Source organism: Streptomyces sp. NPDC058001 (assembly GCF_042886315.1).
In the GTDB taxonomy this organism is placed as follows: Bacteria; Actinomycetota; Actinomycetes; order Streptomycetales; family Streptomycetaceae; genus Streptomyces.
This window is the reverse complement of record NZ_JBHVQT010000001.1, coordinates 482,099-539,145: the sequence shown is the minus strand read 5'-3', so window position 1 is coordinate 539,145 and position 57,047 is coordinate 482,099. Positions and strand designations below refer to the sequence as shown.

General features: G+C 70.8%; 51 protein-coding genes (1 of these 51 cut by a window edge). 21 read left to right on the top strand and 30 right to left on the bottom strand.

The window, feature by feature from the left end; translation table 11 throughout:
- Positions 1-559: the 5' portion of an NAD(P)-dependent alcohol dehydrogenase gene (locus tag ACFVT5_RS02570; RefSeq protein WP_389880591.1), read on the bottom strand. 482 nt of this gene lie to the left of the window's left edge; the window shows 559 of its 1,041 coding nt (coding positions 1-559); its start codon is at positions 557-559; its stop codon lies beyond the left edge, outside the window.
- A gap of 202 nt (positions 560-761) precedes the next feature.
- On the opposite strand from ACFVT5_RS02570, the gene ACFVT5_RS02565 reads away from it, so the two are divergent.
- Entirely contained in the window at positions 762-1,661 is a 900-nt protein-coding gene (locus tag ACFVT5_RS02565) for a helix-turn-helix domain-containing protein (protein WP_389880589.1), read from the top strand.
- A 13-nt stretch (positions 1,662-1,674) separates the two neighbouring features.
- Here the strand turns inward: ACFVT5_RS02565 and ACFVT5_RS02560 are convergent, their stop codons facing one another.
- The 6 genes from ACFVT5_RS02560 to ACFVT5_RS02535 form a co-directional block, all read right to left on the bottom strand.
- Positions 1,675-2,445, bottom strand: a complete 771-nt coding sequence (locus ACFVT5_RS02560) for a group II truncated hemoglobin (protein WP_389880587.1) — start codon at positions 2,443-2,445, stop codon at positions 1,675-1,677.
- A gap of 109 nt (positions 2,446-2,554) precedes the next feature.
- On the bottom strand, positions 2,555-5,908 hold the full coding sequence (locus ACFVT5_RS02555; RefSeq protein ID WP_389880994.1) for a S8 family serine peptidase: 3,354 nt from the start codon (positions 5,906-5,908) through the stop codon (positions 2,555-2,557).
- A 246-nt stretch (positions 5,909-6,154) separates the two neighbouring features.
- Positions 6,155-6,832 carry an ABC transporter ATP-binding protein gene (locus ACFVT5_RS02550; RefSeq protein WP_389880586.1) on the bottom strand — a complete coding sequence of 226 codons (678 nt, stop codon included), beginning with the start codon at positions 6,830-6,832 and terminating at the stop codon, positions 6,155-6,157.
- Between the two features lie 98 nt (positions 6,833-6,930).
- Positions 6,931-8,400 carry an ABC transporter permease gene (locus tag ACFVT5_RS02545; RefSeq protein WP_389880584.1) on the bottom strand — a complete coding sequence of 490 codons (1,470 nt, stop codon included), beginning with the start codon at positions 8,398-8,400 and terminating at the stop codon, positions 6,931-6,933.
- Between the two features lie 126 nt (positions 8,401-8,526).
- Positions 8,527-9,783, bottom strand: coding sequence for an Ig-like domain-containing protein (locus tag ACFVT5_RS02540; RefSeq protein ID WP_389880582.1), 1,257 nt, complete (start codon positions 9,781-9,783; stop codon positions 8,527-8,529).
- A gap of 232 nt (positions 9,784-10,015) precedes the next feature.
- Positions 10,016-10,375 (bottom strand): hypothetical protein, encoded by a 360-nt coding sequence (locus tag ACFVT5_RS02535; RefSeq protein WP_389880580.1) that lies wholly within the window; start codon positions 10,373-10,375, stop codon positions 10,016-10,018.
- Positions 10,376-10,485: 110 nt separating this feature from the next.
- Between ACFVT5_RS02535 and ACFVT5_RS02530 the strand changes: the two genes are divergently transcribed.
- Positions 10,486-10,827 (top strand): hypothetical protein, encoded by a 342-nt coding sequence (locus tag ACFVT5_RS02530; RefSeq protein ID WP_389880578.1) that lies wholly within the window; start codon positions 10,486-10,488, stop codon positions 10,825-10,827.
- Between the two features lie 33 nt (positions 10,828-10,860).
- Here the strand turns inward: ACFVT5_RS02530 and hutH are convergent, their stop codons facing one another.
- From hutH to ACFVT5_RS02505, 5 genes are all read right to left on the bottom strand, one after another.
- Positions 10,861-12,429 (bottom strand): histidine ammonia-lyase, encoded by a 1,569-nt coding sequence (gene hutH / locus ACFVT5_RS02525; RefSeq protein WP_389880992.1) that lies wholly within the window; start codon positions 12,427-12,429, stop codon positions 10,861-10,863.
- Positions 12,430-12,758: 329 nt separating this feature from the next.
- Positions 12,759-13,925, bottom strand: coding sequence for a diguanylate cyclase domain-containing protein (locus ACFVT5_RS02520; protein WP_389880576.1), 1,167 nt, complete (start codon positions 13,923-13,925; stop codon positions 12,759-12,761).
- Between the two features lie 116 nt (positions 13,926-14,041).
- Positions 14,042-14,836: an enoyl-CoA hydratase/isomerase family protein gene (locus ACFVT5_RS02515; protein ID WP_389880574.1), complete on the bottom strand. Its 795-nt coding sequence runs from the start codon at positions 14,834-14,836 to the stop codon at positions 14,042-14,044.
- A 105-nt stretch (positions 14,837-14,941) separates the two neighbouring features.
- The gene (locus tag ACFVT5_RS02510) at positions 14,942-16,186 is read right to left on the bottom strand and encodes an adenylate/guanylate cyclase domain-containing protein (protein ID WP_389880571.1); all 1,245 of its coding nucleotides are present in this window, start codon (positions 16,184-16,186) and stop codon (positions 14,942-14,944) included.
- 161 nt (positions 16,187-16,347) lie between these two features.
- Positions 16,348-17,283: a biotin--[acetyl-CoA-carboxylase] ligase gene (locus ACFVT5_RS02505; protein WP_389880569.1), complete on the bottom strand. Its 936-nt coding sequence runs from the start codon at positions 17,281-17,283 to the stop codon at positions 16,348-16,350.
- 143 nt (positions 17,284-17,426) lie between these two features.
- On the opposite strand from ACFVT5_RS02505, the gene ACFVT5_RS02500 reads away from it, so the two are divergent.
- The 4 genes from ACFVT5_RS02500 to ACFVT5_RS02485 all read left to right on the top strand — a co-directional run bounded on the left by ACFVT5_RS02500 (position 17,427) and on the right by ACFVT5_RS02485 (position 20,182).
- On the top strand, positions 17,427-19,070 hold the full coding sequence (locus ACFVT5_RS02500; RefSeq protein WP_389880567.1) for an acyl-CoA carboxylase subunit beta: 1,644 nt from the start codon (positions 17,427-17,429) through the stop codon (positions 19,068-19,070).
- Positions 19,071-19,081: 11 nt separating this feature from the next.
- The gene (locus tag ACFVT5_RS02495; protein ID WP_389880564.1) at positions 19,082-19,288 is read left to right on the top strand and encodes an acyl-CoA carboxylase epsilon subunit; all 207 of its coding nucleotides are present in this window, start codon (positions 19,082-19,084) and stop codon (positions 19,286-19,288) included.
- A gap of 104 nt (positions 19,289-19,392) precedes the next feature.
- Positions 19,393-19,527 (top strand): morphogenic membrane protein MmpB, encoded by a 135-nt coding sequence (mmpB, locus tag ACFVT5_RS02490; protein ID WP_389880562.1) that lies wholly within the window; start codon positions 19,393-19,395, stop codon positions 19,525-19,527.
- Between the two features lie 4 nt (positions 19,528-19,531).
- Positions 19,532-20,182, top strand: a complete 651-nt coding sequence (locus tag ACFVT5_RS02485) for a Maf family protein (protein ID WP_389880559.1) — start codon at positions 19,532-19,534, stop codon at positions 20,180-20,182.
- On the opposite strand, the gene ACFVT5_RS02480 is transcribed toward ACFVT5_RS02485, so the two are convergent.
- Positions 20,170-20,661, bottom strand: coding sequence for a hypothetical protein (locus tag ACFVT5_RS02480; protein WP_389880556.1), 492 nt, complete (start codon positions 20,659-20,661; stop codon positions 20,170-20,172). The genes ACFVT5_RS02485 and ACFVT5_RS02480 overlap by 13 nt on opposite strands.
- A 358-nt stretch (positions 20,662-21,019) precedes the next feature.
- Between ACFVT5_RS02480 and ACFVT5_RS02475 the strand changes: the two genes are divergently transcribed.
- Positions 21,020-22,774 carry an acetyl/propionyl/methylcrotonyl-CoA carboxylase subunit alpha gene (locus ACFVT5_RS02475; RefSeq protein WP_389880554.1) on the top strand — a complete coding sequence of 585 codons (1,755 nt, stop codon included), beginning with the start codon at positions 21,020-21,022 and terminating at the stop codon, positions 22,772-22,774.
- 204 nt (positions 22,775-22,978) lie between these two features.
- Positions 22,979-23,527, top strand: coding sequence for a TetR/AcrR family transcriptional regulator (locus ACFVT5_RS02470; protein WP_389880990.1), 549 nt, complete (start codon positions 22,979-22,981; stop codon positions 23,525-23,527).
- 155 nt (positions 23,528-23,682) lie between these two features.
- Here ACFVT5_RS02470 and ACFVT5_RS02465 read toward each other — a convergent pair whose 3' ends face one another.
- Both ACFVT5_RS02465 and ACFVT5_RS02460 read right to left on the bottom strand, forming a co-directional pair.
- Positions 23,683-24,633, bottom strand: coding sequence for a DeoR/GlpR family DNA-binding transcription regulator (locus tag ACFVT5_RS02465; RefSeq protein ID WP_389880553.1), 951 nt, complete (start codon positions 24,631-24,633; stop codon positions 23,683-23,685).
- A 123-nt stretch (positions 24,634-24,756) separates the two neighbouring features.
- Positions 24,757-26,205 (bottom strand): NAD(P)H-quinone dehydrogenase, encoded by a 1,449-nt coding sequence (locus ACFVT5_RS02460; protein WP_389880551.1) that lies wholly within the window; start codon positions 26,203-26,205, stop codon positions 24,757-24,759.
- Positions 26,206-26,334: 129 nt separating this feature from the next.
- Between ACFVT5_RS02460 and ACFVT5_RS02455 the strand changes: the two genes are divergently transcribed.
- The 3 genes from ACFVT5_RS02455 to ACFVT5_RS02445 all read left to right on the top strand — a co-directional run bounded on the left by ACFVT5_RS02455 (position 26,335) and on the right by ACFVT5_RS02445 (position 29,546).
- Positions 26,335-26,772 carry a gamma-glutamylcyclotransferase gene (locus tag ACFVT5_RS02455; RefSeq protein ID WP_389880549.1) on the top strand — a complete coding sequence of 146 codons (438 nt, stop codon included), beginning with the start codon at positions 26,335-26,337 and terminating at the stop codon, positions 26,770-26,772.
- A gap of 204 nt (positions 26,773-26,976) precedes the next feature.
- Positions 26,977-27,801, top strand: a complete 825-nt coding sequence (locus ACFVT5_RS02450) for a purine-nucleoside phosphorylase (RefSeq protein WP_389880547.1) — start codon at positions 26,977-26,979, stop codon at positions 27,799-27,801.
- 83 nt (positions 27,802-27,884) lie between these two features.
- Positions 27,885-29,546 carry a phospho-sugar mutase gene (locus ACFVT5_RS02445; RefSeq protein ID WP_389880545.1) on the top strand — a complete coding sequence of 554 codons (1,662 nt, stop codon included), beginning with the start codon at positions 27,885-27,887 and terminating at the stop codon, positions 29,544-29,546.
- Between the two features lie 15 nt (positions 29,547-29,561).
- On the opposite strand, the gene ACFVT5_RS02440 is transcribed toward ACFVT5_RS02445, so the two are convergent.
- The 13 genes from ACFVT5_RS02440 to ACFVT5_RS02380 form a co-directional block, all read right to left on the bottom strand.
- Positions 29,562-30,758 (bottom strand): FAD-dependent monooxygenase, encoded by a 1,197-nt coding sequence (locus tag ACFVT5_RS02440; RefSeq protein WP_389880543.1) that lies wholly within the window; start codon positions 30,756-30,758, stop codon positions 29,562-29,564.
- Between the two features lie 98 nt (positions 30,759-30,856).
- Positions 30,857-31,498 (bottom strand): PH domain-containing protein, encoded by a 642-nt coding sequence (locus ACFVT5_RS02435; RefSeq protein WP_389880541.1) that lies wholly within the window; start codon positions 31,496-31,498, stop codon positions 30,857-30,859.
- A 44-nt stretch (positions 31,499-31,542) separates the two neighbouring features.
- A complete protein-coding gene (locus ACFVT5_RS02430; protein WP_389880539.1) occupies positions 31,543-32,841 on the bottom strand; it encodes a lytic transglycosylase domain-containing protein in 1,299 nt (432 codons plus the stop codon).
- A 178-nt stretch (positions 32,842-33,019) separates the two neighbouring features.
- Entirely contained in the window at positions 33,020-33,826 is an 807-nt protein-coding gene (locus tag ACFVT5_RS02425; RefSeq protein WP_389880537.1) for a hypothetical protein, read from the bottom strand.
- Between the two features lie 30 nt (positions 33,827-33,856).
- Positions 33,857-34,765, bottom strand: coding sequence for a phosphate ABC transporter ATP-binding protein (locus tag ACFVT5_RS02420; protein ID WP_389880535.1), 909 nt, complete (start codon positions 34,763-34,765; stop codon positions 33,857-33,859).
- A gap of 22 nt (positions 34,766-34,787) precedes the next feature.
- Positions 34,788-35,735 (bottom strand): sortase, encoded by a 948-nt coding sequence (locus ACFVT5_RS02415; protein ID WP_389880533.1) that lies wholly within the window; start codon positions 35,733-35,735, stop codon positions 34,788-34,790.
- Between the two features lie 163 nt (positions 35,736-35,898).
- On the bottom strand, positions 35,899-37,326 hold the full coding sequence (locus ACFVT5_RS02410) for an Ig-like domain repeat protein (RefSeq protein WP_389880531.1): 1,428 nt from the start codon (positions 37,324-37,326) through the stop codon (positions 35,899-35,901).
- A 155-nt stretch (positions 37,327-37,481) separates the two neighbouring features.
- Entirely contained in the window at positions 37,482-38,531 is a 1,050-nt protein-coding gene (locus tag ACFVT5_RS02405) for a hypothetical protein (RefSeq protein WP_389880529.1), read from the bottom strand.
- 167 nt (positions 38,532-38,698) lie between these two features.
- Positions 38,699-41,137, bottom strand: a complete 2,439-nt coding sequence (locus ACFVT5_RS02400) for a hypothetical protein (RefSeq protein ID WP_389880527.1) — start codon at positions 41,135-41,137, stop codon at positions 38,699-38,701.
- 35 nt (positions 41,138-41,172) lie between these two features.
- Positions 41,173-42,903, bottom strand: a complete 1,731-nt coding sequence (locus ACFVT5_RS02395) for a phosphate ABC transporter substrate-binding protein PstS (RefSeq protein WP_389880526.1) — start codon at positions 42,901-42,903, stop codon at positions 41,173-41,175.
- Complete coding sequence (gene pstA / locus ACFVT5_RS02390) at positions 42,900-44,171, bottom strand: phosphate ABC transporter permease PstA (protein WP_389880524.1); 1,272 nt, start codon at positions 44,169-44,171, stop codon at positions 42,900-42,902. The genes ACFVT5_RS02395 and pstA overlap by 4 nt, the downstream gene beginning before the upstream one ends.
- Before the next feature lie 14 nt (positions 44,172-44,185).
- Positions 44,186-45,202, bottom strand: a complete 1,017-nt coding sequence (gene pstC / locus ACFVT5_RS02385) for a phosphate ABC transporter permease subunit PstC (protein WP_389880522.1) — start codon at positions 45,200-45,202, stop codon at positions 44,186-44,188.
- A gap of 216 nt (positions 45,203-45,418) precedes the next feature.
- A complete protein-coding gene (locus ACFVT5_RS02380) occupies positions 45,419-45,805 on the bottom strand; it encodes a DUF1508 domain-containing protein (RefSeq protein ID WP_389880520.1) in 387 nt (128 codons plus the stop codon).
- Between the two features lie 482 nt (positions 45,806-46,287).
- Between ACFVT5_RS02380 and ACFVT5_RS02375 the strand changes: the two genes are divergently transcribed.
- The 4 genes from ACFVT5_RS02375 to ACFVT5_RS02360 all read left to right on the top strand — a co-directional run bounded on the left by ACFVT5_RS02375 (position 46,288) and on the right by ACFVT5_RS02360 (position 50,514).
- Positions 46,288-47,055 (top strand): DUF5707 domain-containing protein, encoded by a 768-nt coding sequence (locus ACFVT5_RS02375; protein WP_389880518.1) that lies wholly within the window; start codon positions 46,288-46,290, stop codon positions 47,053-47,055.
- A gap of 132 nt (positions 47,056-47,187) precedes the next feature.
- Entirely contained in the window at positions 47,188-48,180 is a 993-nt protein-coding gene (deoC, locus tag ACFVT5_RS02370; protein ID WP_389880989.1) for a deoxyribose-phosphate aldolase, read from the top strand.
- Positions 48,181-48,185: 5 nt separating this feature from the next.
- Positions 48,186-49,631 (top strand): aldehyde dehydrogenase family protein, encoded by a 1,446-nt coding sequence (locus ACFVT5_RS02365; protein ID WP_389880517.1) that lies wholly within the window; start codon positions 48,186-48,188, stop codon positions 49,629-49,631.
- On the top strand, positions 49,624-50,514 hold the full coding sequence (locus ACFVT5_RS02360; protein WP_389880515.1) for an aldehyde dehydrogenase family protein: 891 nt from the start codon (positions 49,624-49,626) through the stop codon (positions 50,512-50,514). The genes ACFVT5_RS02365 and ACFVT5_RS02360 overlap by 8 nt, the downstream gene beginning before the upstream one ends.
- Before the next feature lie 119 nt (positions 50,515-50,633).
- Here the strand turns inward: ACFVT5_RS02360 and ACFVT5_RS02355 are convergent, their stop codons facing one another.
- Positions 50,634-51,035: a hypothetical protein gene (locus tag ACFVT5_RS02355; RefSeq protein ID WP_389880513.1), complete on the bottom strand. Its 402-nt coding sequence runs from the start codon at positions 51,033-51,035 to the stop codon at positions 50,634-50,636.
- A 142-nt stretch (positions 51,036-51,177) separates the two neighbouring features.
- On the opposite strand from ACFVT5_RS02355, the gene ACFVT5_RS02350 reads away from it, so the two are divergent.
- Positions 51,178-51,822: a uridine kinase gene (locus ACFVT5_RS02350; protein ID WP_389880511.1), complete on the top strand. Its 645-nt coding sequence runs from the start codon at positions 51,178-51,180 to the stop codon at positions 51,820-51,822.
- A gap of 181 nt (positions 51,823-52,003) precedes the next feature.
- Here the strand turns inward: ACFVT5_RS02350 and ACFVT5_RS02345 are convergent, their stop codons facing one another.
- Entirely contained in the window at positions 52,004-52,762 is a 759-nt protein-coding gene (locus ACFVT5_RS02345) for a SigE family RNA polymerase sigma factor (RefSeq protein ID WP_389880510.1), read from the bottom strand.
- A gap of 193 nt (positions 52,763-52,955) precedes the next feature.
- Here ACFVT5_RS02345 and afsQ1 point away from each other — a divergent pair, with 193 nt between their 5' ends.
- The 5 genes from afsQ1 (at position 52,956) to ACFVT5_RS02320 (ending at position 56,943) form a co-directional block, all read left to right on the top strand.
- Positions 52,956-53,633: a two-component system response regulator AfsQ1 gene (gene afsQ1 / locus ACFVT5_RS02340; RefSeq protein ID WP_389880987.1), complete on the top strand. Its 678-nt coding sequence runs from the start codon at positions 52,956-52,958 to the stop codon at positions 53,631-53,633.
- Positions 53,630-55,213, top strand: a complete 1,584-nt coding sequence (locus tag ACFVT5_RS02335) for an ATP-binding protein (RefSeq protein WP_389880508.1) — start codon at positions 53,630-53,632, stop codon at positions 55,211-55,213. Before afsQ1 ends, ACFVT5_RS02335 begins: the two co-directional genes overlap by 4 nt.
- On the top strand, positions 55,210-55,824 hold the full coding sequence (locus tag ACFVT5_RS02330) for a hypothetical protein (protein ID WP_389880506.1): 615 nt from the start codon (positions 55,210-55,212) through the stop codon (positions 55,822-55,824). Before ACFVT5_RS02335 ends, ACFVT5_RS02330 begins: the two co-directional genes overlap by 4 nt.
- A gap of 282 nt (positions 55,825-56,106) precedes the next feature.
- Entirely contained in the window at positions 56,107-56,658 is a 552-nt protein-coding gene (locus tag ACFVT5_RS02325) for a VanZ family protein (RefSeq protein WP_389880504.1), read from the top strand.
- 84 nt (positions 56,659-56,742) lie between these two features.
- Positions 56,743-56,943, top strand: a complete 201-nt coding sequence (locus ACFVT5_RS02320) for a PspC domain-containing protein (protein ID WP_389880502.1) — start codon at positions 56,743-56,745, stop codon at positions 56,941-56,943.
- The last annotated feature ends 104 nt before the right edge of the window (positions 56,944-57,047 follow it).

The window sequence follows — 57,047 nt, the reverse complement described above, 5'->3', positions numbered from 1 at the left end:
CGAGCCCGCCCATACCGAGGACGGCGACCTTCTTGCCGGGGCCCGCGTTCCAGTGCTTGAGCGGGGAGTACGTGGTGATCCCCGCGCAGAGCAGCGGCGCGGCGACGTCGAGGGCGAGGCCGTCCGGGATCCGTACGGTGTAGTTCTCGTCCACGACGACATGTGTGGAGTAGCCGCCGTAGGTGGGGTCCCCGTTCTTGTCGAGGCCGTTGTACGTGGGGACGTTGCCCTTCAGGCAGTACTGCTCCAGGCCGGCCTCGCAGTTCTCGCACTCGCGGCAGGAGTCGACCATGCAGCCGACGCCGACGCGGTCACCGACGGCGAACTTGGTGACGCCGGGGCCGACTTCGGCGACGATGCCGGCGATCTCGTGACCGGGCACCATGGGGAAGATGCCCTCGCCCCAGCCGTCGCGGGCCTGGTGGATGTCCGAGTGGCAGATACCGGCGAACTTGATGTCTATGAGTACGTCGAACTCGCCCACCGGACGGCGCTCGACGGTGGTGCGCTCAAGGGGTGCCTTGGCGGAGGGTGCGGCGTACGCGGATACGGTGGTCATGCCGGGGTTCTCCTCGGGGTGGTCGTGTGCCCGGACATCTCAGGTCGGCACGTCGGTGCCGAGTGCCTGGGCACGTTCACCAGCCTCGCGCGACGCGCGCCGATCACCCAGCCCCCCGCTCTGCCTACGACCAGCGGTCCTACTACTGACGGGGACAGGCTCCGGGTCCTACGACCAGGGCAGTGCGGGAATACTGGGCTCCATGGACGAGTCGCCGAACGCCCGGCCGACCGGCGCCGACCGCGCGCTGGACCTGCGGGCCGAGCTGAGTGAGTTCCTGCGCTCCCGGCGGGCCCGGCTCAAGCCGGAGGACGTGGGGCTGCCGGAGTACGGGCGGCACCGGCGGGTGCCGGGGCTGCGGCGCGAGGAGCTGGCGCAGCTCGCGGGTGTCTCGGTGGCGTACTACACGCGTCTGGAGCAGGGCAACGGCCGCAATGTGTCGGCGGAGGTCCTGGACGCCATCGCGCGGGCGCTGCGTCTGACGGACGCGGAGCACGCGCATCTGAGTCATCTGGCGAAGCCGAAGAACCACAAGAAGAAGAAGGCGGAGACCCGGCAGCAGCAGGTCCGCCCGGCGCTGGCGCAGCTCCTGGACGCGATGGACGGCGTACCCGCGTACATCGTGGGGCGGCGGTCGGACGTGCTCGCCTGGAACCGGCTGGCGGCGGCGCTGTTCGGCGACTGGGGGTCGCTTCCGGCGCAGGAGCGGAACTGGGCGCGCTTTGTGTTCCTCGATCCGGCGTCGCGGGAGCTGTTCATCGACTGGGACGGCAAGGCCGCGGACATCGTGAGCACGCTGCGGATGGACGCGGGCTGCTATCCGGACGATCCTCGGCTGTCCGCGCTGGTGGGCGAACTGTCGGTGAAGAGCGACGAGTTCCGGCGGCTGTGGGCCACGCACGACGTGAAGGAGAAGGGCCACGGTGTGAAGCGGCTGCGGCACGCGGTGGTCGGTGAGCTGACGCTGCCGTTCGAGTCGTTCCGGCTCGCCGACGACGCCGACCAGATCCTCGTGACGTATCACGCGGAGCCGGGGTCGCCGTCGGCGGAGGCGTTGCGGCTGCTGGCGAGCTGGGGCTCGAACACGGTCACGTCCGTGTAGTCGTACGCGCCGCTCAGGGCCGGTACGGCGGTGCGGCGCCCCAGGTCCAGTGGGGTACGGGCTGCTCGGTGGGGCGCGCCGCGTCCGGACCGGAGAAGTAGACGGCGAGCCGGGTGCCCCACTCGATGTAGGCGGCGAACGCGGACCGGAACTCGGCGTCCGTCGGCAGTCCCGCCTCGTCGGCGGCGTCGTGCATCAGCTCGACCCAGCGGCGCCGCTGCCGCTCGGTGATGCCCTTGCCGCCGTGCATGGCGACCATGTGCCCGTGCCCGCCGTGCTCAGCGGAGTAGGCGGCCGGGCCGCCGAACACCTCGCTCAGCCAGAGCGCGACATGCGCGGCGTGCTCGGGTGGCAGATCGGCGAAGAGCGGGCCGAGGAGTTCGTCGCCGACGACCTTGGCGTAGAAGGCGTCGGTGAGCCGCGCGAAGGCGTCCGCGCCGCCCGCCCACGCGTACAGCGTGGGTACCGCCGCGCCGGGCCCGCGTACGGTGGTCGGCTTGTAGTGGCGCATCTCCTGGATGTCCGCGCGGTACGGCCCGATCGCGGCGAGGAAGTCCTGGAAGGCGTCGGACTTCCGGAACCCGTCGAGGTGATCCTCGGTGGAGGTCCAGGTGATCCGCAGGATGTAGTGCGCGAAGTCCTCCTCGCACCGCGACAGCTCGTAGTCGACGCACTGCGGAGCGGTCGCCAGCTGTACGGCGGCACGCGAATAGGCGTCCAGGAATTCCGCGGACCGTGCTTCGGGGATGCGGTACCGGATGTACTCGACGGTCTCGGTGGTCATGGACCAAGAGAAACACGGAACGGCCCGCCGGGACCAAGGATCCCGGCGGGCCGCCCGCCGATCGCGCGTTCAGCGCGTTACGGCCGGATGACCGACCGTATCGCTGCGACTACTTGCCGTAGTACGCGTTGTAGATCGAGATCGTCGACTTGTTGCCCTTCTTGTCGGCGATCTTGGCGTGGAAGGAGATCGCCTTGCCCTTTGCCGGGTTCTTCACGGAGACCTTGCCGTTCTTGACGTTCAGCTTCTTCCAGGTCTGCCCGTAGTCGTACGAGACGTACACCGACAGCGACTTGAGGTTGCTGCCGGCCGCCGCGCCCTGGACCGTGACCGGCACCGACTGGGTCTTGCCCGCCGGGGCCTTGGTGTCCAGGCCGACCGCCGCGTTGAAGCGGACCGTGGAGACCGGCAGCTTCGTCAGACTCGCGCTCTTCTTGGAGCGGAACGTCCAGCTCGCGTCGATGCGAGTGGTGGCCGCGGCCACCTTCACACTGCGCTTGACGGACGTCGTCAGCTTGTACGCGGCGTCGGCCGACGGGACCTTGAACTCCTTCACGCCGAACAGCGGGTCGTCGTTCTCGCCGATCTTCGTGGAGCCCTTGTACAGCGTCGTCTTCACCGAGAGGAAGTCCGAAGAGCCCGCGTGCGTCTTGCCGTCCGCGAACAGCGGCACCAGCCCGTAGATGCTGTTCTCGTCGCGGAACACGCCGTAGTCCCCGCCGATGCGCGGCCCGAAGACGCCGGTGTTGAACGTCTTGGAGTAGGTCTGGCCGGCCTTGAAGGTCTGGGCGTTGCCGAGGGTGTAGAACGCCTCGCTGATCGGGAAGCCCTCGGCATCCTGGCCGCGGTACTGCTCGAAGTCGAAGCTCCACTCGACCTTGTTCGACGTCGAGAGGTGGAACGTGCGGGTACCGGGGAGCTTCTGCGGGACGAGGATCGCGGAGGCGCCGCCGCCTTCGTCCGTCCAGCCCCACGCCGCGATCGAACCCTGCTTGCCGCTCGCGGCGGCGCCCATGGCCACCTTCACGGTGGACAGCTCGCTCGCCTTGTAATGCTTGGTGAAACCAGTCGCGAGCCGCTTCAGCTTGCCCTGGTGGAGCTGGGTCGAGTACTCAGTGGCCGCGCCCTTGGTCCAGTGCCCGTCCCACTGCTGCGACAGCGACCCGTCCGTCATGTCCGGACCGAGGTGCGCGGTACGGAACTTGGCGTAGGAGGGCAGCAGCGCCTCGAAGCCAAAGCCGCCGTCGCGGTTCTCCACCAGGTACCCCGGGGCGGCGAACTCCATCTGGGTGCCCTGCGCGGGCACCGTGATGTCGACCGGCTTGGTCGTGCGCGCGTCCAGCGTGACCGTCGTGTTCTTGGTGACGCTCAGCTTGGGCTGGGCGATCCAGTCGAGGCCCTGGGTGGAGTCCTCGGGGTCCACGGCGATACGGCTGTCCACGATGTACGTGCCCTTGGGAACCCGGACCGTGGCCGTGCCGGACGGGTCGTCGGCCGAATAACTCTGGTAGAGGCCAAGGCCCGAGGTGCCCACCAACATGTTGTCCGTGTACGAGGCGGGCTTGCCGTCGCGGTCGATGCTCTTGACGGTGACGTCGTACGACTCCACCTCACGGTCGACCGCCGCGGCGGTGCGGACCGACTGGCCGTCGCCCGTCGCGACGACATACGCCGAGTAGGCGCCGTCGAGGGTGCCGCCCAGCTTGGTGTTCGCGGTCAGCGGGACGGACGCCTTGCCGCCCGCCGGGACGGTCACCTTGGTCGCGCCGAGCGTGAAGAACCCGGCCGGAGCGGGCCGCCCCTTCGGGTCCTTGGCCGTCGCCTTCAGGTCGAGGGTGACGTCCTTGGTGCCGAGGTTGCGGTAGCTGATCTCCTTGGTGACCGGGGCGTCGTCGGTGTGCGGCCACTGCGCTACACCGAAGCTCACCGACACCGGGTCGGCGATGACGGTCTGGTCGAGTGCCTTGTCGACCTGGATCCGCCCGCTGCCCTGCTCGAACGGCGTGTATCCGCCGTCCTTCGTGGTGCCGGTCAGCGCACCCTTCAGCTCGGTGTACTTCCAGTCCGGGTGCTTCTGCTTGAGGATCGCGGCGGCGCCCGCGACATGCGGGGTCGCCATCGACGTACCGTCGATCGTCAGATACCCGGGCGGGTTCTGGCCGACCTCCTGCTCGATGAGGCTGCCCGGTGCGGCGGCGGCCGTGATGGAGACGCCGGGGGCGGTGACATCGGGCTTGACGGCGCCGTCGCCGACGCGCGGCCCGGTGCTGGAGAAGTCGGCCAGCTTGTCCTTCTTGTCGACGGCGCCGACGGTGAGCGCGGCGTCCGCGCTGCCCGGCGAACCGATCGACTGCGGGCCCTCGTTGCCCGCCGCGATGGCGAACAGGATGCCCTTCTCGGCCGACAGCTTGTTGACCACGGCCTCCAGCGGGTCGACCTCGGGACTGTCCGGGCCGCCCAGGCTGAGGTTGACGACGTCGGCGTTCTGCTCGGCCGCCCACTCCATGCCGGCGATGATGTTGGAGTCCTCGCCGTACCCGTCGTCGCTGAGGACCTTGCCGTTGAGCAGCTTCGCGCCCGGGGCGACGCCCTTGTACTTGCCCCCGGACTTGGCGCCCGTACCGGCCGCGATGGACGCGACGTGGGTGCCGTGGCCGTAGCGGTCCTTGGCGTCGGCGGAGACGGAGAAGTTCTTCTCGCCGACGACCTGGTTCTTGAGGTCCGGGTGGGTCGCGTCGACACCGGTGTCCAGGACGGCGATCGTGACGCCCTTGCCGTCGAAGTCCTTCGCCCACGCGGCGGGCGCGCCGATCTGCGGGACGCTCTTGTCGAGGCTGGCCTTGCGGACGCCGTCGAGCCAGACGCGGCTGATGCCGGACGCCGTGGTCCGGGCGCCGTCGCCCTGGGCGCTGGTCACCGCGTCCCACAGCTCGGACGCGTCCCGCTTCGGCGTGGTCACCGCGTCCGCGTTGAGGCTCTTCAGGCTCCGGCGGAGCTGGGTCTCACCGGCGGAGCGGACGTCGGCCTTGGCGCCCGTGGCGGTGCCCCGGTAGCCGACGATGACGCGCAGACCCTGCTTCTGGGCCTTGCGGTTGGCGGCCTTGTTCAGCTCGGTGACATCGAAGAGGCGCCGGTCGAGCTTGCCTTCGTTGATCAGCCGCTGGGCGTCGAAGGGTATGACGAGGGTGTGCCCGTCGACCGTCCGGGTCTGTACGGGTATCCCCTCACGGCCCTTGGCGCGCTCCAGGCCCGCGACGCGGCCCTTGGCGTCGAGGACGACACGGTCACCGGTGATGAGCGTGATCCGGCTCTTGGCCGCGAGGTCCGCCTGGCCGGGTTTGGCGGCGGACTGGGCCGCCGGTCCCGTCGTGCGCTCGTCCGCCGCCGACGCCGGGTTGGTCATCCCCGCCGCCAGGGCCACGGCTGCCGCCGCGGCGATCGTGGACACGCACGCCCTTTTCACTTGACTGCGCAAGTTCTCCCCCTGGAGATGAAAAGAACCGGACGAACCGGGGGTTCATCCGGCCGGGGGGTGTCCCGCACACATGCACGTATCCCCCCGGGATACGCAGTATGCCGGGGGGATGAGTCGTGCTCAATAGTGGGGCTGATGTGAAGACTTGATTCAACTGAGCGTCATGTCTGTGCCCCGACTGTGCCTTGCCTATGTCTTGTCCATGTCGTAGTCCATGGCAGCTCCATGCCTCGCCTACGTCCGCTCGGTCACCTTGATGCGGCCCTTGCGGATGGTCGCGAGCCGGGACGCGCGGCGGGCGATGGCGCTGTCGTGGGTGACCATGACGAAGGTCAACCCGTGTTCCTTCCAGAGACCTTCGAGCAGATCCACGATCTCGTCGCGCATCGACTCGTCGAGGTTGCCCGTGGGTTCGTCGGCGAGGAGCACCTTGGGCGCCTTGACGAGGGCGCGGGCGATGGCGACGCGCTGCTGCTGGCCGCCGGACATCTCCGACGGCAGATGCCGCAGCCGCTCCCCGAGCCCGACGGACTTCAGCGCGTCGGCCGCCTTCTCACGCCGGTCGGCGGCCTTGAGCCCGAGCGGTACGAGGGCGGTCTCGACGTTCTCCTGCGCGCTCAGCGTGGGAATGAGGTTGAAGCTCTGGAAGACGAACCCGATGGATTCGGCGCGGACTTTGGTGAGCCGTGCCTCGGGCAGCTTGGCGAGATCGACACCGTCCAGCTCGACGCTCCCGGAGGTGGGGCGGTCGAGTCCGCCGAGCATCTGGAGCAGCGTCGACTTGCCGCCCCCGGTGGGCCCTTGGATGACGAGCCGGTCCCCGTCCCCGATGACGAGATCGACCCCGTCCAGGGCGTCGACGGTCTCCTTGCCTCTGCGGTACTGCTTACTGACGTCTTTCAACTGGTACATGGTGCTACTCCTGGTGGGGCGGGGGGTGTGCCGTTGCCTCGGGGAACCTCATGGGCGAGTGGGCGGGCGGGACCTGCCCTTGTCCGGTGGACCGGCGGCTACTCGACCCGGCGCAGGGCGTCCGCGGGGCGCAGCCGCGAGGCCCGCCATCCGCCGAACCCGCCGGCGATGAGCCCGCCGGCCACGGCGAGGCCGACCGCGAGGGCGATGGTCGTCGCCCCGACGGGTGCGCTCAGCGCGATGTCGAGCGTCTGGTTCCCGGCGGACTGGATCGCACCGCCGCCACCACCGCCGCCGCCGATCATCCGCGGGCCGCCGCCGGAGGCACCCGCGCCGGAGGCCAACTCCGCCGTCAGCGTGGGACTTATCGCCGTCACCACATACGCCCCGATCAGGCCGATGCCGATGCCGAGCGCACCGCCGACCAGACCGTTGACGACGGCCTCGCCGACGACCTGTCGGGTGACCCGGCCGCTCTTCCAGCCGAGGGCCTTGAGGGTGCCGAACTCCCGTACGCGACGCGACACCGCGGACGAGGTGAGCAGTCCGGCGACGAGGAAGGCGGCGACGAGGACCGCGATGGACAGCCACTTGCCGACGTTGGACGCGAGGTCCGACGCGGTGGAGAGGGAGCCGGAGACGGTGCTCGCCAGATCGGCGGACGTGGTCACGGTCGTTCCGGAGACGTTCTTCTGGATGGCGCTCTTGACGGCGTCGATCTGCTGCGAGTCCGCCACCGACACATACACCGTGGTGATCTTGGCCTTGGAGTCGGAGAGGGTCTGCGCCTGCTTCAGCGGGATGTAGACGTTGGCGGCGGCCTGTCCGCTGTCGGCGGTGGCGATCCCGACGACGGTGAACTTGGTGCCCTTGACGGTCACCTTGTCGTCGAGCGCGAGGTCTTCCTTCTTCGCGTAGGCGCTGTCGACCACGGCGACCTTGGCGTTGGTCTCGGAGGTCTCGAAGGTACGGCCCTTGGTGATCTTCGAGGAGGTGAGCGGGCCGAGCGCGGGCCGGGTGACGTCGGTGCCGTAGAGGGTGAAGGAGTTGACGTCGAACGCGGCGCCGCCACCGCGGACCGAGCCACCGCCGCCACCGCCACCGCCACCGGGTCCGCCCTGTCCGGGCTGGGCGGGCTTGGCCTGCTCGAACTCGCCGGGCTTGAAGTCGCCGCTGACCTTGAGGTCGACCAGGCTGAGCCCGCCGACCGCGTCCGCGACGCCCTTCTGGTCGGCGACCGTGCCGACGGTGGAGTCCTTGAGGGTCTCGAAGCCCTGGACCATCAGCCGGTCGCTGCTCTGTTCGCCGCCGTCGTCCTTGGCGTCGAACTCGAACCGGGGCCGCTGCGGCTGTTCACCCTCCTCGGGCGTGGCCGCGGCCTTGGTGACCGTCATGTCGGTGCCGAGGCCGTACAGCGATTCGAGGACCTTGTCCTGCGCCTTGTTCATGCCGGACGACACGGAGTTGACGACGATGACCAGCGCGATGCCGAGCGCGAGCCCGGAGGCGACGACGAGCGCCGCCTTTCTGCGGCGGCGCAGTTCGCGCCTCAGATAGGTGAAGAACATGCCGCGAAGCTAGGGACATCGCGTGATGAAGGGATAAGCCCTGGGTGAGAGCCGGATGAGAAGTGCGGGTGCCCCCGGCCGCAGCGGCCGGGGGCACCTCGGTTTAGTACGTTCGGTGACGGTCGGTCAGACCGCCGAACCGGCCTTCCACTGCGCCCAGTCGAGGTTCCAGCCGTTGAGGCCGTTGTCCGGCTGGATCGTCCTGTCGCCGGTGTTCTGCACGACGACGACATCTCCGACGATGGAGTTGTCGTAGAACCAGGCACCCGGCGTGCTGGAGTCGCCTGCGCCCTTGGCGTCCTGGAGGCCGACACAGCCGTGGCTGGTGTTGACGCTGCCGAAGATGGAGCTGGCGCCCCAGTAGTTGCCGTGGATGAAGGTGCCGGAGTTCGACAGACGCATCGCGTGCGGGACGTCCTTGATGTCGTACTCGCCCTTGCCGTCGTCGTCGGTGAAGCCGACCGTCGCACCATTCATCCGGGTCTCCTTGAACTTCTCGGAGATCACCATCTGGCCCTGGTACGTCTTGTTCTGCGGGGAGCCCGCCGAGATCGGGATGGTCTTGACGACCTTACCGTCCTGGCTGACCTTCATCGTCTTCGTCTTGGCGTCGACCACGGAGACCTGGTTACGGCCGATCTTGAAGGTGACGGTCTTCTGCTGCACGCCATAGATCCCACCGGCGCCCTGGACACCGTCGAGGTCCAGCTTCAGCGTGATCGTGGAGTTCTCGGTCCAGTAGTTCTCGGGGCGGAAGTCCAGGCGGTTGGCGCCGAACCAGTGCCCGACGACCTCCTGGCCGGTGCTGGAGGAGACGGTGATGCCGCCCTGCACGGCCGCCTTGTCGGTGATCGCCTTGTCGAAGTTGATCGACACGGGCATACCGACACCGACGGTCGAGCCCTGCTCCGGCGTGAAGTTGCCGATGAAGCTGTTGGCCTGCGAGACGGTCGTGAACGACGCGTTCTCATGGGCCGTGCGGCCGTCCGCGTCGTCCGCCGTCGCGGTGATCTTGTACGTGGTGGCGCGCGAGAGCTGTCCGTTCGGCTGCCAACTCGTCTTGTCGGCGGATATCGCGCCATCGACAGCGGTGCCGTCGGACGTCTTCATCGTCACGGCGGTGAGCGTGCCCTTGCTCACCGTGACCTTCGCGTCGTTGTTGATACTCGCGTTGGTCGAGCCGTCCTTCGGGGTGATCTTGATCTGGGCCACGGACGTCTTCTTGGCGGCGGCCTCGTCGACCTGGGCCTGCGACGTCTTGCTGCTGTCGGCAGAGGGGCTGCTTCCGCTGCTGCTCCCACTGCTGCACGCGGAGAGCACCAGCACCCCGCCGAGCAGTGCGGACGCGGTCATCAGACCCTTGCGTCGCCTACTGTCCGTCATCACTCGCTTCTCCATCGTCACCGATCCGAACCCCGAGAAATCCCGTAACAACTACAACGCACCGAAGGCTTCGTCCCGTTCCCCCGGGGGCGAAGATGTGGGCCACACCACGTCCGGTGATGCGGCGGGGCGTCCCTGTCTCCCGAGGACGGCACTGTCCCCGCGAACGACGGAACCCCGGGCGGTGGTTGCCGTCCGGGGCCCGAGTGGCCGCTGCGTACCGGTCGTCTGGCTACCGGTCGTCGCCCCGCTCCAACCCGCCGTCCCCGTCATAGTCCCCGTCATCATCCTCGTCCAGGTCCCCATCCGGCGAATCGGGGTCGTAGTCGATTTCCTCGCTGCTCCACGACGCCTGCACCAACTCGACGCCGGGGACGTCGTTGACCAGGTCGAAGGGGTCCACGACGTAGGCGATGGCCTCCGCCGACTCGCTCTGGACCACGCTTTCGGCGTGTGCGCGCTCGTCGGGACGAAGGGTGCCGTCCTCGACAATGCGCCGAAGCGCGTCTTTGGTCAAGGCGTCCGAATCCTGGACGTCCAGTACCAGATCGACACGGAGGCGTACATAGCGTGATGCTTCAGGTGTGCTCATGGCACGGAGCGTACGACTCGGTCGCCCCGTGACTTTCCCGCGACCCGCGGCTTTCACTAGCATCGCCCCACACGGCCAATTCGCCAGCGCCACAAGGGGATAGATATTCCGTGTCCGCCGCACGCCGCTCGTTGCTGACCGCCACCGCCGCCGGGACCCTCCTCGGCGCCCTGTGGTTCGTCCCGTCCGCGAACGCGACCGGGGAAGCGTCCCTCACGGCTGCCCAGAAGTCCCCGGCCACCACATCGGCCGCGAATGTGTCGGACGCCACGGTGTCGGACGCCGGGAACGGGGGCGCCGGGGACGCGGGCGCCGGGGACGACGGCGCCCGCCTCGCGGACACCGGAAGCTTCGACACCACGCCGTATGTCGTCGGCGGCACCACGTTCCTGTGTCTGGGCGCGGGATTCGTCGCCTACTCGGTCCGCAGGGCGCGCACGGTCGCGTACTGACCGCGTACCGCTGTTCCGGGCGCGCCCCTGCCGTCAGGCGAGCGGCCCGGTGACCCGCTCCGCCGCCTCCACGACACGGCCTTCGCGTACGAAGGTGTCGGCGGCGGCGAGGTCGGGGGCGAGGAAGCGGTCGGGACCCGGGCCCTGGACGCCGGCCGCGCGGGCGGCGTCGATCACGGCGCGGGACGCCGGTGCGGGGGTGAGACCTTCGCGCAGTTCGATCGCGCGGGTCGCCGCGTACAGCTCGACGGCGAGGATCCGGGCGAGGTGGGCGACGGACGTCCGCAGTTTGCGGGCGGCGGACCAGCCCATCGAGACATGGTCCTCCTGCATCGCCGACGAGGGGATCGAGTCGACCGACGCGGGCACCGCGAGCCGCTTCATCTCGCTCACCAGCGCCGCCTGCGTGTACTGGGCGATCATCAGGCCCGAGTCGACCCCGGCGTCGTCGGCGAGGAAGGGCGGCAGACCGTGCGAGCGGTTCTTGTCGAGGAGCCGGTCGGTACGGCGCTCCGCGATGGAACCGAGGTCGGCGGCGGCGATGGCGAGGAAGTCGAGGACGTACGCGACGGGCGCGCCGTGGAAGTTCCCGTTGGACTCGACGCGGCCTCCCCCAGAGCCGAAAGCCTGGGAGGTACCCCCAGGCAGGACCACCGGGTTGTCGATGGCGGCGGCGAGTTCGCGCTCGGCGACCAGGCGGGCGTGCGCGAGGGTGTCCCGGCCCGCGCCGGCGACCTGCGGGGCGCAGCGCACCGAGTACGCGTCCTGGACGCGGGGCGCGTCGTCCTGGTGATGCCCGGTGAGACCCGAACCCGTCAGTACGGCCAGCATGTTGGCGGCGGACGCGCCCTGGCCGGGGTGCGGGCGGATGGCGTGCAGCTCGGGTGCGAGGACCTTCTCGGTACCGAGCAGGGCCTCCAGGCTGAGCGCCGCGGTGACGTCGGCGGACTTGTACAGGGTCTCCAGGTCGGCGATGGCCATGATCAGCATGCCGAGCATGCCGTCGGTGCCGTTGAGGAGGGCGAGCCCTTCCTTCTCGCGCAGTTCGACGGGCGCGATGCCGTGCGCGGCGAGGAGTTCCCCGGCGGGGCGTACGGTCCCGTCGGGGCCCTCGGCCTCGCCCTCCCCCATGAGTGTCAGCGCGCAGTGACTGAGCGGCGCGAGGTCGCCGGAGCAGCCGAGTGAGCCGTACTCGTGGACGACGGGGGTGATGCCGGCGTTCAGAACGTCCGCCATCGTCTGGGCGACCTCGGGACGGACGCCGGTGCGTCCCGAGCACACGGTCTTCAGCCGCAGGAACATCAGCGCGCGGACGACCTCGCGCTCGACGTGCGGGCCGAGTCCGGCGGCGTGCGAGCGGACGATGTTGCGCTGCAACTGGGCGCGCAGTTCCTGACTGATGTGCCGGGTGGCGAGGGCGCCGAACCCGGTCGACACGCCGTACACGGGCTCGGGCTTGGCGGCGAGCGCGTCCACGATGCCACGGGCCGCGGCGAGCGCCGTGACGGCCTCATCGGACAGTTCGATACGGGCGTTTCCCCGGGCCACGGCGATCACGTCCCCCACGGTGGTCCCGCCGGTCCCCACCACCACACTGTGCATATCCATATTCAGGAGCGTACGCACTGAATCCCACCGTGTCACGAGGGGCGGTGTCGCTCACCCGGAACTCCCACCCACCGACGACCCCACCCACCCACCCGTATCGCGCACCGCGCCCTTCGCCCGACCGGCACCCACCCGTATCGCGCCCTGCACCCTTCGCCCCACCGGCGATCCCACCCACCCACCCACCCACCCGAATCGATCCCGGCACGTGCGAGGAGCCGCACCCCCACCCGAAGTGTGCACGGCCCCACCCCGCAGGGGTGATCTCCTCCCGTCGCCACGACGACGGTCGCCCCCGGGCAAGGGGCGATGGGGCGGAGCCCCTAGTCCTCTCGGCGGCTGCGGAAGCGGCGGCGTTCGCCGGCTGGAGGGGTCGGTTCGCCTGCCGGGGGGCTTGCGGCGTCGGCCAGGCGTACTACCGGGTCGTCCGGGCCTTCGCGGCCGGCCACCACCGGCCCGGCCGCGCGGGCGGCCTTGGCGCGGTACTGCGCGGCGTCGGCCAGCCGGAACAGACGGCGGGCGGACCGTACCGGCCCGATCGGGTCCCCCGTGGACGCGACCCCGCAGGCGACGCCCTCGCCGAGCTTCACGCCGGCCGCGCGCCGGCACAGTTCCTCCGCGACCCGTACCACCTCGTCCGCCGAAGGCCCCACCGCGAGCAGACAGAACTCGTCCCCGCCGAGCCGCGCGGCCAACGCGCCGGGCAGCATCGCCCCGCACAGCGACAGGACGGAGCCGAACCTCTCCAGGAGCCGGTCGCCGACCGCGTGACCCTGGGTGTCGTTGACCCGCTTGAGGCCGTTCAGGTCGCAGACGACGAGACTCACCACGGTGCCTTCGGAGCGGTGCCGGTCGACCGCCTCGTCCAGATGGGCGTCGACCGCGCGCCGGTTGGCGAGTCCCGTCAGCGCGTCCGTGTAGGCGAGCCGCCGCACCTCCTCAAGGCGTTCGCTCTGGGCGAGTCCGGCCCCGACGACGGAGGCGAGCACGGTGGCGAAGTCCGCGTCGCCCCGGTCGAACACCGGCTCCCCGGCCCGCCGGGCCACGTACAGCTCGCCCCACGCCCTCCCGTGCAGCACGATCGGCGCGACGACACAGCAGCCCCGGCCCCGGCGGCGCAGCGCGGCCACCCGCTGATGGCAGTAGCCCACCGGACCCTGGGCGGCCCCCTCCGAGGTCTCGACCCACGCGTTGGGCTCACCCCCCGCGGCCCACCGCTCGTGCAGGAACTCGGTGATCTCGGGAAACTGGTGCACGGGATACGCCTCGTGCTCCGGGAACTCCTCCTCGCCGGCGACCAGCTCCCCGGCGTTCACGAGGACGCTTAAACGGCCCAGCTCCCGCTCCCAGACGGACACCGCCGCGAAACTGCCCGCCAGCGCGCGGCACGCGCCATCCGCCGCGGCCCGCCAGGTCTCCTGTGGGGTGCGTGCCGCCGCCATGCCCTGCGCCAGCTCCACCACGGCTTGCAGCCGCACATCGTCAGCCATCCCAACAGGCTAGGGACGTTTACTACCATTTGGGACATTGTTGAGGCAAACAGGGCGTAATCTGTCACGCTAAGTAATCAGATCGGCCCCGTCGCCCAGTCGGGCATATGCGCCCGTCACTCGCCCGGCCACTGCGGCTTCCGCTTCTCGTTGAACGCCGCGACGCCCTCCGCCCGATCCCCCGAAAAGGCCACCGAGCGCCACGCGGCGTCCTCGACCTCAAGCCCGGCCCGCAGATCGAGCCCCTGCCCCAGCCGCAGGGCACGCTTGGCCGCACGCAGACCCACGGGTGAGTTCGCGGCGATACGGGCGGCCAGCGCCAGCGCCTCGTCACGGTCCTGGCCCTCGGCCACGAGCTGGTCCACGAGCCCCAGCTCACGCGCCTCGGCGGCCTCGACCCGGCGGGCCGAGAAGATCAGCTCGGCGGCACGGGCGGCACCGACCCGGCGCGGCAGAAGCTGCGTACCGCCGCCGCCGGGGATCACCCCCACGGAGACCTCGGGCAGGCCCAGGACGGCGGTGCCGTCGGCCACGATCAGGTCGCAGGCGAGGGCGATCTCGAAGCCGCCGCCGAGGGCGAAGCCGTGCACGGCGGCGATGGTGGGCACCGGGAGGTCCAGCACGGCGGTGTACGCGGCGCGGGTCAGCGGGCGCTGGCGGAGCAGATCGGCGTCCGTGAAGGAGTTGCGCTCCTTGAGGTCGGCGCCGACACAGAAGGCACGGTCATGGGTGGAGGTGACCACGACGGTACGGGCGTCGGGGTCCGTGGTCAGGGACGCGCAGGCCGCGGTGAGGGAGCGGGCCATGTCCGTGGACACGGCGTTCATGGCCTTCGGCCGGTCCAGGGCGATCTCGGCGACGTATCCGTGCCGCCGAACCACCACGAAGTCGCCGTACCGGCTCTCTTCCATACCGCCTCCTGTTAACGACCGTTACCCGGATCATGTCAGGGGCTGGACTCGCGCCGGAAGGGGCACCCGGCACCCGGCACCCGGCACCCGGCACCCGGCGGGAAACTACGTACGGCGCGTCAGGAGCCAAGGTTCCACGACCCCGAGCCCCCGCACGGGTCGCTGCCACATCGGCTGGAGGGCGAAGCGGTACGTGGGCGGCTCGGTGCCCTCCTTCTCGGCCGCCGTCACAGCCTCCGCGGCCTCGGACTCGGAGGCCGGCGCGTCCCCCGTCCGGGTCAGCTCCTCCGCGAACGCCCCGTCCACGAGGACCGCGTCCCGTGGCGCTATCGACGTGAGCCGGCTCGCCAGGTTCACGGTCGTACCGAACACATCGCCCATCCGGGTCGTCACGGTGCCGAAGGCGATCCCGACGCGCAGTTCCGGCATGGTCTCGTCATGGGCCATCGTCTCGATGAGCCGGAGCGCGATCTCGGCGGCGATACCGGCGTCGTCCGCCGCGTACAGCACCTCGTCGCCGAGGGTCTTGATCAGCCGGCCGCCGTGCGCGGCGACGAGGTCGGCGGCCGTGGTCTCGAACGCCTCGACCAGCTCGCCGAGTTCCTCCTCCTCCATCCGGCGGGTGAGCCGGGTGAAGCCGACGAGGTCCGCGAAGCCGACGGCGAGCCGCCGGTCCACCATCTCCTCGTCGTCGGCGGCCTGCACGACCCGCCCGGTGGCCGCGGCGAGCTGCCGCCGCCACACATAGACGAGGAACTCCTCCAGCTCCGGCAGCAGCAGCTCGATCAGCGGATACGTGACCTCGGTCCGGGTCATGCCCGGCTCGGGGGGCTCGGTCAGGCCCTCCAGGAAGGAGTCGATCTGCCACTCGGCGAGCCGCGCCGTGGTCTGCCCGGTGGAGCGGGCGACCTGTACGGCCATGGCCTCGCTGAGCAGTCCCGCCTCGACGAGACCGGCGAGCCGGCGCAGCGCGAGGACGTCGGCCTCGGTGAGCGCCCTGGCCTGCCCGATGTCGGCGAAGCCCATGGCCCGCCAGAACCGGGACGCCAGCTCCATGGAGACCCCGGCGCTGCGGGCCGCCTGGAACGGGGTGTAGCGGCGCTCGGCACCGAGGATGAGCCCTTCGAGGCGCAGCGCCAGCGGGTCGTCCCCCGAGTCAAGGTCCTCGGGCCGGTCGACCCGGTCCTCGGCCCGTCGGGCGGCGTCGGCGGCGGCGTCCGCCACGGGGTCCGAGGCGACGGGTTCCGGGGCGGCGGGTTCCGGGGCGTCCGGTCCCGCGCCGCCGGGATCGGCGTCAGGTGTGGTGTCCGTGCCAACATCCGCGCCCGGACCCGTGTCGTCACCGGTCACGCCTGCTGCCCTTCCGATCTGTCACGGTCAGAATGCGACCGGCCTCAACTGTACTGAGATACGTCTCACAGGGGAGCGGCGGGCACATCGGCCGACCTGCCTCGCGGCCGTCGGCCGGGGGTGTCCCCCGAAGAGACACAGTACGACAGGTGTGCCCTGGCTCACTCCGAAGTGGGGTCGGTGGGGGCCTGAGGCGCGGAGGGGCCCGCCGGGCGCAGATGGACGATGTCACCGGCGCCCACGGGCTGCTGCACACCGTCCCCGGTGGCCAGCACGAGCCGTCCGTCGCCGTCCAGGGCCACGGCCTCGCCGACCAGCACCCGGTCCCCCGGCAGCTCCGCGCGGACCGTGCGGCCCAGCGTCGTACATCCGGCGGCGTACGCCTCCTGGAGGCGGGATGCGACCGGGTCGCCACCGTGCGTACGCCACTCGCCGTACCAGTGCTCAAGCGAGCGCAGTACAGCGCGTAGGAGCGGGTCACGGTCTGTGGTGGCGGCGCCCGCGAGGGCGAGCGAGCCGGCGCCGGGGACGGGCAGCTCGTCGGCGTGCAGCGTCACGTTCAGACCGATGCCGACGACGACGGCGTTCTCGCCCGCGCGCTCCGCGAGGATGCCGCCGGCCTTGCGTTCCTCGCCCGCGACGGTCACCAGGAGGTCGTTGGGCCACTTGAGTGCCGTGTCGACGCCTGCCGCGCGCGACAGGGCGGTCGCGGTGGCGACCCCGGCGAGCAGCGGCAGCCAGCCCCAGCGGGCCACGGGCACCGCGCCCCCGGATGTCCCGGGGTCCCCGGGCTTGAGGAGGACCGAGAAGAACAGGCCCGAGCGGGCGGGCGCGGTCCAGCGCCGGTCCAGCCGTCCACGCCCGGCGCTCTGCGCCTCGGCGACGAGGACGGCGCCCTCGGGCAGCGCGTCCGCGCGCGCGGCGAGATCGGAGTTGGTGGAGCCGGTCGAGCCGACGATCTCCAGCGAGGTCCACAGGGAGCCGGGCCGCACCAGCGCGTGGCTCAGGGACCCGGCGTTGAGGGGCGGCCGGTCCAGGTCGGACCAGCGGTTGTCTCCGGCACCGGAGGCGGCACCTGAAGCATCTGAGGGCGTCATGCAACCCAGCCTAGGTGTGGTAAACGCCGCACTGCCGAACGGTATCCGCGCCGATACGCTACGACGCAGTAGCCGCCCGCCACCGCCGCACAGCCGCACGCCGAAGTCGCCGTTCACATCCTGCCGCAGGGAGCCGCACTCCGATGTCCAAGCCGGAAGAGCCCCGTACGACCGCCGCGGAGACCGGACCCTCCGAGTTCTCAGAGGTCCCGGCGTACGACATCCACACCACGGCCGGGAAGATCGCCGATCTGCTGCACCGGGTCGACGAGGCGACGCACGCGGGGTCGGCGCGTGCGGTGGAGAAGCAGCACGCGAAGGGGAAGTTGACGGCGCGTGAGCGGTTGGAACTGTTGCTGGACGAGGGTTCGTTCGTGGAGTTCGACGAGTTCGCGCAGCATCGGTCGACGGCGTTCGGTCTGGAGGCGAATCGTCCGTACGGGGATGGTGTCGTGACCGGTTACGGGACGGTGGACGGGCGTCCGGTGGCGGTGTTCTCGCAGGACTTCACGGTGTTCGGGGGTGCTCTGGGTGAGGTGTTCGGGCAGAAGATCATCAAGGTGATGGATTTCGCGCTGAAGACGGGCTGTCCGGTCATCGGTATCAACGATTCGGGTGGTGCCCGTATCCAGGAAGGGGTCAGCGCTCTCGGCATGTATGGCGAGATCTTCCGCCGCAACACCCACGCCTCCGGGGTGATCCCGCAGATCTCGCTGGTGGTGGGGCCGTGTGCGGGTGGTGCGGTGTACTCGCCGGCGATCACGGATTTCACGGTGATGGTCGATCAGACGTCGCACATGTTCATCACCGGTCCGGATGTGATCAAGACGGTCACGGGTGAGGACGTGGGGATGGAGGAGCTGGGGGGTGCGCGGACGCACAACGCGGTGTCGGGTGTGGCGCATCACATGGCGGGTGACGAGAAGGACGCCATCGAGTACGTCAAGTCGCTGCTGTCGTACCTGCCGTCGAACAACCTGAGCGAACCGCCCGCCTTCCCCGAGGAAGCGGACCTGACCCTCACCGACGAGGACCGGGAGCTGGATGCGCTGGTCCCGGACAGTGCGAACCAGCCCTACGAGGTGCGCACGGTTGTGGAGCATGTGCTGGACGATGCGGAGTTCTTCGAGACGCAGCCGCTGTTCGCGCCGAACATCGTCACCGGTTTCGGCCGGGTCGAGGGGCGTCCGGTGGGGATCGTCGCGAATCAGCCGATGCAGTTCGCGGGGTGTCTGGACATCGACGCGTCGGAGAAGGCGGCGCGTTTCGTGCGGACCTGTGACGCGTTCAATGTGCCGGTGCTGACGTTCGTGGATGTGCCGGGTTTCCTGCCGGGGGTGGGTCAGGAGCACACCGGGATCATCCGGCGGGGCGCGAAGCTGATCTACGCGTATGCCGAGGCGACGGTGCCGCTGATCACGGTGATCATCCGGAAGGCGTTCGGCGGCGCGTACGACGTGATGGGTTCCAAGCATCTCGGGGCGGATCTGAATCTGGCGTGGCCGACCGCGCAGATCGCTGTGATGGGTGCTCAGGGCGCGGTCAACATCCTGCACCGGCGTACCATCGCCGCGGCCCCGGAGGGGGAGCGTGAGGGGGTGCGGCGGCGGCTGATCCGGGAGTACGAGGACACGCTCCTCAATCCGTACACGGCGGCCGAGCGCGGCTACATCGACGCGGTGATCCTGCCGTCCGAGACCCGCCGTCATGTGGTTCGGGGGCTGCGCCAGCTCCGTACGAAACGGGCGTCCCTGCCGCCGAAGAAGCACGGCAACATTCCCCTCTGAGGAGCACTCCGATGATCAAAGTCGTACGGGGCAACCCCACCCCGGAGGAACTCGCGGCGGCCCTGGCGGTGGTCCAGGCCCGAGCGGCAGCGGCGAACAGGCCGGAGGGCGAGGCACCCCCACCCCCGGCGGCCTGGTCGGACCCGGCAAGGGTGGCCCAGCACCGCACCCCGCCCCCGGGCCCGCAGTCGTGGGCACGCACCTATTGGCCTACGTAACGGCTGGGCACCACGCACAGTGCCGGGTGCGCCTGAAGGTACGGGAGGCAAGTTGAGTACCGGTACTCAGGCGCACCGGGTCGGGCCGTCCCACCATGGGACCCATGTTGTGGTCCGACCCGGAGAACAAGCCCCCCAAGGAACTCCGCGACACCCAGACGATGTTGCGCAGAGCGGGCGTCCTCCTGGCCCTGGCGATGATCGTCGCGATGCTCGCGATCGGCTTCCGACTACCCTGACCCCATGACCGCTCAGACCCGCCGCCGCCATCTGATCCTGGCCTCCCAGTCCCCCGCCCGCCTCGGCCTGTTGCGCCAGGCGGGTCTGGCCCCCGAGGTGATCGTCAGCGGGGTCGACGAGGACGCGGTCACGGCACCGACCCCCGCCGAACTGGCGCTGGCCCTCGCGGAGGCGAAGGCGGGCGTCGTGGCGGCCCGCCCGGAGGTGCTGCGTGCCCAGGCGCTCGTCGTCGGCTGCGACTCGGTCCTCGACATCGACGGCCAGGCGCTCGGCAAGCCCGCCGACGCGGAGGAGGCCACCGCGCGCTGGAAGGCGATGCGGGGCCGTGCGGGCACCCTCCAGACCGGCCACTGCGTCTACGACACGGTGACCGGCCGGCACGCGTCGGCGACCGCGTCGACGGTGGTCCGCTTCGGTGAGCCGTCCGACGCCGAGATCGCCGCGTATGTCGCGTCGGGCGAGCCGCTGCACGTCGCGGGCGCGTTCACGCTCGACGGCCGTTCGGCGCCGTTCATCGACGGAATCGACGGCGACCACGGCACCGTCATCGGCATCTCGCTGCCGCTGCTGCGCCGCCTGCTGGCCGAACTGGGCGTGGGCATCACGGACCTGTGGGACCGGTCAGCCGCGGCCGACGACGGTCAGACCGGCTGAGGAGCCCCGCCCTCGGCAGTCCCCTGGCCGGGGGTCCCGCCGGTCGCGGCACCCTGCTCCGCCGCCCCGCCCGGGGCTTCGTAGGCCATCAGGGTCAGAACGATCAGGCCGAGCACGATCATCATGAACACGAACGCCGACCACCCGACGATCCCCACGCAGAACGCGCCGAGCGCCCCGTGCACGACGGCGGCGCTGATCAGCAGAATCCGCCCCAGGCCCGACGGGCCGCGGTCGCGCAGCGCCGTGAAGAGCAGGACGAGCCCGCACAGCGCGAGGTAGAGCCCGAAGAGGACTCCGGCGATCCAGGTCGAGACGGTCATCGCGCGCGGGTCGAGTCCGGCGAGCGACATGTCCTGACGGTCGACGACCATCCCGAGGAACCAGTTCAGCAGCGCGATGCCGACCGCCTCCAGGAACAGCACGACGGCGCCGACCAGCGCCACCCAACGACCCAACGGCACTGGTCTGCTGCGCACCACAGCGCCCCACCCTCTTCCGGCTGCTGTTACCCCTAGTACGTTCACGACAACGCGAACGCTACTAACCGGTAAACCCTGGGACAAGAGGTCGCGCACCCGCAAAGATTCATTGGGCCATTCGTAGGGACTCCACAAAGAATCACGATCAGGGGCGGCACGCTCTCATAGAGACCTTGACCACAGGACAGGCATAAGGTTCCGAGGAGGAATCCTGCGTAACGCGGTCCGACAAGGGGTTTCACTGGTCGAGCGAGCCTCTAGTCACACTCCGTGTGGGCAAGCTCACCTTTGGGGACGGGTCGATAGGCCGTGTCGGCAGTCCCTAAACTCGGCTTGTTTCAAGGAGGGAGCCATCGTGCGCAAGGTGCTCATCGCCAATCGTGGCGAAATCGCTGTCCGTGTGGCCCGGGGGTGCCGGGACGCGGGGATCGCGAGTGTGGCGGTGTATGCGGAGCCGGACCGGGACGCTCTGCATGTCCGCGCGGCGGACGAGGCGTTCGCGCTGGGTGGTGACACCCCGGCCACGAGCTATCTCGACATCGGCAAGGTGCTCCAGGCCGCCGCGGACTCCGGCGCCGACGCCGTGCACCCCGGTTACGGGTTCCTGTCGGAGAACGCGGAGTTCGCCCAGGCCGTACTCGACGCCGGACTGACCTGGATCGGACCGCCGCCGCAGGCGATCCGCGACCTCGGCGACAAGGTCGCCGCCCGGCACATCGCCCAGCGCGCCGGCGCCCCCCTGGTCGCCGGCACCCCCGACCCGGTGTCCGGCGCCGGCGAGGTCGTGGCGTTCGCCCGGGAGCACGGGCTGCCGATCGCGATCAAGGCCGCCTTCGGCGGCGGCGGACGCGGCCTGAAGGTCGCCCGCACCCTGGAAGAGGTACCCGAGCTGTACGACTCCGCGGTACGCGAGGCCGTCGCCGCGTTCGGGCGCGGGGAGTGCTTCGTGGAGCGCTACCTCGACAAGCCCCGGCACGTGGAGACCCAGTGCCTGGCCGACGCGCACGGCAACGTGGTCGTCGTGTCCACCCGGGACTGCTCGCTCCAGCGCCGCCACCAGAAACTGGTCGAGGAGGCCCCCGCCCCCTTCCTCACCGACGAGCAGAACGCCCAGCTGTACGCGGCGTCCAAGGCCATCCTGAAGGAGGCCGGCTACGTCGGCGCCGGCACGGTGGAGTTCCTGGTCGGCGCGGACGGCACGATCTCCTTCCTGGAGGTCAACACCCGCCTCCAGGTCGAGCACCCGGTCACCGAGGAGGTCACCGGCATCGACCTGGTCCGTGAGATGTTCCGCATCGCGGACGGCGAGGTGCTCGGCTACGACGACCCGCCGGTACGCGGACACTCCTTCGAGTTCCGCATCAACGGCGAGGACCCGGGCCGCAACTTCCTGCCCGCCCCGGGCACCGTCACCCTCTTCAGCCCGCCCGCCGGACCCGGCGTGCGCCTGGACGCAGGCGTGGAGTCCGGCGCGGTCATCGGCCCGGCATGGGACTCCCTGCTCGCCAAGCTGATCGTGACCGGCGCGAGCCGGGAGCAGGCGCTCCAGCGGGCGGCGCGGGCGCTGAACGAGTTCCAGGTCGAGGGCATGGCCACGGCGATCCCCTTCCACCGCAAGGTCGTGGCGGACGAGGCGTTCACCGCGGCGCCGTTCCGTATCCACACCCGGTGGATCGAGACCGAGTTCGCCAACGACATTCCCGCGTTCACCGTCCCGTCGGACACCGAGTCCGACGAGGAGCCGGGCCGCGAGACCGTCGTGGTCGAGGTCGGCGGCAAACGCCTCGAAGTCTCCCTGCCGTCCTCGCTGGGCATGTCCCTGGCCCGCACCGGCCTGGCGGCGGGGGCCCGGCCCAAGCGGCGCGCGGTGAAGAAGTCCGGCCCGGTCGCCTCGGGTGACACCCTCGCATCGCCGATGCAGGGCACCATCGTCAAGGTCGCCGTCGAGGAGGGCCAGGAGGTCAAGGAAGGCGACCTGGTCGTCGTCCTGGAGGCCATGAAGATGGAGCAGCCGCTGAACGCCCACCGCACCGGCACCGTCAAGGGCCTCGCCGCCGAGGTCGGCGCGTCGATCACATCGGGCGCCCTCATCTGCGAGATCAAGGACTGACCCGTACCGGGATCTCAGCGATGCCCCGGGCCCGATCGAACTCCGGTCGGGCCCGGGGCGTTTCACGATGGCATCCTGGGGGTGCACACCGGCCCACGACCCGGGAGGGAGCCGCCGATGACGCAGCGGACGGAACCGACGGCGGCGGCACCGCCACCGGGAGAACCCGAACCGGCCCCACCGGCACCCGCGGCACCGCGCGCGATGCGGGCCGATGCCCGGCGCAACTACGAGCGGCTGCTCGTGGAGGCGCGGGCCGCGTTCGCCGAGCACGGTACGGGGGCGTCCCTGGAGGACATCGCCCGGCGCGCGGGGGTGGGGATCGGGACGCTGTACCGGCACTTCCCGCACCGGCACGCGTTGATGAGCGCGGTGTTCGAGGACGCCGTGAACGAGCTGCTGACCCGCTCCCGCGCCCTGCTGGACGATCCGCAGCCGTGCGCGGCCCTGGTGGTCTGGCTGCGCGAGGTCGTCGCGTACGCGGGCAGGTACCGGGGTCTGTCGCGGGCCCTCATGTCGGCGTCGCACGACGACAGTTCGGACCTCGCGCGGTGCGGTACACAGATGCGGGCGGCGGGCGGCGCGCTCCTGGACCGCGCCCAGCGCGCGGGCGAGGTACGCCCTGACGTGTCGATCGCGGACCTGTTGCAGCTGACGAACGCGATCGCCCTGGCCACGGAGGAGACCCCGGCGGACCCGGACCTCCCGGACCGCCTACTGCGCCTCACCCTCCGCGGCATCCGCCCGGACTAAGCGCCCCGCAGGGGCGCGGGGCTGTGACATATGCGGCTCCGCCGCGCGGGCGCGACCAGCCACATACGACCCGCAGTCTCCGCACCGGCCTCCCGGCGGGGTTCGGCACCGGCCTCCCGGCGGAGTTCGGCACCGGTCATCCAGCGGAGCGTCTGTCACCGGCGGCGCATGTCGGCGACCCTCGCCGTCACCCCCCGATCCCCCGCCGGTTCCGCCAGGACGGCGCTGCGGAGCTGACCGGCCCCGGCCGCCCGGCGTGGGGCCGGCAGGGGCATGTCCGCGCGGGTCCTGCGCGGGGCGGGGGCCGTGTCGGCGGGTGCGCCCTGGGCGCCCGCCACCGCGATCTGGACGCCCTGGTCGGCGAGGGCCTGCAACTCGGTGGCCGCACGGTCGTCATGGGCGGGCGGCTCGTCGGTGACCAGCCGGGTGATGACATCCGTGGGCACCGTCTGGAACATCGTGTCCGTACCGAGCTTGGAGTGGTCGGCGAGGACCACCACCTCGGCGGCGGCCTGCACCAGCGCGCGATCGACGCTGGCGGACAGCATGTTGGACGTGGACAGGCCACGCTCGGCGGTGAGCCCGCTCCCGGACAGGAAGGCCCGTGACACCCGCAGTCCTTGCAGGGACTGCTCGGCGCCGCTGCCCACCAGCGCGTAGTTGGAGCCCCGCAGGGTGCCGCCGGTCATCACGACCTCGACGCGGTTGGCGTGGGCCAGCGCCTGCGCCACGAGCAGCGAGTTGGTGACGACGGTCAGTCCGGGCACCCGCGCGAGCCGGCGGGCCAGCTCCTGCGTGGTGGTGCCCGCCCCGACGACAATGGCCTCGCCCTCGTCGACGAGTCCCGCCGCGAGATCGGCGATGGCCGTCTTCTCGGCGGTCGCGAGATGGGATTTCTGCGGAAAGCCGGATTCCCGCGTGAATCCGCCCGGCAATACCGCACCGCCGTGCCGGCGGTCGAGGAGTCCTTCTGCCTCCAGCGCGCGCACGTCCCGCCGTACGGTCACTTCGGAGGTCTGGACGACGCGGGCGAGCTCCCGGAGCGACACCGCTCCGTTGGCCCGCACCATTTCGAGAATCAATTGGCGACGTTCTGCAGCGAACACGAAACTGACAGTAACCCCAACGACCGTCTGCTTTCAGCAGTTTGCGCCGAATAACAGAAGTTGTTCGCAGTGTGACGCACGGAGTGGTATACGTGTCCGGTTCGGGCGGGAGCCGCGCGCGGGTCAGACTTCTTCAGCGGTCTTGCGGGTGTGCAACTGCCGTGCGACCTCGGCGATCGAGCCCGACAGGGACGGGTACACGGTGAACGCCTTCGCGATCTGTTCCACGGTCAGATTGTTGTCGACCGCGAGCGAGATGGGATGGATCAGTTCCGACGCGCGCGGGGCGACGACCACACCGCCGACCACGATGCCCGTACCGGGGCGGCAGAAGATCTTGACGAAGCCGTCGCGGATGCCCTGCATCTTCGCGCGCGGGTTGCGCAGCAGCGGCAGCTTCACCACGCTCGCGTCGATCTTGCCGCCGTCGACGTCGGCCTGGGTGTAGCCGACGGTGGCGATCTCGGGGTCCGTGAAGACGTTCGATGAGACCGTCTTCAGATTGAGCGGGGCGACCGCGTCACCGAGGAAGTGGTACATCGCGATACGGCCCTGCATGGCGGCGACCGACGCGAGCGCGAACACTCCGGTCACGTCACCGGCGGCGTACACGCCGGGAGCGGTGGTGCGGGAGACCTTGTCGGTCCAGATGTGCCCGGACTCCTTGACCCGGACCCCGGCCTCCTCCAGGCCCATCCCGCTGGAGTTGGGGATGGCGCCGACGGCCATCAGACAGTGCGTGCCGGTGATGACACGGCCGTCGGAGAGGGTGACCTCGACACGGTCGTCCAGGCGCTTGACGGACTCGGCGCGGGAGCGCGCCATGACGTTCATCCCGCGGCGCCGGAACACGTCCTCCAGGACGGCTGCGGCGTCCGGGTCCTCACCGGGCAGCACCCGGTCGCGGCTGGAGACGAGGGTGACCCGGGAGCCGAGTGCCTGATAGGCGCCGGCGAACTCGGCGCCGGTCACACCGGACCCGACGACGATGAGTTCCTCGGGGAGTTCGTCCAGGTCGTAGACCTGCGTCCAGTTGAGGATGCGCTCCCCGTCGGGCTGCGCGTCGGGCAGCTCCCTGGGGTGGCCGCCGGTCGCGATGAGGACGGCGTCGGCGTTGAGGGTCTCCTCGGTGCCGTCGGCGGCGCGGACGACGACCTTGCGGCTGCCGTCCATCGCCTGCTGGCCCTCCAGGCGCGCCCGGCCGCGCAGCACGCGCGCGCCCGCGCGGGTGACGGACGCGGTGATGTCGTGGGACTGCGCGAGCGCGAGCCGCTTCACCCGGCGGTTGACCTTGCCGAGGTCGACGCCCACCACGCGCGCGGGGGTGTCGATGTGCGGAGTGTCGTCCGCGACGATGATCCCCAGTTCCTCGTACGAGGAGTCGAAGGTCGTCATCACCTCCGCGGTCGCGATCAGAGTCTTCGACGGGACGCAGTCGGTGAGCACCGACGCCCCGCCCAGACCGTCGCAGTCGACAACGGTCACCTCCGCGCCGAGCTGGGCCGCCACCAGGGCAGCCTCGTATCCGCCGGGTCCGCCACCGATGATCACGATCCGAGTCACGTACCCCATTGTCCCGCACCCATCAAGGTGCTTCGCCCCGCCCCCTCCGTACGCGCGTCCGGGCGACGGGTCCCCCGCCCGGGGGGCCACTTCCGTTACCGGCGGGGCACGGGCCGTGGCTGCCGTACCCTCGACCCCATGTCGCTCTACGCCGCGTACGCCGGCAATCTCGACGCGCGGCTCATGTCACGCCGCGCCCCGCATTCGCCGCTGCGTGCCACGGGCTGGCTGAACGGTCATCGGCTGACGTTCGGCGGCGAGCACATGGGCTGGGAGGGCGCGCTCGCGACGATCGTCGAGGCACCGCGCTCACAGGTCTTCGTGGCGCTGTACGACATCGCCCCGATGGACGAGGAGTCCATGGACCGCTGGGAGGGCGTGGGCCTGGACATCTACCGCCGGATGCGGGTGCGGGTGCACACGCTGGACGCGGAGGAGCCGGCCTGGCTGTATGTGCTCAACGGGTACGAGGGCGGGCTGCCGTCCGCGCGCTACCTGGGGGAACTGGCCGACGCGGCCGAGTCGGCGGGCGCCCCGCACGACTATGTGATGGAACTGCGCAAGCGCCCCTGCTGAGCGCGTGCCGGGCGGCCCGTACCGGGTGGCCTGGGGGCAAATTCCGACCGAATTCCATCGGTCGCCCGGTCACGCTCCGGTCGCTGAGGCGAAGCTCCGGGCCCGGATCAGCCCACTTCTCGTCGGAAACGACAAGACAACGATCGCACTACCGTCATCCTTGACATCTACGCGCGTAGGCCCAGACCGGCTACGCTCATGCGCGTGAACGCATCTCTTCTTCCGGACGACATCCAGGGCGAGCCGAACGCCGCCGCCGACGCCGCCGCCGCGCGCCTGCGCGAGCTGACGGGCGCCGACACCCACGACGTCGCTCTGGTGATGGGCTCCGGCTGGGCCCCCGCCGCCGAGGCGCTGGGCGCCCCCGACCACGAGTTCCCCGTCACGGAGCTGCCGGGATTCCCGCCGCCCGCCGTGGAAGGCCACGGCGGCGCGGTCCGCTCGTACAGCGTCGGCGCGAAGCGGGCGCTCGTCTTCCTGGGCCGCACCCACTACTACGAGGGCCGCGGGGTCGCCGCCGTCGCGCACGGGGTGCGGACCGCGGTGGCCGCGGGCTGCAAGACGATCGTGCTGACCAACGGCTGCGGCGGACTGCGCGAGGGCATGCGCCCCGGTCAGCCGGTACTGATCAGCGACCACATCAACCTGACGGCGACCTCGCCGATCGTGGGCGCGAACTTCGTGGACCTCACCGATCTGTACTCGCCGCGCCTGCGCGCCCTGTGCAAGGAGATCGACCCCTCGCTCGAAGAGGGCGTGTACGCGCAGTTCCCCGGCCCGCACTACGAGACGCCCGCCGAGATCCGGATGGCCCGGACCATCGGCGCCGACCTGGTGGGCATGTCGACGGTCCTGGAAGCCATCGCGGCGCGGGAGGCGGGCGCCGAGGTGCTCGGGATCTCCCTGGTGACCAACCTCGCCGCCGGCATGACGGGCGAGCCGCTCAACCACGAAGAGGTCCTCCAGGCGGGCCGTGACTCCGCCGCGCGCATGGGCGCCCTGCTCACCCAGGTGCTCGGCCGCGTCTGAGGGACCCCGCGCGGCGACCGGGGGAAACCCGCCGCCACGGGGTAGCAGTACCGCAACCACGTACCCGAGAGGCTGACAACACCGTGCAGACCGCCGACACCGCCGAATCCGCCGACCGTGCGGCGCTCTTCGCGCGGGCCCGCGCCTGGCTGGCCGAGGACCCGGACGCGGAGACCCGCGACGAGCTGGCCAAGCTGATCGAAGCCGAGGATGTCGCGGAGCTGGCCGCGCGGTTCAGCGGCATGCTCCAGTTCGGCACCGCCGGGCTCCGCGGCGAACTGGGCGCCGGGCCGCAGCGGATGAACCGTGCCGTGGTGATCCGTGCCGCCGCGGGCCTCGCCGCGTATCTGCGGGGCAAGGGGCAGGGCGACGGGCTTGTCGTCGTCGGGTACGACGCCCGGCACAAGTCCGCCGACTTCGCGCGGGACACGGCCGCCGTGATGGTCGGCGCGGGGCTGCGGGCCGCCGTACTGCCCCGGCCGCTGCCGACGCCGGTCCTCGCGTTCGCCATCCGGCACCTCGGCGCGGTGGCCGGTGTGGAGGTCACGGCGAGCCACAACCCGCCGCGTGACAACGGCTACAAGGTGTACCTCGGCGACGGTTCGCAGATCGTGCCGCCCGCCGACGCGGAGATCGCCGCCGAGATCGACGCGGTCCACGCGCTGGCGGACGTACCGCGGCCCGACGCCGGCTGGGAGATCCTGGGCGACGAGGTCCTGGACGCCTATCTGGCGCGTACGGACGCGGTGTTGGCCTCCGGCTCCCCGCGTACCGCCCGCGTCGTCTACACGGCCATGCACGGCGTCGGCAAGGACACGCTGCTCGCCGCCTTCGCCCGCGCGGGCTTCCCGGAACCGGTGCTCGTACCCGAACAGGCCGAGCCCGACCCGGACTTCCCGACCGTCGCGTTCCCGAACCCGGAGGAACCGGGCGCGATGGACCTCTCCTTCGCGACCGCCCGTGCCGCCCGGCCCGACCTGGTCATCGCCAACGACCCCGACGCGGACCGCTGCGCGGTGGCCGTACCGGACGGCGCCGACTGGCGGATGCTGCGCGGCGACGAGGTGGGGGCGCTGCTCGCCGCGCACCTCGTACGGCGGGGCGCGCGCGGCACGTTCGCCGAGTCGATCGTCTCGTCGTCGCTGCTGGGCCGCATCGCCGACGCGGCGGGCCTGCCGTACGAGGAGACGCTGACCGGTTTCAAGTGGATCGCCCGCGTGGAGGGTCTGCGGTACGGGTACGAGGAAGCGCTGGGCTACTGCGTCGACCCCGAGGGCGTGCGCGACAAGGACGGCATCACGGCGGCACTGCTGATCACCGAGCTGGCGTCCGAGCTGAAGGAGGCCGGGCGGAGTCTGCTCGACCTCCTGGACGACCTCGCCGTGGCGCACGGGCTGCACGCGACGGACCAGCTGTCGGTACGGGTGGAGGACCTGGGCGTGATCGGTGCCGCGATGCGGGCGCTGAGGGAGCGCCCGCCGGGTACGTTGGCCGACTTGCCGGTCACCCTGACGGAGGACCTGTCCCGGGGAACCGCGACACTCCCGCCCACGGACGGCCTCCGCTACACCTTGCCGAACGCCCGCATCATCGTCCGCCCCAGCGGCACGGAGCCGAAGCTCAAGTGCTACCTGGAGGTGGTGGTCCCGGTGGCGACTCGCGGGGACCTGCCTGCGGCGCGTGACAGGGCGACGGAACGGCTGGCGGCCCTGAAGCGGGATCTGGCCTCGGCGGCGGGCCTGTAGGGCGGCCCCGGAGCCCTACCGGCTCAGGGTTCGGGCCACCCGCGGGCCCAGCCAGCGCTTCAAGTCGCGCAGCGGTGCCAGGTGTTCGGCCGTGCGGTCCAGGCGGTAGTAAAGCTGGGGTGGGATGTGCGGGAGGAGTGGGGAGTGGCGTTGGCCCAGGAGGGCGAACATCTGCTGGGGTGGCAGGCCCACGTACCTCGGCAGGTTCTCGTACCACTGGGCGCTGTACCGCGCTGCGCTCTGCACCGGGAGAAGGGCTTCCTTGCGCTGCCGTTCGTAGCGGGCGAGGGCGGGGGCGAGGTGGGGGGCTCCGCGCAGGACGGCGGCCAGCGCCATCGCGTCCTCCAGCGCCAGCGTCGTACCCGCTCCGATCGAGTAGTGCGTCGTATGGGCCGCGTCGCCGATCAGGACCAGGTTGTTCCGGGACCAGGTCCGGTTGGTGAGGGTGCGGAAGGTCAGCCACTGCGCCGGGTCGCCGTCCCGGCCCCGGCCGATCAGGGGGTGTCCGTCGAGTACCCCCGCGAACAGCTTCTCCAGCAGGGCCAGCCCGTCGCCCTCGCTCGCCCGGTCCAGGCCGAGCCCTTCCCACGTCGACGGTGAGCACTCCACGACACACGTGCTCCCGTCGTCCCCGTACCGGTACGCGTAGCACCAGATCCAGCCGTGCGCGGTCTCCACGAACGCGAACGTGAACGCGTCGAACACCTTCGTCGTGCCCAGCCACAGATACCGGTTGCGCCCCGCTGTCACCTCGGTGCCGAAGTGGTCCGCGTGGGCGTCCCGCAGCGCGCTGCGCACTCCGTCGCCGGCCACCACGAGATCCGCGTCCGGCGGGTCGTCCCCGGCGATCTCGTGGTCGAACTTCACCAGGACGCCGAGCGATTCGGCGCGCGACGCCAGGATCTCCAGGAGCGTACGGCGGCCGATGCCGAAGCCCTCGTCGCCGCGCTGCCGCGCCGTGCGGTCCCCGATGTGGGCGACGCCCTCGGACCAGCGGACCGAGTTCGTCTCGACGGCCCGCGCCGACTCGGGGTCGTGCCGCCGCAGCAGGTCCAGGAGACCGCCCCAGTACGTCACCCCCCAGCCGTACGTGGACCCGGCCGGGTTCCGCTCATGGACGGTGATGTCGTGGGACGGGTCCTGCCGCTTCAGCAGGATCGAGAGGTACAGGCCCGCCGGCCCGCCGCCGACACAGGCGACCTTCACACGCACTCCCGTAACGTCAAGTGACCGATTCGCGACGCAGAGTAGCAGTGCGGAGCCGACGACGCGCGGGACGGGGAGGCACGGGACGAGCAGGTCGCGCGCGATCAGCCGATGAGGCCGAGTACCAGGAGCAGTACGGCCCCCGCCAGTGCGGGGCCGAGGATCTCGTACGCCCACTTCACCACCGGCGCGCCCTGGGCGCTCTCGGCTCCGCCGCGCCGCTCGGCGAGTTCCCGCAGGTCCTCGACCGTCTGATCGCCCGGCGAGCGTGGCGCCACCGCCGTCAGCGAGGTACGGCCCGAGGGGTCGTCCATGGCCGCCCGGCTCTGCTGCCGCGCCGCCTTCTTGCGCCCCCGCAGGGACACGGGCACGGCCCAGAGCTGGTACTTCACACCGGACTGGTCGAACACTTCGTTCGAATACCCGGCCCGCAGGCTGCCGACGGCGGCCCAGGGCAGCGTGATCGTACGGAGCGGGTTGCGGATACGGAGCCGGTCCTCGTTCGCGAACACCGCGGGGCGCACGGTGAAGGCCACCACGAGCGGCACCACAAGGAGCAGGGCCGCCAGGGCCATCCAGGGCGTCCGCCCCTCGCCCCGTACCAGCGCGTCGATCCCGAGCCACCCGCCGAGCGCGAGCAGCAGCACCCCACCGGCGATCCCACCGGACGACCGGTACACACGATCCTTGTACGCGGACTCGCCGTCCGGCACGGGCGATCGGGAGTCGGAGTTGGGGCTAGTCATACCCCGATTCTGCCCCACACCCCGGACACCGCTCCTCACCAGGCTCATCCTGTCGTCGGCGTGCTCGTGCTTCCCTCGGTGGCCGAGGGGCCGGGGGTGTCGGTCGGGGTGGGATCCGGGGTCGTCCCGGTGGGTGTCGGAGACGCCGAGGGCTCCGTGGACTCCGTCGGGGTCGGGGTGGACTCCGTCGGGGTCGGCGTCGGGGTCGGGGCCGGCGTCTCGGTCGGAGTCGGCGTCGGCTCCGGCGTCAGCGTCGGCGTCGGGCTCGCGCTGGCCGAGGGGGACGGGGAGACCGGGCGGGTCGGCGACGGGGAGGCCGGCCGGGTGGGCGGCACGGGCTTGGTGGACGGCTTGGTGGTCTCACCGGGCTTGGCGCCGGAGTCGCCGCCGGGGGTCTTCCCGCCGCCCACGTCCCCGTCGCGCACCGGCTTCGTCGCCCGGGTGTCGCTGCCCGCCCCGGGGCTCGTCGGGACGACGCCGGTGCCGTCGGGGACGGCATGCACGCCGCGGAGGTAGAACTCCATCCAGCCGAGCACGAGGTTGAGGTAGTCGCGCGAATAGTTGTAGCTGAGGATCGCCCGCTCCAGACCGGCCGCGGTGCCCAGGTCGCGGTCGCCCGCACACAGGTAGTGGCCGGCGGCCAGGGCGGCGTCGTAGATGTTGTTGGGGTTCGCGACACCGTCGCCGTTGCCGTCGGCGCCCCAGGTCTTCCACGTGGTCGGCAGGAACTGCATGGGGCCCACGGCCCGGTCGTAGACCGTGTCGCCGTCCCAGACGCCGCCCTCGCTGTCGAGGATCAGCGCGAAGCCGTTGCCGTCGAGCGCGGGGCCGGTGATCCGGGTGAGGGTGTCGCCGTTCGCCGCGACGGCGCCGCCGCCCGCGTGGCCCGACTCGACCTTGCCGATCGCGGCGAGCAGTTCCCATCGCAGTCCGCAGGCCGGGTCGGTACGTCCGACCGAGTCCGCGGCCTTCCGGTACGCGTCGAACACGGTCGTCGGCAGCCCGGCCTCGCCCGCGACGCGCTGCGTCGACGGCTTCGTCGCCGCCTCGCCCCACACCTTCTCGGCGCCCGACACGCCCTTCAGCGGCGGGAGTTCGACGTGGTACGAGTCGTCGCCCTGCGAGGGGACGTCCGGCAGCGGGACGTCCGGGTCCACGAATCCGCCGGGCACGGTCATGCCGTCCTTCTCCGGCGCCCGCGTCGCCGCGACGGGCCCCGTGGCCTGGGAGCCCGCGGTGAGCAGAGCGGTGGCCACCGTGGCGACGGCCGCACCGCGCAGACCACGCCGGGTACGCAGCCGCGTGCCCACTCGGCGGAGGGTCCTGGTGAGCGGACGGGACATGAAGTCACTCCTGACGGTAGGGAGTTCGAGACCCACGGACGCCTTCCTGACGTCGGAGGCGTACGGGGTATGAGGTGCCATTTCCGGTTGCCGCGCCCGACGCTAGGCACCGAGCACCCCGGCGCGGGACGCCTGACCGGGTCCGAGAGACCAAAGGAAGGTGAACAGATGGGGACGGCTACGACTGCACCCGTACGAGATAGCTGAAGCCCGTGTTCTGCCCCACGCAGGACTGGAGGGTGAGGTCGCCCCAGTAGAGGCCGTGCGCGGGGGTGCCGCGGCCCGGTGAGACGTGGTTCGCGTACACGCGGTACGTGAAGGTGCCGCGCGGTGTGGTGGCCGTGACCTTCGTGCCCACGGCCAATTTGGCGAACCGCCCGAAGCCGCAGTAGTCGTGGCCGACGATGACGGCGGTCCGCAGCGCGTAGCCGTCCTCGGTCCCGAGGTCGGGTCCCGTCCACTGCACCGCGTCGGCACAGGCGTCCACGGCTTTCTGGCCGCCGCGTACGACCGCCGATGACCAGGAGCCGATCCGCAGGGTGGTCGAACCGTCCTTGGTGCGGGCGTTGAACGGTTCCGCGTCGGCGCCTGACGAGGGTTTCGGTGCCGGCTCGGTGGACGGGCGGGCGGAGGCGGACGGTGGGGTCTTGGCGGACAGGTCCGGGAGCTTCGGCTTCGGAGCGGTGGTGGGCCCGCTCGGCGATGGGGACGGGGACAGGGAGGGAGGCGGGATGGGGTCGGTCTCGGTACCGGTGTGGGTGGCCGTGGGTTCCGGGGTGATGGCTCGGGTGGGCGTTCCGTCGGGGGCTGGCTCGGCCGGGGCGATGGGCACCCGATCGCGTGCGGAAAGGGACGACGGCCCGCGCGCGTGCGGCTCCGCCCGTGACATGCCGTCCGTCCCGGGAACGGCACACCCCGCCAGGGCGGCGGCGGAGGCGACGACGGACACGATCGCGGCCCGCCGTGCCCGTATGGTGACGTCCACTTCCGCACTCCTCCGTCGCGGTCATCTGCCCTATCCGAAGCGGCCGTTCACGTAATCCGTCGTCCTTGGGTCCTGCGGGCTGTGGAACATCGCGTCCGTGGTGCCGTGTTCGACGATGACGCCCGGGGTGCCCTGTTCGGCGAGGAAGAAGGCGCACTGGTCGGAGACGCGGGCCGCCTGCTGCATGTTGTGGGTGACGATCACGATCGTCACCTCTTCCTTCAGCTCGTGGATCGTCTCCTCGATGCGGCGCGTCGACGTCGGGTCGAGGGCCGAGCACGGCTCGTCCATCAGCAGCACCCGTGGACGTACCGCCAGCGACCGTGCGATGCACAGCCGTTGCTGCTGGCCGCCGGAGAGCGCGCCGCCCGGCTGGCGGAGGCGGTCGCGGACCTCCTTCCACAGGCCCGCCTTGGTCAGGCACTCCTCGACCAGCCAGTCCTTGCCCTCGCGGCCCGCCTTGATGCCGCCCAGCTTGAGTCCGGCGGTGACGTTGTCGTAGATCGACATCGCGGGAAAGGGGTTGGGCTTCTGGAAGACCATGCCGATCTGGCGGCGGGCGTGGGTGATGCGGCGGCCCCGGTCGTAGATGTCGTCGCCGTCCAGCAGCACCCGGCCCGCGAGCGACGCGGAGCCGACCAGTTCGTGCATGCGGTTGAGGATGCGCAGGAACGTCGACTTGCCGCAGCCGGACGGGCCGATCAGCGCGGTGACCTCACGGGCGGGCATCGTCAGCGAGACCCGCTCCAGAACCTTGTGGTCCCCGAACCAGGCCGAGATGGCGTCGGCCTCCAAGGTGGCCGGATCACTCGCCACCGTGGCCGCGCCGGACCGCTGCGGCGGGACCGCGGGCAGCTTCTCCGTCGGGTCGAGAATCTCGTCGATGAGCGCCGTCTCGGTCGTGTCGGTCGTGTCGGTCGTGCCGGTCGTCTCGGGCATGATGGGTTGAACTCCTCGTCGGTCAGAGCAGGTTGGGCAGCAGACGGGCGGCGGCGCCGGAGACGGCGAGGCCGAAGGCGGCCAGGACGGGTACGCCGACGATCCAGGTCTGCCAGCGGCCCCAGGCACGGTGCGCGGCCATGGTCAGCAGGGCGGCGAGCAACAGCCCCTGCGACCACAGGAAGACGGACAGCCAGGCGGCGCTCTCGCTGCCCATGGCCTGCTCGGACGCGTCGATCCAGCCGGGCGCCAGCGAACGCGGCGGAGCGGCCTGGACAGCGCTCGTCAGCTTCGCGTCGACCCGGATCGTGCCGGACGGTGTGTACGGTCCGCCGTCGGCGGTGATGAGCGTGAGCCTGCCCTCGCCCTCCTTGAGGACGGGCGGCAGGGGGTCGCCTTCGAGGCGGACGTTCGTCACCCGGTAGACCGCGATGCCCTGCCCCGTCGTCACCCGGATCTCGGAGTCCAGGGGCACTTGGCTCAGATGGTTGAACGGGCTGCCGTACCCCCACTGCCGGCCCATGATCACGCTCGTGCCGGCCTGTCCCGGCAGCGGGGTGTCCCGGCGGTGGCCGGGGCCCGACATCAGCACACCGGACGCCGTGCCCTCCGCGACGACCTCCTTCAGGCCGAGTGCCGGGATGCGCAGCAGCGCCAGCTCGGCGCCGGGCTCCAGCAGCTTGCCGTCGAACGCCCGCTGACCCACCGGGGCGATCCCGAGGGCGAGTTGGCGGCGGAGTTCGTCGTACGCCGTCTGCTGGTCGCGGGAGTGCTGGAGGTGGCCGACGATCGTCAGATTGGCGGCGAAGCCGAGCAGCAGCGCGGCAAGTACGCACAGCGCGGCCCCGGCGAACGCGAAACCGGGGCGCTCGGCCCGCGCGGGCCCGGCGCCGGACTCCGACGGGGGTTCGGGCTCGGGTCCGGGCGCCGGCGGCGCCACGGCCGGCGGGGGCGGGGACAGCACGGTCACGGGAGCGCTCCTGTGGAGAGAGGTCCGGGGGGATGTCAGGGGAGATGCGGCGGCGCGGGCGGCGGGTGGGGGCCCGCCGCCCGTGCTCCGTGCGGCGTTACGGCCGCGTGTTACGGCCGCGGTGTTACGGCCGGTGTTACGGCCGCAGTGCTTCCGTACGGCGTTACGACCGCGGCTGGCGCGGTCCGTCGAACATCAGCAGCCCGTTGCGGCGGCCGATCCGCACGGCGACGAAGCCCGCCGTGACGAGAACGACCGCGCCGATGCCCGAGAACAGCGCGACCTGGCTGCCCGTGGAGGCGAGGCCGCCCTGTCCGGAGGTGCCGCCCGAGCCGCCCGAGCCGCTGGAACCGCCGGTGCTGTCGCCGCCGGTGGTACCGGACGTCGTACCGGAGGTGTCGCCCGACGGGTCGTCGGTCGGATCGCCCGAGGGGTCACCGGACGGGTCGTCGGTCGGGTCACCGGACGGGTCGCCCGAAGGGTCACCGCTGGGTGACTCGGACGGCTCGGCGAGGGTGAACCCCACCTGCTTGGTCTCTCCGCAGGTTTCCGGGGTCCACTTCCACGCGTTCTGGCCGGCCACCGCGTCCTCAGGAACGGTGAGCGATGCCCAGGTCACGGTGCCGCTCGCGTCGGCCGTGGCGGACGGGAACTCGGTCTCCATCTTGACGAGGCTCAGGGCGTAGCTCGCGCTCGGCTGGCAGCCACGGGCGATGAGCTTCACCTGCTGGCCTCGTTCCAGCTCGGGGTTCACGGCCAGTCGCTTCCCCGAGGCGTCCCGCAGCTCGAACCGCGGCGGCTGGACGGTGACCCGCGTGGGGGTGGACGCGGAGGTTCCCCACGCGGCGGTGTCCGTCGGCGTGAATCGGGCGACGACGTCGTGGACGCCTTCGGCGAGCTTCGAGGTCTTGAACTCGGCCGTCCCGCCCGCGACCGCGGCCTGCCCGAGCTCGGTCTCGCCCTCCAGGAACGTCATGGTCCCGGCCGCCGCCGAGGGGGTGACCTTCGCGGTGAACGTGACCTCCTGGTCGGGCTCGGGCGAGCCCGGAGCGTAGGTCAGCTCGGTGCTGGTCGCTTCCGCGCCCTCGCCCTGCACCCAGGTGTCACCGCTGACGGTGATCTTCTGGGACCAGTACGGATTGCCGGGTACCGTCGCCTCGGTGGGCTTGTCGAACGTGAAGTTGTCCACGCAGTAGGCGCGCAGTTCATAGGTGCCGTCGCTGGTGACAAGGGCGGCGAGATCGGTCGTCACCATGCCCGGGTTGTCTGCCGCGGTCAGCGAGATCTTCGGGGTCGCCTGCTGGTAGGGCCCGCCGTTGCTGATCCCCCACAACGCCCTGGCCTCGGTGTTGTCCGCCTTCACGAGGTAGACGTTGAGGTAGCTGTACCAGTTGATGTCCTCGATCGTCTGGTCCGGGCACGCGGCCGGAATGCCCAAGGTGGCGCCGAGCGGTTCGGGATCGCTCAGCTTCCCGCTGGACGCCATGGTGAACTCGCCGATGGACGCCGCCCGAGCGGGCTGGGACTGGGTCGCGATCAGGGCCACGACGCCTGCGGCGAGCATGGCGCAGGCGGCCAGGATCCCGGCCACTCTTCGGAAGGGTTGGAGCACGGTCATTGCGAAGCCCCCGGGGGACGTTTGACGGACGGAAACGGAACGTTGACGGACGGAAACGGGACAGCGCGTGGGGCCGGGCACCTGGTGGGTGCCCGGCCGTCACGCGGAGAACGGATGACGCTCAGCGACTACCGGTTGCCGGTGGTGTTGGTGTCACCGCAGCTCGACGGCTGGGAGTCGGCGCTCAGGTCGCCGAACCCGTAGTTCTTGGTGGTGGCGATGTTCTTGCAGACCTCGGAGTTGGCGCCGACGAACGCGCGCGCGATGTTGGCGTTGCCGAGGTTGGCGGTGGGGACGACGTTGTAGACGTCACGGGCGAAGGTGAAGTTGGGGTTCAGCGCCAGCGTGGTGCCCGAACCGGTGGTCGGGGCGACGCCCGCGATGTTGCGCAGACGCGACTCACCGCGACGGTTCGGGACACCCGGAAGGGACTTGCCCTGGGCGATCCACTGGGCGACCGAGTACGGCATGACCTCCGTGCCGGTGGCGAGCGCGGTGCCGTCGTGCTCCTGGATCGTGTCGTTGACGCAGCCGCTCGCCTTGGCGGTGGCGATCTCCGCCTCGCTGACGCCGATGGACGACAGCCAGTACGTGCGGGTGCCGGAGCCGGCCTGCGGCAGCAGCGCCTTCGACACGGTCTTGGTGACGCCCGCGTCCACGAAGGTGCAGTTCCGGTAGATGGACTGGAGCTGCGCGACGCTCAGGTTGGTCGGCAGCGTGCTGCCCAGGTCGGTCGCGTAGGTCACCGCGTCCTTGCCGAACGGGATGAAGGTCAGCAGGTTGCCCGCGGTCGACGGGCCCCGCGAGGAGCGGGCGAAGTCGACACAGTCGGACTGCGTCGTGTTGTTGATGTCGGCGATCAGTCTGTCGATGCCGGCGGAGGAGCCGTTCGGGCGGGCGATGTTCGTGCAGTGCGGCGCCGTAGCCGCGGCCTTCGTGGTGATCGTGGCGGAGCCGGTGGCGTCGAACGAACCGACGATCTTGGCGCCGCCGGCGTCCACCGCGACCTCGCCAAGGCCGTTCACGACGTCCTGCGTGGTGTCGGAGCCGACACCCGCCAGCGGGCGGAACGGAGGGGTCGTGTAGTCGGCGGACGCGGGGGCGGCCATGAGACCGACACCGACAGCCGCCGCGCCGAGAACCGCGGCGCCGACCTTGGCGCGAGACTTGACGTTCACTTCTGATCTCCTTGTTTCGGATTTCGAAGACTGGACGTTCAAGCTGAATCCGGATTTCCGTGCTGCCGACCCGTCGATCGGCCACCGCATACGTTTCCAAGATTTCCCTGCGGGGGCCACCAATTCCCAGCGAGGGAAAGGTTACGGGACGGCCTACTAGGTGGATCCTAGGGAGTCCGGCGATGGGCGAGACGTAGCATTACGGGACCTGAAAGTGCTGCCGTCGCACCGAGAATGAGAACACCGAGAAGTACCCAGCGGATAACTCCCATAATCTCGCGGGGAGTGAGCCCGTTCTTGGCGTCGGCCGCGTTCTGCTGCGGCCCCGCGGAGGGCGAGGGCGAACCGCTCGTGGCCGCCGGTTCCGATGCCGCGTCCGTCGCGCCGCCGCCCGCGCCGCCCGCGGCGGATGAACCACCGGCACCGGAGGTGTCACCACCGGCGCCCCCGGAGAGACCGGAGCCGGCGCCGCCCGGATTGTTCGGGTCCGGCTCCCCGCCCGGGGGGTCGGTGGAGGGGGTTCCGCGTTCCAGGTCGTCCGCCGCTGTCTCGGCCAGCGTGCGCAGCTTCGCCGGCAACGGCGCGTAGCCGGGCGGCAGTTCACCCGCCGACAGGCCCGGTGTCTGGCCCGGCCCGGCGGCGTACCTGATGAACTCCGCGTATGCCTTGCGGGCTGCCGCGTCCTGGTTCACGGATGCGGCGGCATAGGTCACCGCGGTGAGCGGGTACGCCTGGCCCTTGGCGCGCGCCGGGTCCGGCTTGAGCACCCCGGGGTCGGCGGACGACGGCTGCATGGTGGCGACGTCCGCCAGGAGCGTGTCCGCCGAGGGCCGCACGAAGGTCCCGTCGGCGTTGCGCAGGGCCGCCGTGGGCAGTCCGTAGCGCTCCGCCGATGCGACGTCGACGATGGCGATCACGGCACGGGCGCCGGGCGGAGGAGCGTCGTTCGTCAGTTTGGGGGGCATGCTGGGGTCAGCACCCGCCTGATAGGTGATGGTGCGGTTGTTGTTGCCCCGGCGGGCCCGTAGCGCCCCTTCGTGCAGATCGCCGGTATAGGGGGCGAGATCCAGGATCGTGTAGGTGAGCGTGCTGCCGGCCGGACTGGCTTGGGCCGGCGCGAGCGTCGGATCCACCTTGGGGAACTCGTTCAATTCGGCGTTCTTGTCGATCTGCAGGTCCTTGAAGTACGAGTTGACCCGCATTCCGTCGGGGTCCGGCTTACCGGCGAGGAAGTCACGTGCTTCCCCGTCCGACTGGAGCCAGTTCCAGACCAGGCGCGTGGTGTCAGAATTCCCGATCGGCACCATCAGGCTCATCGTCAGACCGCTAGGAATGGTCGGGAAATCTGGATTCACCCTCCGGAATTCCGGGTCCACGACGTAGGAAACCGGATTGGCTCGTACATGCTCCGGCGGAGGTGCGGTTTTCGGCACATCCGCCTGATAGGAGTGGGTCAGCATTTTCGCCACCAGGCGTGGCGTCAGCCTGATGTCCCGGACCACCCCGTCCGGCCCCTCGATGAAGAAGGCGAACGCGAGCCCGGACACCGCCAGCGGAGCGTGCACGACGGCCGGGCCGCCCTCCGGCTGGGCCACCGGATCGACGGTGTAGCCCAGCGTCGGTGCCTCGCTGGAGGTGCCGAGGACCTGGCTCCTGGCCAGTTCCTCACTCGCCGACGTGAAGCCGAACGTGCTGCCCGTGGAGGTGCAGAGCTTCGGCTGCCATGACGTGACGGCGTCCGTCACCAGCTCGGAGCCGACCGTCGGCCGCTCCGGCTGGCCCTCCGGGCAGTACTGGTCGACCTGGAGGAAGCTCAGCGGGAAGACGATCCGCTGGTCCCAGTTCGTGGCGGACAGCGGAGAAGTGCGCAGTCGGTCGCTCCCGGGCTGGGTGACGTGCCGACCGTCCGCCTCGTGATCACCCCGCGGCACGACCGCCAGCCAGCAGCGGCGCGGTTTCGGCGTACTGCCTTCCGGCGCGGTGTTCGCGCCACATCCGAGGTAGTCGCTCTCGACTCCGTCCTGCAGCTCGAATTCCGTTTCGCCCGTGCCGTTGGCGAACGTCATGTTGGCCTGCTGCTCGTTGGTGTCCAGCGGACCGAAGTAGGTGTAGTCGTATGCCTCTTTGGTGGCCGGCTCGCCGTTGGCCGGCCGGAAGGCCACGAAGGGCTTCCCGCTGCTCTCAGCCGGGTCCTGCGATGTGTTCAGGACCCGGCCTTGCCCATCCCCCACCACGGCTCCGGAACCACCGTAGACACACTGCTCCCGGTCCGGACCCGCGGGATCGTCTCCCCAGCACTGCATGATCTGGAGATAGTTGATGTTGAAGTTGCCGTTACCCGGCGCGGTCTGCGCCCCGCCCTTCCAGGTGACCCGCACCCCCTGGGACCGCAGCCCCTGGGTCTGATGAACCGTCACCTTCAGGTCGGAGAAGTCGTCGTACTTCCCCTTCGCCCCCGATTTCGTCACCGCGGACGAGTCTCCGTCCGCCGCCACCGCGGGCTGTGCGGCCGGTGGCAGCGGCAGCAGGACCACGACCAGCGCGGCCAGCAGCGAGCCCACGGCGATCAGCGGGCGCGGTCGGCGCCACGTCAGTACACCTGTCATGCCGGACCTCCCGGTGCTCGGCTCGGTACCCGTCGTCATCGCGAACTCCCCTTCCGCCGCGTCCGGTTCGCCATCGCGCGTGCCACCGTCGGCGGCCCGACGACCACGCCGACCAGCAGCGCGGCGGACAAGGTCATCAGCGCCGTCCGCAGACCCGGGGAGCCGCCCGTGCCCAGGGACACCGGGCTGGCCACGACGGACGCGTCCCCGGTGCCGCCCTGGCCTGAGCCGAGGACCTCGCCGGTGTCGGGGTCGACGGCACCGCCGCCGGTCGTCCCGGCCGTGCCGCCGGTGCTGCCCGCCGTGTCACCGCCGGAGCCGCCCGTGGCGCCGCCGGAACCGCCGGTCGTGCCCGCCCCGCCGGTCGAGCCGGAGCCACCGCCGGTCGAACCGCCGCCGGTCGAACCGGAACCGCCGGAGCCGCCGGTCGTGCCCCCGCCGGTGGCCGGCGTGGGCTGCTTGGCGCCGCCGGTGCCGGTGGCGCACTGGTCGGAGCCCTTCTTGTCGCACGGGGGCGGGTGCGGCGCGTTGTCGATCAGCAGGTTCTTGCCGCCGGAGAACGTCGGGTTGTTGCACTTGTTGATGTCGATCCGGTCCGTCTCGGCCCCGGGGATCTTCCGGGTCTGCTCCATGCCGGCCTGCACGAGGTTCTTCGGCAGCGGCGAGTAGCCGAGCCGGTCGGCCTGTTGCTGGCCCTCGCACAGGAAGTAGTTGTTGAAGGCGCTGAGCGTCCGGCCCTTGGCCTTGGTGAAGCCCATCTCCTCCTTGGTGGGGATGATCATGTAGCTGTAGCTGGAGAGGGGATACGTACGGTCGTCGCCGAAGGTGTAGACGCTGTCCAGCTTCTGGGTCAGGTAGTTCGCCGAGCGCGGGTCGTTGTTGATCCCGGCCCTGGTGAGCGCCACCGCGACGCTGGACGCGGTCGGCTCGACGTAGTACCCGGCCTCGTTGAGAACCTTGACCACCGGGAAGCCGGCGTTGCGCGCGTAGGAGTACTCGACATAGGTGATGGCGCCCTCGGCCTGCGGCTGGCGGGTGTAACCCGCGACGCCCAGCGAGGTGGACTGGGAGACGAAGCCGGAGCCGGGGATGTTGGGGAAGTACGACGTCATGCCGCAGGGGGTGGGCTTGCCCGCGCGGCGGCAGTAGTCGTTCCACTGGGACCCGTACTGCTTGGACATCCACAGCGTGAACTGGGCGGTCGTACCGGAGCCGTCGGAGCGGACGACGGGGACGACCCGGCGGGCGGGCAGGTTCAGCTTGGGGTTGTCCGCCTTGATCTCCGCGGCGTTCCACATCGTGATCTTGCCGGTGAAGATCTTGGTGAGTACCTCGCCCGACAGCCGCAGGTTGGTGACGCGCTGCCCGCCGATCTTCAGGTTGTACATGAACGACGTACCACCGGCCACGATCGGCATGTACGCGTACTTGCGCGACGGTGTGGGGTCCGTGTTCCCCAGGTCGCTGAGGCCGTAGGGGATCTCGGACACACCGAAGTCGGAGGTGGCGTCGCGGAACTGGTTGCGGCCGATCGTCGAGCCCACCGACGAGTAGTTCACCGTCATGCCCTGCTGGCGCACATTGCGGCGCCACTGCTCGATGGCGTTGGCACTCCAGGTCGAGCCCGAGCCGCTGATCTTGGTGTAGGTGGCGGCGTCCGCGGGGGGCGGGTTCAGGGCGAGCAGCGCGCAGACCAGGGCGACGAACAGCGCCAGCGCCTGGTACGCGCGCTGGGCGCGTGGACGTCGGACGGTTGCGGGTATCACGGGGTGCTCCTCGTCGGTGCGGTGCGGGCGGTGGGCGGGACGGGGGTGGCGTGTGCGGCGAAGCGCCGGGCGTCGCGGCGGGAGGCCCGGACCCGGCGGTGCTCCTGACGGCGGGTGAGCTGTCCCGGTCCGCGCCCGCCGAGGATCCGGGCGAAGACGAACAGGACGAGCACCAGGACCAGCAGGACCGCCGCCGTGCCGAAGCCGCGGGCGATGTAGCTGGCCTCGGGGGACTTCACCAGCTCGAAGGCCGCGAGCGGCAGCGACACCATCGGGCCCTTGAGCGGATTGGTCTCCAGCTCCGCGGTGTATCCGGCGGTCAGCAGCACCGGCGAGGTCTCGCCGACGCCGCGCGCGGTGCCGAGGATGACGGCCGTGGTCAGTCCGGAGCGCGAGGTGGGCAGCACCACATGCCACACCGTGCGCCAGCGCGAGGTGCCGAGCGCGTACGACGCCTCCCGCAGCGTGCCGGGGACCAGCCGGATCACCACGTCGGACGCGCGGATGACGATCGGCAGCATCATCACGGAGATCGCGAGCGCGGCGGCGAGTCCGGAGCGCTCGAAGCCGAGCGCCAGGATGAAGGTCGCGTAGATGAACAGGCCGGCCACGATGGAGGGCAGCGCCGTCATCGCCTCGACGACGGTGCGGACGAACCGGCTGAAACGGCCCGGGATCTCGTTGAGGAAGACCGCGCAGACGAGTCCGGTCGGGATGCAGATCACCAGAGCGATGCCGATCTGCCAGAGCGTGCCGACGATGGCGTGCAGGATGCCGCCGACGTCGAGCGGTTCGAGCGGACCCGCGGCGGCCATCGACTCGGTGTAGAAGTTCAGGTGCGGCAGCGCGGTGCGGCCCTCGTAGAGCGTGTAGACGACCACGAAACTCAGCGCGGTCAGCATCAGCACACCGAGGCTCTGCACGATGGCGGCGGCCACCCGGTCGCGTACCGCGGGGCCGTCCTCGTCGAAGGAGACCAGCAGCGCGTACAGGCCGATGAAGAGCGCGTACGCGATGACGACGAAGCCCAGAGTGCCGTTGAAGGGCAGCAGCCGGTCGAACATCAGCCAGGTGATCGTGAGCGCCGCGGCACCCGAGCCGAGGAGCGCGTACACATCGGTGGCGCGCAGAATCGACAGGTTCCGGCGGGACTCCGAGGCGGGCCGGTCGCCCCGGTGGCCGGGCAGGACGGTGGCCGGCCGGGCGGGGGCGGGCTCGTCCCGCGCCTCCCGGTCGCCCGGCGGACTCTGTGGTGTGGTGACGGTCATCAGGCTCGGTCTCCTCATGAGTCGCTCGCCGCGCCGGAACGGCTGCGGGCGACGATCGACGACGCGGCGAAGTTGACGACGAGGGTCATCAGGAAGAGCGCGAGGCCGGCGGCCATCAGCGCCGACATGCCGAACTCGGTCGCCTCGCCGTAGCGCAGGGCGATCAGGGCGGAGACCGAGTTGGTGCCGTTCTGCAGGATGTGCGGCTGGATCTCGAAGACCGGCGAGATGATCAGGTACACGGCGATGGTCTCGCCGAGCGCCCGGCCGAGGCCCAGCATGGTGCCGCCGATCATGCCGCCCTTGCCGAAGGGCAGGACGACGCTGCGGATCATGCCCCAGCGGTTGGCGCCGAGCGCGAAGGCGCCCTCCCGCTCACCGACCGGCGCCTGCGAGAACACCTCCCGCATGACCGAGCAGATGATCGGGGCGACCATCAGGGACACCACCATGCCCGCGATGAAGGTGGACGAGGTGTAGACCGTCGCGGTGGCGAGCGGGTCGGACGGGTCGACGCCGTCGACCTTGAAGATCGGGATCCAGCCGAAGTAGCTGGAGATCCAGCGCGACACGGTGACGACATGGCCCTGGAAGAAGAACAGGCCCCACAGTCCGTAGACCACCGACGGGACGGCCGCCATCAGGTCCACGACGCTGATGAGGGTCTGCTTGATCCGCGCCGGGGCGTACTCGGAGATGTACAGCGCGGTGCCGAGCGCCAGCGGCACCGCGAAGACCAGGGCGACGCAGGCGATCAGGATGGTGCCGGTCATCACCGCCGCGATACCGAAGTGATGGCCCTCCGGCTCCCACGCCTCGGTGGTGATGAAGTCCCATCGCGCGACTTCGAGCGCCTGCCACGCCCGGTAGGTCAGAAAGCCGCCGACGAGCAGCATGATCGCGAGCACCAGGGCGCCCCCGCCGCGCAGTACTCCCCGGAAGGCCCGGTCGGGCACGCCGGGATCGACGTACAGCCGTCTTGGCGGGTCGTCCGCTGCGGGCACCGGTGGCTCTTCCATTCGCGTCGTCACATGGGTCGACGCTCCTGAGCCGGAATGGACGCCTGCGCACCTGAAGGTGAACTGGAGCACCCTGCGAGGCAACTTCCGGGGTTGACGTGAACACGGCGTGCGGAGAATCCGTGAGCGACGTACGGCGAAGCGGAAGGGGCCGGGGCCCGCCGCTGTGGCGGGCCCCGGCCCCTTCCGGCACGGGCTCTCGGCGTAGCTGTCGGTGACCCGGTGTGGTCACCCGGCGTCGTCCCACGGAATCGCGCCGGCCGCGCCGAGTTCGGCGAGCAGCGAACGGAACCGCTCGTAGGCGGCCTGACAGGTCGAGTGCCGCTCGTAGGCGCGCGCGGAGACGGCCAGCGCGCCGCCCCCCGGGTCACGCAGGCGCCAGACCCAGCCGCTGCCCTCCGCCGTGTGATGGACGGCCCCCGGTAAATCCGCGACCTCGCGGCTCAGCCTTTCCAGGGCGGCCCGGCACTCCGCGTAGTCCCGGTACGTCGTGGCGGCCACGGCCATGACCCGCCCGTTGGTCGCGATGAGGCGCCATGAGTACGTTCCGTCCGCGTCGATGTCTATATGACAGCGCGTGCCTGGTAAGGCAGCGCGGCCCTTTCTTCCCGTCATCCATCCCCGCCCCTGTGGTCCCCTGCACCTGACGTTAAGGAAGCTGCACGAGTCAGCGGTGGTCAGCGCCCGTGCGGCATCTGCAGATTAGTGAGGCGAGAGTGACATGCAATCGCCCTCAGTAAGCGCATTCGTCATGCTTCACGTGAAAGTTGCCCCTCGTTCATGTGCCCGACCGATGGGGCGCGTGGGTCCGGGCCGCGCGCTCTTCGGCCGCCCGGACATGGAGGGTTGGGGCCCCGCGGTACGCGTAGGTGGGCGCCAGGACCGCTGAAATTCGAGTCGAATTTCCCCTTCGGTTTTCCATGACGGCAAGCCGGCGGATATTCGCGCGCATTCCATTGTGCGAAAAATTCGCACCCCGATTGAAGCGGTCGGCGGAAACCTTTCGAAATCTCCACGGAATGAGTACGCTGCACACGTCAATTCGGCCCGCCGGGGGTTTAAAAGGCAGGCCATGGCATTCACATTGGGGAATTCGCATGCGCAAGAGCCTTGCTGTCGCCGCCGCCGCGTGCGGCGTCGTCGCCCTGTCCGCCCTCGCCGTTCCGTCCGCGTACGCGGACGAGCAGTACGGCGACACCGAGATCACCGGCGTGGTCGTCAACGGCGGCGATCCCGTCGTCGTCGGTACGAGCGCGAGAACCGTGACCGTCGAGGTCACCGCCACCGACCCGTCCGGCCTCGACCAGATCAACGCCACCCTGTACCGAGGCTCGTTCGGGGCCCCCGACGCCACCGTGCCCTCGGCCGCCGCCTGCGGGCCGACCACCGACACGACCAGCACCTGCGTCCTGACCTTCCAGCTCACCCCGGGCACCGCCCCGGCCGACACCGCGCAGGCCGGCACCTGGCAGGTCAGCGCCTCTGCGATCGCCCCCGACAGCGACGCCGCCTTCCGGGACAGCGCCGCCACCTTCGCGCTTCAGCGCGAGACGAAGCTGACCGTTGACGCCACCCCGGACCCGGTCAGGTGGGGCAAAACCCTCACCGTCAAGGGTGACGTTCGGCACGCCGACTGGGCGGCCGGTACGCATGCGTCCGCCGGTGCCGGCGAGTCGGCGCGGTTGCAGTTCCGCGCGGCGGGCTGCAAGGAGTTCAGGACCGTGAAGACCGTGACGACCGCCGCGGACGGCACCCTGTCCACCACCCTGCGGGCCTACCAGGACGGCACCTACCGCTGGTCCTACGCGGGTACGGACAGCACGGCCGCCGCGGTGTCCGACGGCGAGTACGTCGACGTACGCTGACACCCGAGCCTGTTCCGATCCTGGACACGACGGCGCCGGACCGCCCCACGGGCGACCCGGCGCCGTGCGGTCAGTGTCACCGCACAGACCCTGTACAGCCGCTACGCGCGTAGATATGCTCCCCTCGTGACCATGCCCACCACGCCCTCAAAACCGGCCCCCGCCCCAGCCCGAGGAAGCGCCCGCGATCTCGGCGGTCTCGTCGACGTCACCTCGTCCGACGCCGCCCTCCGTCGCTTCCTGCACGGGCTCCCCGGTGTCGACACCGTCGGCCTGGAGGCGCGCGCCGCCGCGCTCGGTACCCGCTCGATCAAGACCACGGCGAAGGCGTACGCCATCGACCTGGCCATCTCGATGATCGACCTCACCACGCTGGAAGGCGCGGACACCCCGGGCAAGGTCCGGGCGCTCGGCGCCAAGGCCGCGCACCCCGATCCGACCGACCCGTCCACGCCCCGTACCGCCGCCGTCTGCGTCTACCCGGACATGGTCACGACGGCCAAGGAGGCCGTCGCCGGTACGGACGTCAAGGTCGCGTCCGTCGCCACCGCCTTCCCGGCGGGCCGCGCCGCGCTGGACGTCAAGCTGGCCGACGTACGCGACGCCGTCGCGGCGGGCGCCGACGAGATCGACATGGTCATCGACCGCGGCGCCTTCCTCGCGGGCAAGTACCTCAAGGTGTACGACGAGATCCGCGCCGTGAAGGACGCGTCAGGCGCCGCCCGCCTCAAGGTCATCTTCGAGACCGGCGAGCTGTCGACGTACGACAACATCCGCCGGGCGAGCTGGCTCGGGATGCTCGCGGGCGCCGACTTCATCAAGACGTCGACGGGCAAGGTCGCGGTCAACGCCACCCCCGCCAACACCCTCGTACTCCTCGAAGCCGTACGCGACTTCCGCGCGCAGACCGGCGTCCAGGTCGGTGTGAAGCCGGCCGGCGGCATCCGCACCTCCAAGGACGCCGTCAAGTTCCTGGTCCTGGTCAACGAGACCGCGGGCGCCGACTGGCTGGACAACCACTGGTTCCGCTTCGGTGCCTCCTCGCTGCTCAACGACCTGCTGATGCAGCGCCAGAAGCTGGCGACCGGCCGCTACTCCGGCCCCGACTACGTGACGGTGGACTGATCACCATGGCAGACAGCGCAAGCGTGTTTGAGTACGCGCCCGCCCCCGAGTCCCGTTCCGTCGTCGACATCGCGCCCTCCTACGGCCTGTTCATCGACGGCGAGTTCACCGAGGCAGCCGACGGCAAGGTCTTCAAGACCGTCTCGCCGAGCACCGAGGAGGTGCTCTCGGAGATCGCGCAGGCCGGCGAGGCCGACGTCGAGCGCGCCGTGAAGGCCGCCCGCAAGGCGTTCACCGCCTGGTCGGCGCTGCCCGGCGCCGAGCGCGGCAAGTACCTGTTCCGGATCGCCCGGATCATCCAGGAGCGCAGCCGCGAACTGGCCGTCCTGGAGACCCTGGACAACGGCAAGCCGATCAAGGAGACCCGCGACGCGGACCTCCCCCTGGTCGCCGCGCACTTCTTCTACTACGCGGGCTGGGCCGACAAGCTCGACCACGCCGGATACGGTCCCGGCCCCCGCCCCCTCGGCGTCGCGGGCCAGGTCATCCCCTGGAACTTCCCCCTCCTGATGCTGGCGTGGAAGATCGCCCCGGCCCTCGCGACCGGCAACACGGTCGTCCTGAAGCCCGCCGAGACGACCCCCCTGTCGGCCCTGTTCTTCGCGGACATCTGCCGCCAGGCGGGCCTCCCCAAGGGCGTCGTCAACATCCTTCCCGGGTACGGCGACGCGGGCGCCGCCCTGGTCGCGCACCCCGATGTGAACAAGGTCGCCTTCACCGGCTCGACCGCCGTCGGCAAGCAGATCGCGCGCACCGTCGCGGGTACCGGCAAGAAGGTCACCCTGGAACTGGGCGGCAAGGGCGCCAACATCGTCTTCGACGACGCCCCGATCGACCAGGCCGTCGAGGGCATCGTCACCGGCATCTTCTTCAACCAGGGCCAGGTCTGCTGCGCGGGCTCCCGCCTGCTGGTCCAGGAGTCGATCGAGGAGGAGGTCCTCGACGCGCTGAAGCGGCGCCTCGCGACCCTGCGCCTGGGCGACCCGCTCGACAAGAACACGGACATCGGCGCGATCAACTCCGCCGAGCAGCTGGCCCGGATCACCGCGCTCACCGAACGCGGCGAGGCCGAGGGCGCCGAGCGCTGGTCCGCGCCCTGTGAACTGCCGTCCTCGGGCTACTGGTTCGCGCCGACCCTCTTCACGAAGGTCACCCAGGCGCACACCATCGCCCGCGACGAGATCTTCGGCCCGGTCCTGTCCGTCCTGACGTTCCGTACGCCCGAAGAGGCCGTCGCCAAGGCGAACAACACGCAGTACGGGCTGTCCGCCGGCATCTGGACCGAGAAGGGCTCCCGCATCCTCGCCGTGGCGAACAAGCTGCGCGCGGGCGTCGTCTGGTCCAACACGTTCAACAAGTTCGACCCGACGTCGCCGTTCGGCGGGTACAAGGAGTCGGGCTTCGGCCGCGAGGGCGGCCGTCACGGTCTGGAGGCGTACCTCGATGTCTGACACGGCCCGCATCAGTGTCTTCAAGACCTACAAGCTGTTCGTCGGGGGCAAGTTCCCCCGCAGCGAGAGCGGACGGGTGTACGAGGTGACGGACCGCAAGGGCAGCTGGCTGGCCAACGCGCCGCAGTCGTCCCGCAAGGACGCCCGTGACGCGGTGGTCGCCGCCCGCAAGGCGTTCGGCGGCTGGTCGGGCGCGACCGCGTACAACCGGGGCCAGATCCTCTACCGCGTCGCCGAGATGCTGGAGGGCCGCCGGGAGCAGTTCGTCCGTGAGGTCGCGGACGCCGAGGGCCTGTCGAAGGCGAAGGCGGCGGCGCAGGTCGACGCGGCGATCGACCGCTGGGTCTGGTACGCGGGCTGGACCGACAAGATCGCCCAGGTCGTCGGCGGCGGCAACCCGGTCGCGGGCCCGTTCTTCAACCTGTCGACGCCGGAGCCGACCGGCGTGGTGACGGTCCTCGCCCCGCAGGACTCGTCGTTCCTCGGCCTGGTCTCGGTGATCGCCCCGGCCATCGCGACCGGCAACACGGTCGTCGTGATCGCGAGCGAGCACGCACCGCTGCCCGCACTGTCCCTGGGCGAGGTCCTGGCGACGTCGGACATGCCGGGCGGTGTGGTGAACGTCCTCTCCGGCCGCACCGCGGAGATCGCGACCCCGCTCGCCGCGCACCAGGACGTCAACGCGATCGACCTGACCGGCGCCGATGAGGCGCTGGCCAAGGAGTTGGAGATCGCGGCGGCCGACAACCTCAAGCGGGTCCGGCGCCCCAGCGCCGACGACTGGTCGGCGGACCCGGGCACGAGCCGTCTCACGGCGTTCCTGGAGACCAAGACGGTCTGGCACCCGACGGGTTCCCTGGGCGCGTCCGGCTCGTCGTACTGAGCGACCCGCGACCCCACGAAACCGGGGCCCCGCCTCTCCACCGTCCGGGAGAGGCGGGGCCCTGCCATGCGCTACGGGCCTTTGGTACGGGCCCGCGATTCGGGTGTGCGATACGGGCGTCAGCCGCCGAGCAACTTGGTCACCTGTCCCACGACCGGCAGATCCCGCGCCGCGTCCCCCCGGGTGAGCGGCGCGGTGACCGCCGCCGTCGACACCGGCTTGAAGTCGGCGACCTGCGTGCCGACCGCGTTGTCCAGCGGGTCCACGCCCGTCTTGGCGAGCGGGTTGATCTGGAGCGCGGTCAGCGGGCCTGTGACATATCCGACGGTCCCGGTCAGCGCCTGCCCGGCGGCCTGCGGGTCGGCATCACCGCCCGGCAGCGGCAGGCCGCCCGCCTGCGGTGCCGCCGACGCCGCCGCGCCGCCCGCGCCGAGCGCCAACCCGGCGACGGTGAGTGCGATGCCCGCGCGCAGCAGGGCGCGCTGGGCGGTGGAGGTCTGCCGGTCTGCGTTACGTGCCATCGGTGCCGCCTGTGTGTCGTTGCCGGTGAAGGAATGCCCGGAGTAACGGGATGCTCACAAACAGTAGTTGAGGTGTGACGCGCGCACCAAAGGCGACCCGCGGGGTCGGCAGGGGCGCCGCGATACCGCACACTGGACTCTCGTGAGTTCCCATCCCCCGATACCGACTCGGGTCGTGCTGCTGGCCGGCCCCTCCGGCTCCGGTAAGTCGTCGTTCGCCGCCCGCTCCGGGCTGCCCGTGCTCTGTCTGGACGACTTCTACAAGGAGGGCGACGACCCGACGCTGCCGCTGGTGCCCGGCACCTCCGACATCGACTGGGACGCACCCGACTCCTGGGACGCCGACGCCGCGCTCGCCGCGATCGGAGAACTCTGCCGCACGGGCCGTACCCGGGTGCCGGTGTACGACATCGCCACCAGCTCCCGTACCGGCGAGGACCCCCTCGACATCGAGCGGACCCCGCTGTTCATAGCGGAGGGCGTGTTCGCCGCCGACCTGGTGCGGCGCTGCGCGGACCTGGGCGTACTCGCCGACGCGCTCTGTCTGCGCGGGCGCCCTTCGACAACGTTCCGGCGACGGCTGCTGCGGGATCTGCGGGAGGGCCGCAAGTCGGTGCCGTTCCTGCTGCGGCGCGGCTGGCGGCTGATGCGCGCGGAACGCGGAATCGTCGCCCGCCAGACCGCCCTGGGCGCCCACCCGTGCGCCAAGGCAGAGGCACTGGGCCGCCTCACGGCAGCGGCGGCAGGGCGCTGCGCCAAGGGCAGAACGACGGCCCAGGCCCGCTGAGACCCGCGTACACAGGGGCCCTTACACACCAAAGCGGGACCGAAAGACCCCCCGGCCTACGGTCCCGCTCGGTGTTTCCCCCGTACTCCCGTGGATCCCCCGACCCCCGGGTCCTGCTCCCCCGTGCTTCCCCCGTATCCCCCGTGCTACCGCCTGTCTCCCCCCGGAGTGGCGGTGTCCCTCAGGCGACCAACTCGCCGAAGGACTCCTCCTCGTCACGGCCGAAGCTGAGGACCTCGTCCTCACGCAGCCGACGCAGGGAGCGCCAGATGCTCGACTTCACCGTGCCGACACTGATGTCGAGGATGTCCGCGATCTCCGGGTCGGTGCGGCCCTCGTAGTACCGCAGGACCAGCATCGTCCGCTGGAGTTCGGGCAGCCGGGCCAGTGCCTGCCACAGGACCGCGCGCAGTTCGGTGCCGCGCATCGCGTCCGTGTCGCCGACCGTCTCCGGCAGTTCCTCGGTCGGGTACTCGTTGAGCTTGCGCCGCCGCCAGGCGCTGATGTGCAGATTGGTCATCGTGCGGCGCAGATAGCCGCCGACCGCGGCCTTGTCGCTGATCCTGTCCCACGCCTTGTACGTCGAGAAGAGGGCGCTCTGGAGCAGGTCCTCCGCCTCGAAGCGGTCACCGGTCAGGTGATAGGCGGTCGCGTACAGGGAGGCGCGGCGTTCCTGGACGTAGGCGGTGAACGCGGCTTCCGCGTCCGACTCCGTCCCCGACTGCCGTTCCCCCAGGGCCTCCCCGTACGCCGTACCCCCGTGCGTTCCCCCGTTCTGCGCGTCAACCACCGTCATGTACGCGGTGTGCTGACGCCCGGTGCCGCGAGCGCACCCCCGCCCGCTCACGGCACCGGACTTCTCATGCTGGCCGGCGCTCTTCGTGACGTCGTGGAGACGCGTGACCACTGCGCTCGTGGTGGTGCTGTGCAGCGTATTCATCTCGCGCCCCCCGTCGGTGGAGTCCCGGTTCCTTGCGATGACCAGAAGCTTGCCGGGGGCACTTCATGGCGGTGTCCCCCGACTGTCACAGCACTGTCACAGGGGCCTGTCGTATGCCCTGTCGTATGTGGGTGCGGTGTGGGAGCGCTCCAACAGTCGAAACCCCACCGCACCATGGGACAGAATGACGTCTGTGCCTTCCCTGTTGCTGATCGAGGACGACGACGCCATCCGTACGGCCCTGGAGCTGTCACTGACGCGCCAGGGGCACCGTGTCGCCACGGCTGCCACCGGCGAGGACGGTCTGAAGCTGCTGCGTGAGCAGCGGCCGGACCTGATCGTGCTGGATGTGATGCTGCCCGGCATCGACGGCTTCGAGGTGTGCCGGCGCATCCGGCGCACCGACCAGTTGCCGATCATCCTGCTCACCGCGCGGAGCGACGACATCGACGTGGTCGTCGGACTGGAGTCCGGCGCCGACGACTATGTCGTCAAGCCCGTGCAGGGCCGGGTGCTCGACGCCCGGATCCGTGCGGTGCTGCGGCGCGGCGAGCGGGAGTCCACGGACTCGGCGACCTTCGGCAGCCTGGTCATCGACCGGGCCGCGATGACGGTCACCAAGAACGGCGAGGACCTTCAGCTCACGCCGACCGAGCTGCGACTGCTCCTGGAGCTGAGCCGGCGCCCCGGCCAGGCCCTGTCGCGGCAGCAGTTGCTGCGGCTGGTCTGGGAGCACGACTACCTCGGTGACTCGCGTCTCGTCGACGCGTGTGTGCAGCGGCTGCGCGCGAAGGTCGAGGACGTGCCGTCGTCGCCGACCCTGATCCGTACGGTGCGCGGGGTCGGTTACCGGCTGGACTCGCCTCAGTGACGAAACCGCAGGACAAGCTCCGACGCGGGGCCGCGGCGCGCAGGGCGATACTCGCGGGGCTGCGGTTCACCAGCCTGCGGCTGCGTCTGGTCCTCGTGTTCGGTCTGGTCGCGCTGACGGCGGCGGTCGCGGCGTCCGGGATCGCGTACTGGCTGAACCGTGAGGCGGTGCTGACGCGGGCGCAGGACGCGGCGCTCAACGACTTCCAGCAGGAGATGCAGAACCGCGCGGGCACCCTGCCGATGCATCCGACGCAGGCCGAACTCCAGCACGCGGCGGGCCAGATGGCGACCAGCAGCCAGCACTTCAGCGTGCTGCTGATCGCTACCGACGAGAACGGCGCCACGGTCGTCGGCAACTCCGACCTGGACACCTTCACACTCCAGGACGTACCCCGGGCGCTGCGGGCCGCGGTGAACAAGGAACAGCCGGTCACCTCGACCAACAAGTCCGCGTACCACCTGTACTGGCAGCGGGTCGTCGATCACGACACCCCGTATCTGGTGGGCGGGGCGCGGGTGATCGGCGGCGGCCCCACCGGGTACATGCTCAAGTCCCTTGAGCCGGAGGCGAAGGACCTCAACTCGCTCGCCTGGTCGCTGGGGATCGCGACGGGCCTCGCGCTGATCGGCGCCGCGCTGCTCGCACAGGCCGCCGCGACGACCGTACTCAAACCGGTGCACCGGCTGGGCGCCGCCGCGCGCCGGCTCGGCGAGGGCAAACTCGACACCCGGCTGCGGGTCTCGGGCACGGACGAACTGGCCGAGCTGTCACGGACGTTCAACCGGACCGCCGAGTCCCTGGAGAAACGGGTCGCGGACATGAGCGCGCGGGACGAGGCGTCGCGCCGGTTCGTCGCCGACATGTCGCACGAACTGCGCACACCGCTGACCGCGATCACGGCCGTCACGGAGGTCCTGGAAGAGGAACTCGACGCCGAGACGGGCAGCGTCGACCCGATGATCGAGCCCGCCGTACGGCTCGTGGTGAGCGAGACACGGCGGCTGAACGACCTGGTCGAGAACCTGATGGAGGTCACCCGTTTCGACGCGGGCACCGCCCGCCTGGTCCTCGACGAGGTCGACCTCGCCGACAACATCACGGCGTGCATCGACGCGCGCGCCTGGCTGGACGCGGTCGACCTCGACGCGGCGCGCGGCATCGTCGCCCGGGTCGACCCGCGCCGCCTCGACGTCATCCTGGCGAACCTCATCGGCAACGCCCTCAAGCACGGCGGTTCGCCGGTACGGGTCGCGGTGCGGACCGATGACGACGACGTGCTCATCGAGGTACGCGACCACGGTCCCGGTATCCCCGAGGACGTCCTGCCGCACGTCTTCGACCGGTTCTACAAGGCGAGCGCGTCCCGGCCGAGGTCGGAGGGCAGCGGTCTGGGCCTCTCCATCGCGCTGGAGAACGCCCATATCCACGGCGGCGAGATCACCGCCGCGAACTCCCCCGACGGCGGCGCCGTGTTCACGCTGCGTCTGCCCCGGGACACGTCGGCGCTGATGGACGAGGACGAGACGGACGGCTCCGGTACGGGGCCCTCCGGGGAGAATCAGGAGGGCGCGCCGTGACGCCGGTACGCGGACGGTGGCTGCGCCGGGGACTGGCGGTGCCGCTGGCGGCGCTGGCGCTCGCCGGGTGCGGGATCCGGTCGACGGAGGTACCCACGGACTTCGGCCCCGCGCCGTCGCGGGCCCCCTGCGAACTGTCCGCGCCGGACCTGTCGGCGCAGTCGGCCGGGGGCATCGCGGTCCAGGTCTACCTGCTCTGCTCCTCGCAACTGGTCACGGTGGACCGGACGGTGGAGCTGCCGAAGGGCGCCACGACGGCCGGCGACCGCGTCCAGGTCGCCCAGGCCCTCCTCGGCGAACTGGAACAGGAACCGTCCACCCCGGAGAAACAGGCCGGGTACACGACGGACGTACGCGGCGGGATGACCGTCACGGGCCCACGCGCCGGTGACCCCGACGACGCGCTGCGCCTCGGCATCCCGCCGGAGGACCTGTCGGCATTCGCCCTCGCCCAGATCGTCTGCACGCTGGCGAACTCGGCGGCAGCGGAAAATGGCACGGTCACCCTCGGCGGCCCCAACACAGAACCCCTCCGCCGCTACGACTGCCCCCCAGAACTCCGCTCCCGCCCAGGCACAACAGAACCCCCGAGCACGGTCGTCACTGGCTAACCCGTCCCACCCACCCACCCCCACTGTGGACAGGCACCCCCGCCCCACCCGACCCCGTTGTGAGCAGGCGCCCCGCCCCACCCGACCCCGTTGTGGGCAGGCGTTCCGCACGGCGATGGGGGTCCCCCCTGGACGGAGCTTGTCGGAGTCCTTGGGGGAGGGTGGGCACAACGCCAAGTGCCGGCACGCCGGATAAAGGGCCCAGCACACCGCGTTACATAAGTGACCGGCAACACGAACCCCACCGGAACCGATCCAACCGCTCCGGTCGTCATAATCGGCGTGCGCCAAGGCCCACGCGGCAACCCCGCCGCACTCCGCATCCGTGCGGCAGGAGGACTCCTCCTCGTCGTACACCTCGCGCTCGTCGCATGGATCACGCTGCGCCCCCTCGACGTCCCCTGGGTGGCCGCACCCAACTTCCACCCCTTCGCCGGGATCAAGGCGGACCTCGCCCTGGGCCCGACGCAGGCGACCCGCAGGATCGGCGAGGGACTGGGCCTGCTCGCCCCGCTGGGCGTCCTGCTGCCGATGGCCGGAGGCAGGATCGCCGTATCACCGCTGGCGTCCCTGCTGCGCACGGTCACGGCCGGCGCCCTGCTGTCCCTGGGGATCGAGCTGTTGCAGACGGGCGTGCCCGGCCAGGTCGTGGACGTCGACTCGATGCTCCTGAACACGCTCGGCGTCGCCCTGGCGCATATCGCGCTGGTACCGGCGTTCCGCGCCCGGACACGGCGCCGCAAGGAGACCGCGCGCCGGGCGGCGGCCCTCCGCCGGGAGGAGAGCCCCCTGACTCCGACCCCGACGATTCCCAGGGTCGGGATCGCCCCGTAGAGCGATGCTTTGGGCCCCTTCGCCACCGTACGGTCGTATGAGACGACGACATCCCGTGGACGACATCTCCTGAAGGAGCCCACCATGACCGCCCTGACCCGCCCCACGAACGGACGGATGATCGGTGGAGTGTGCGCCGCGCTCGCCCGGCGCTTCGGCACCTCCGCGACCACGATGCGCGTGATCTTCGCGGTCTCGTGTCTGCTGCCGGGCCCGCAGTTCCTGCTCTACCTGGCGCTGTGGATGCTGCTGCCGGGCGAGAAGGCGTCACGCGAGGCGTGGTGACCCGTACGCCCCCTGGTACGCACACGGAAGCGGGGGGGGGGGGGCCGGGGGGGGGGGGCCCCCCCCCCCGGCGGCGGGGGGGGGGGGCCCCCCGGGGCGCCGGC

Excerpts from the sequence above, each read along its gene's own strand:
- mmpB (WP_389880562.1), top strand. The coding sequence starts at position 19,393 with ATGTTGTGGTCCGACCCGGAGAACAAGCCCCCCAAGGAACTCCGCGAC.
- ACFVT5_RS02545 (WP_389880584.1), bottom strand. The coding sequence starts at position 8,400 with ATGTTCTTCACCTATCTGAGGCGCGAACTGCGCCGCCGCAGAAAGGCG.
- deoC (WP_389880989.1), top strand. The coding sequence starts at position 47,188 with ATGCCCACCACGCCCTCAAAACCGGCCCCCGCCCCAGCCCGAGGAAGC.
- ACFVT5_RS02485 (WP_389880559.1), top strand. The coding sequence starts at position 19,532 with ATGACCGCTCAGACCCGCCGCCGCCATCTGATCCTGGCCTCCCAGTCC.
- ACFVT5_RS02400 (WP_389880527.1), bottom strand. The coding sequence starts at position 41,137 with ATGACAGGTGTACTGACGTGGCGCCGACCGCGCCCGCTGATCGCCGTG.
- ACFVT5_RS02365 (WP_389880517.1), top strand. The coding sequence starts at position 48,186 with ATGGCAGACAGCGCAAGCGTGTTTGAGTACGCGCCCGCCCCCGAGTCC.
- ACFVT5_RS02565 (WP_389880589.1), top strand. The coding sequence starts at position 762 with ATGGACGAGTCGCCGAACGCCCGGCCGACCGGCGCCGACCGCGCGCTG.
- ACFVT5_RS02470 (WP_389880990.1), top strand. The coding sequence starts at position 22,979 with ATGCGGGCCGATGCCCGGCGCAACTACGAGCGGCTGCTCGTGGAGGCG.
- ACFVT5_RS02540 (WP_389880582.1), bottom strand. The coding sequence starts at position 9,783 with ATGACGGACAGTAGGCGACGCAAGGGTCTGATGACCGCGTCCGCACTG.
- ACFVT5_RS02360 (WP_389880515.1), top strand. The coding sequence starts at position 49,624 with ATGTCTGACACGGCCCGCATCAGTGTCTTCAAGACCTACAAGCTGTTC.
- ACFVT5_RS02345 (WP_389880510.1), bottom strand. The coding sequence starts at position 52,762 with ATGAATACGCTGCACAGCACCACCACGAGCGCAGTGGTCACGCGTCTC.
- ACFVT5_RS02550 (WP_389880586.1), bottom strand. The coding sequence starts at position 6,832 with ATGTACCAGTTGAAAGACGTCAGTAAGCAGTACCGCAGAGGCAAGGAG.
- ACFVT5_RS02500 (WP_389880567.1), top strand. The coding sequence starts at position 17,427 with ATGTCCAAGCCGGAAGAGCCCCGTACGACCGCCGCGGAGACCGGACCC.
- ACFVT5_RS02430 (WP_389880539.1), bottom strand. The coding sequence starts at position 32,841 with ATGTCCCGTCCGCTCACCAGGACCCTCCGCCGAGTGGGCACGCGGCTG.
- ACFVT5_RS02560 (WP_389880587.1), bottom strand. The coding sequence starts at position 2,445 with ATGACCACCGAGACCGTCGAGTACATCCGGTACCGCATCCCCGAAGCA.
- ACFVT5_RS02380 (WP_389880520.1), bottom strand. The coding sequence starts at position 45,805 with ATGACGGGAAGAAAGGGCCGCGCTGCCTTACCAGGCACGCGCTGTCAT.
- ACFVT5_RS02455 (WP_389880549.1), top strand. The coding sequence starts at position 26,335 with ATGTCGCTCTACGCCGCGTACGCCGGCAATCTCGACGCGCGGCTCATG.
- ACFVT5_RS02355 (WP_389880513.1), bottom strand. The coding sequence starts at position 51,035 with ATGGCACGTAACGCAGACCGGCAGACCTCCACCGCCCAGCGCGCCCTG.
- ACFVT5_RS02420 (WP_389880535.1), bottom strand. The coding sequence starts at position 34,765 with ATGCCCGAGACGACCGGCACGACCGACACGACCGACACGACCGAGACG.
- ACFVT5_RS02535 (WP_389880580.1), bottom strand. The coding sequence starts at position 10,375 with ATGAGCACACCTGAAGCATCACGCTATGTACGCCTCCGTGTCGATCTG.
- ACFVT5_RS02435 (WP_389880541.1), bottom strand. The coding sequence starts at position 31,498 with ATGACTAGCCCCAACTCCGACTCCCGATCGCCCGTGCCGGACGGCGAG.
- pstA (WP_389880524.1), bottom strand. The coding sequence starts at position 44,171 with ATGACCGTCACCACACCACAGAGTCCGCCGGGCGACCGGGAGGCGCGG.
- hutH (WP_389880992.1), bottom strand. The coding sequence starts at position 12,429 with ATGCACAGTGTGGTGGTGGGGACCGGCGGGACCACCGTGGGGGACGTG.
- ACFVT5_RS02520 (WP_389880576.1), bottom strand. The coding sequence starts at position 13,925 with ATGGCTGACGATGTGCGGCTGCAAGCCGTGGTGGAGCTGGCGCAGGGC.
- ACFVT5_RS02320 (WP_389880502.1), top strand. The coding sequence starts at position 56,743 with ATGACCGCCCTGACCCGCCCCACGAACGGACGGATGATCGGTGGAGTG.
- ACFVT5_RS02515 (WP_389880574.1), bottom strand. The coding sequence starts at position 14,836 with ATGGAAGAGAGCCGGTACGGCGACTTCGTGGTGGTTCGGCGGCACGGA.
- ACFVT5_RS02460 (WP_389880551.1), bottom strand. The coding sequence starts at position 26,205 with ATGGGGTACGTGACTCGGATCGTGATCATCGGTGGCGGACCCGGCGGA.
- ACFVT5_RS02375 (WP_389880518.1), top strand. The coding sequence starts at position 46,288 with ATGCGCAAGAGCCTTGCTGTCGCCGCCGCCGCGTGCGGCGTCGTCGCC.
- ACFVT5_RS02505 (WP_389880569.1), bottom strand. The coding sequence starts at position 17,283 with ATGACGCCCTCAGATGCTTCAGGTGCCGCCTCCGGTGCCGGAGACAAC.
- ACFVT5_RS02495 (WP_389880564.1), top strand. The coding sequence starts at position 19,082 with ATGATCAAAGTCGTACGGGGCAACCCCACCCCGGAGGAACTCGCGGCG.